At 33.5% G+C, this 57,671-nt stretch carries 49 protein-coding genes, 4 tRNA genes and 1 pseudogene (2 of these 54 running past the window's edge); 32 read left to right on the top strand and 22 right to left on the bottom strand.

The window, feature by feature from the left end:
- The 6 genes from HNP35_RS06190 to HNP35_RS06165 all read right to left on the bottom strand — a co-directional run.
- Positions 1 to 1,702, bottom strand: partial view of a M1 family metallopeptidase gene (locus HNP35_RS06190; protein WP_184157717.1) — the 5' portion only. 542 nt of this gene lie to the left of the window's left edge; 1,702 of the gene's 2,244 nt are visible here — the first part of the coding sequence; it begins with the start codon at positions 1,700 to 1,702; the stop codon falls past the left edge of the window.
- Between the two features lie 67 nt (positions 1,703 to 1,769).
- Positions 1,770 to 2,276, bottom strand: coding sequence for a DUF6702 family protein (locus tag HNP35_RS06185; RefSeq protein ID WP_184157718.1), 507 nt, complete (start codon positions 2,274 to 2,276; stop codon positions 1,770 to 1,772).
- Positions 2,273 to 3,028, bottom strand: coding sequence for a hypothetical protein (locus HNP35_RS06180; protein WP_184157719.1), 756 nt, complete (start codon positions 3,026 to 3,028; stop codon positions 2,273 to 2,275). Before HNP35_RS06180 ends, HNP35_RS06185 begins: the two co-directional genes overlap by 4 nt.
- Positions 3,018 to 3,746 carry a carboxypeptidase-like regulatory domain-containing protein gene (locus tag HNP35_RS06175; protein WP_184157720.1) on the bottom strand — a complete coding sequence of 243 codons (729 nt, stop codon included), beginning with the start codon at positions 3,744 to 3,746 and terminating at the stop codon, positions 3,018 to 3,020. The genes HNP35_RS06180 and HNP35_RS06175 overlap by 11 nt, the downstream gene beginning before the upstream one ends.
- Positions 3,733 to 4,503, bottom strand: coding sequence for a carboxypeptidase-like regulatory domain-containing protein (locus HNP35_RS06170; protein WP_246453342.1), 771 nt, complete (start codon positions 4,501 to 4,503; stop codon positions 3,733 to 3,735). The genes HNP35_RS06175 and HNP35_RS06170 overlap by 14 nt, the downstream gene beginning before the upstream one ends.
- Entirely contained in the window at positions 4,490 to 5,257 is a 768-nt protein-coding gene (locus HNP35_RS06165) for a carboxypeptidase-like regulatory domain-containing protein (RefSeq protein ID WP_184157721.1), read from the bottom strand. Before HNP35_RS06165 ends, HNP35_RS06170 begins: the two co-directional genes overlap by 14 nt.
- 165 nt (positions 5,258 to 5,422) lie before the next feature.
- On the opposite strand from HNP35_RS06165, the gene pepE reads away from it, so the two are divergent.
- A complete protein-coding gene (pepE, locus tag HNP35_RS06160; protein WP_184157722.1) occupies positions 5,423 to 6,130 on the top strand; it encodes a dipeptidase PepE in 708 nt (235 codons plus the stop codon).
- A 135-nt stretch (positions 6,131 to 6,265) separates the two neighbouring features.
- Here pepE and HNP35_RS06155 read toward each other — a convergent pair.
- Positions 6,266 to 6,338 (bottom strand) — tRNA-Gly (locus tag HNP35_RS06155).
- Positions 6,339 to 6,409: 71 nt separating this feature from the next.
- Positions 6,410 to 6,482, bottom strand: a tRNA-Gly gene (locus tag HNP35_RS06150).
- A gap of 135 nt (positions 6,483 to 6,617) precedes the next feature.
- Between HNP35_RS06150 and HNP35_RS06145 the strand changes: the two genes are divergently transcribed.
- Together HNP35_RS06145 and HNP35_RS06140 are read left to right on the top strand one after the other, a co-directional pair.
- A complete protein-coding gene (locus HNP35_RS06145) occupies positions 6,618 to 7,055 on the top strand; it encodes a GNAT family N-acetyltransferase (RefSeq protein WP_184157723.1) in 438 nt (145 codons plus the stop codon).
- Between the two features lie 2 nt (positions 7,056 to 7,057).
- Positions 7,058 to 8,641, top strand: a complete 1,584-nt coding sequence (locus tag HNP35_RS06140; protein ID WP_184157724.1) for a L,D-transpeptidase family protein — start codon at positions 7,058 to 7,060, stop codon at positions 8,639 to 8,641.
- Here the strand turns inward: HNP35_RS06140 and HNP35_RS06135 are convergent.
- On the bottom strand, positions 8,630 to 9,355 hold the full coding sequence (locus tag HNP35_RS06135) for a murein L,D-transpeptidase catalytic domain family protein (protein ID WP_184157725.1): 726 nt from the start codon (positions 9,353 to 9,355) through the stop codon (positions 8,630 to 8,632). The two genes, HNP35_RS06140 and HNP35_RS06135, sit on opposite strands and share 12 nt — an antisense overlap.
- A gap of 299 nt (positions 9,356 to 9,654) precedes the next feature.
- Between HNP35_RS06135 and HNP35_RS06130 the strand changes: the two genes are divergently transcribed.
- Positions 9,655 to 12,084, top strand: coding sequence for a DUF5916 domain-containing protein (locus HNP35_RS06130; protein ID WP_184157726.1), 2,430 nt, complete (start codon positions 9,655 to 9,657; stop codon positions 12,082 to 12,084).
- 141 nt (positions 12,085 to 12,225) lie between these two features.
- The gene (gene gpmI, locus HNP35_RS06125) at positions 12,226 to 13,743 is read left to right on the top strand and encodes a 2,3-bisphosphoglycerate-independent phosphoglycerate mutase (protein ID WP_184157727.1); all 1,518 of its coding nucleotides are present in this window, start codon (positions 12,226 to 12,228) and stop codon (positions 13,741 to 13,743) included.
- 191 nt (positions 13,744 to 13,934) lie between these two features.
- Here gpmI and HNP35_RS06120 read toward each other — a convergent pair whose 3' ends face one another.
- Positions 13,935 to 15,188, bottom strand: coding sequence for a DUF445 domain-containing protein (locus HNP35_RS06120; RefSeq protein WP_184157728.1), 1,254 nt, complete (start codon positions 15,186 to 15,188; stop codon positions 13,935 to 13,937).
- A 233-nt stretch (positions 15,189 to 15,421) separates the two neighbouring features.
- On the opposite strand from HNP35_RS06120, the gene map reads away from it, so the two are divergent.
- The 6 genes from map to pruA all read left to right on the top strand — a co-directional run bounded on the left by map (position 15,422) and on the right by pruA (position 23,686).
- The gene (gene map / locus HNP35_RS06115; RefSeq protein WP_184157729.1) at positions 15,422 to 16,240 is read left to right on the top strand and encodes a type I methionyl aminopeptidase; all 819 of its coding nucleotides are present in this window, start codon (positions 15,422 to 15,424) and stop codon (positions 16,238 to 16,240) included.
- A gap of 20 nt (positions 16,241 to 16,260) precedes the next feature.
- Positions 16,261 to 17,037, top strand: a complete 777-nt coding sequence (locus HNP35_RS06110) for a class I SAM-dependent methyltransferase (RefSeq protein ID WP_184157730.1) — start codon at positions 16,261 to 16,263, stop codon at positions 17,035 to 17,037.
- 108 nt (positions 17,038 to 17,145) lie between these two features.
- Entirely contained in the window at positions 17,146 to 20,046 is a 2,901-nt protein-coding gene (locus HNP35_RS06105; protein WP_184157731.1) for a DEAD/DEAH box helicase, read from the top strand.
- 74 nt (positions 20,047 to 20,120) lie between these two features.
- Positions 20,121 to 21,374 (top strand): DUF5103 domain-containing protein, encoded by a 1,254-nt coding sequence (locus HNP35_RS06100; RefSeq protein ID WP_184157732.1) that lies wholly within the window; start codon positions 20,121 to 20,123, stop codon positions 21,372 to 21,374.
- Positions 21,375 to 21,454: 80 nt separating this feature from the next.
- Complete coding sequence (gene apaG, locus HNP35_RS06095; RefSeq protein WP_110348906.1) at positions 21,455 to 21,841, top strand: Co2+/Mg2+ efflux protein ApaG; 387 nt, start codon at positions 21,455 to 21,457, stop codon at positions 21,839 to 21,841.
- Between the two features lie 219 nt (positions 21,842 to 22,060).
- The gene (pruA, locus tag HNP35_RS06090; protein ID WP_184157733.1) at positions 22,061 to 23,686 is read left to right on the top strand and encodes an L-glutamate gamma-semialdehyde dehydrogenase; all 1,626 of its coding nucleotides are present in this window, start codon (positions 22,061 to 22,063) and stop codon (positions 23,684 to 23,686) included.
- Between the two features lie 95 nt (positions 23,687 to 23,781).
- Here pruA and HNP35_RS06085 read toward each other — a convergent pair whose 3' ends face one another.
- Entirely contained in the window at positions 23,782 to 24,549 is a 768-nt protein-coding gene (locus HNP35_RS06085; protein ID WP_184157734.1) for a carbonic anhydrase family protein, read from the bottom strand.
- A 292-nt stretch (positions 24,550 to 24,841) separates the two neighbouring features.
- Here HNP35_RS06085 and HNP35_RS06080 point away from each other — a divergent pair, with 292 nt between their 5' ends.
- Entirely contained in the window at positions 24,842 to 25,573 is a 732-nt protein-coding gene (locus HNP35_RS06080; RefSeq protein ID WP_184157735.1) for a hypothetical protein, read from the top strand.
- 76 nt (positions 25,574 to 25,649) lie between these two features.
- Here HNP35_RS06080 and rsmG read toward each other — a convergent pair whose 3' ends face one another.
- Positions 25,650 to 26,279 (bottom strand): 16S rRNA (guanine(527)-N(7))-methyltransferase RsmG, encoded by a 630-nt coding sequence (gene rsmG, locus HNP35_RS06075; protein WP_184157736.1) that lies wholly within the window; start codon positions 26,277 to 26,279, stop codon positions 25,650 to 25,652.
- A gap of 107 nt (positions 26,280 to 26,386) precedes the next feature.
- On the opposite strand from rsmG, the gene HNP35_RS06070 reads away from it, so the two are divergent.
- The 9 genes and pseudogenes from HNP35_RS06070 (at position 26,387) to HNP35_RS06030 (ending at position 35,442) form a co-directional block, all read left to right on the top strand.
- Positions 26,387 to 27,484, top strand: coding sequence for a fatty acid desaturase family protein (locus tag HNP35_RS06070; protein ID WP_184157737.1), 1,098 nt, complete (start codon positions 26,387 to 26,389; stop codon positions 27,482 to 27,484).
- 73 nt (positions 27,485 to 27,557) lie between these two features.
- Positions 27,558 to 28,748 carry a pyridoxal phosphate-dependent aminotransferase gene (locus tag HNP35_RS06065; protein ID WP_057123704.1) on the top strand — a complete coding sequence of 397 codons (1,191 nt, stop codon included), beginning with the start codon at positions 27,558 to 27,560 and terminating at the stop codon, positions 28,746 to 28,748.
- Positions 28,749 to 29,115: 367 nt separating this feature from the next.
- On the top strand, positions 29,116 to 29,571 hold the full coding sequence (locus tag HNP35_RS06060) for a ferritin-like domain-containing protein (RefSeq protein ID WP_184157738.1): 456 nt from the start codon (positions 29,116 to 29,118) through the stop codon (positions 29,569 to 29,571).
- A gap of 129 nt (positions 29,572 to 29,700) precedes the next feature.
- Complete coding sequence (locus HNP35_RS06055) at positions 29,701 to 30,291, top strand: hypothetical protein (protein ID WP_184157739.1); 591 nt, start codon at positions 29,701 to 29,703, stop codon at positions 30,289 to 30,291.
- Between the two features lie 39 nt (positions 30,292 to 30,330).
- Positions 30,331 to 30,924, top strand: a complete 594-nt coding sequence (locus HNP35_RS06050; RefSeq protein WP_184157740.1) for a hypothetical protein — start codon at positions 30,331 to 30,333, stop codon at positions 30,922 to 30,924.
- Between the two features lie 171 nt (positions 30,925 to 31,095).
- Positions 31,096 to 32,970, top strand: coding sequence for a peptidase U32 family protein (locus tag HNP35_RS06045; RefSeq protein ID WP_184157741.1), 1,875 nt, complete (start codon positions 31,096 to 31,098; stop codon positions 32,968 to 32,970).
- Between the two features lie 410 nt (positions 32,971 to 33,380).
- Positions 33,381 to 34,544 (top strand): annotated as a pseudogene (gene purT, locus HNP35_RS06040) (formate-dependent phosphoribosylglycinamide formyltransferase); the annotation flags it as partial.
- Between the two features lie 2 nt (positions 34,545 to 34,546).
- Entirely contained in the window at positions 34,547 to 34,867 is a 321-nt protein-coding gene (locus tag HNP35_RS06035) for a DUF6370 family protein (RefSeq protein WP_184157743.1), read from the top strand.
- Positions 34,867 to 35,442: a Crp/Fnr family transcriptional regulator gene (locus tag HNP35_RS06030; protein WP_184157744.1), complete on the top strand. Its 576-nt coding sequence runs from the start codon at positions 34,867 to 34,869 to the stop codon at positions 35,440 to 35,442. The genes HNP35_RS06035 and HNP35_RS06030 overlap by 1 nt, the downstream gene beginning before the upstream one ends.
- An 80-nt stretch (positions 35,443 to 35,522) precedes the next feature.
- Here the strand turns inward: HNP35_RS06030 and aceA are convergent, their stop codons facing one another.
- Together aceA and aceB are read right to left on the bottom strand one after the other, a co-directional pair.
- On the bottom strand, positions 35,523 to 36,803 hold the full coding sequence (gene aceA, locus HNP35_RS06025) for an isocitrate lyase (protein ID WP_184157745.1): 1,281 nt from the start codon (positions 36,801 to 36,803) through the stop codon (positions 35,523 to 35,525).
- Positions 36,804 to 36,946: 143 nt separating this feature from the next.
- Entirely contained in the window at positions 36,947 to 38,548 is a 1,602-nt protein-coding gene (gene aceB, locus HNP35_RS06020) for a malate synthase A (RefSeq protein WP_184157746.1), read from the bottom strand.
- A 208-nt stretch (positions 38,549 to 38,756) separates the two neighbouring features.
- On the opposite strand from aceB, the gene HNP35_RS06015 reads away from it, so the two are divergent.
- From HNP35_RS06015 to HNP35_RS06000, 4 genes are all read left to right on the top strand, one after another.
- Entirely contained in the window at positions 38,757 to 40,238 is a 1,482-nt protein-coding gene (locus HNP35_RS06015; protein ID WP_184159689.1) for a helix-turn-helix domain-containing protein, read from the top strand.
- Between the two features lie 27 nt (positions 40,239 to 40,265).
- On the top strand, positions 40,266 to 40,604 hold the full coding sequence (locus HNP35_RS06010; RefSeq protein WP_246453340.1) for a hypothetical protein: 339 nt from the start codon (positions 40,266 to 40,268) through the stop codon (positions 40,602 to 40,604).
- Positions 40,605 to 41,116: 512 nt separating this feature from the next.
- Positions 41,117 to 41,833 (top strand): pirin family protein, encoded by a 717-nt coding sequence (locus HNP35_RS06005; RefSeq protein WP_184157748.1) that lies wholly within the window; start codon positions 41,117 to 41,119, stop codon positions 41,831 to 41,833.
- A gap of 261 nt (positions 41,834 to 42,094) precedes the next feature.
- Entirely contained in the window at positions 42,095 to 42,628 is a 534-nt protein-coding gene (locus HNP35_RS06000) for a YceI family protein (protein ID WP_184157749.1), read from the top strand.
- Positions 42,629 to 42,895: 267 nt separating this feature from the next.
- Here the strand turns inward: HNP35_RS06000 and HNP35_RS05995 are convergent, their stop codons facing one another.
- Positions 42,896 to 43,759 (bottom strand): helix-turn-helix domain-containing protein, encoded by an 864-nt coding sequence (locus HNP35_RS05995; protein ID WP_184157750.1) that lies wholly within the window; start codon positions 43,757 to 43,759, stop codon positions 42,896 to 42,898.
- Positions 43,760 to 43,889: 130 nt separating this feature from the next.
- Between HNP35_RS05995 and HNP35_RS05990 the strand changes: the two genes are divergently transcribed.
- Complete coding sequence (locus HNP35_RS05990; protein ID WP_184157751.1) at positions 43,890 to 44,252, top strand: DUF983 domain-containing protein; 363 nt, start codon at positions 43,890 to 43,892, stop codon at positions 44,250 to 44,252.
- A 72-nt stretch (positions 44,253 to 44,324) separates the two neighbouring features.
- Positions 44,325 to 45,197: an ACP S-malonyltransferase gene (gene fabD / locus HNP35_RS05985; RefSeq protein ID WP_091492475.1), complete on the top strand. Its 873-nt coding sequence runs from the start codon at positions 44,325 to 44,327 to the stop codon at positions 45,195 to 45,197.
- Between the two features lie 228 nt (positions 45,198 to 45,425).
- On the opposite strand, the gene HNP35_RS05980 is transcribed toward fabD, so the two are convergent.
- From HNP35_RS05980 to HNP35_RS05970, 3 genes are all read right to left on the bottom strand, one after another.
- A complete protein-coding gene (locus tag HNP35_RS05980; RefSeq protein ID WP_184157752.1) occupies positions 45,426 to 46,331 on the bottom strand; it encodes a DMT family transporter in 906 nt (301 codons plus the stop codon).
- A 79-nt stretch (positions 46,332 to 46,410) separates the two neighbouring features.
- Positions 46,411 to 47,427, bottom strand: a complete 1,017-nt coding sequence (gene galE, locus HNP35_RS05975) for a UDP-glucose 4-epimerase GalE (protein WP_184157753.1) — start codon at positions 47,425 to 47,427, stop codon at positions 46,411 to 46,413.
- Between the two features lie 41 nt (positions 47,428 to 47,468).
- Positions 47,469 to 48,602, bottom strand: a complete 1,134-nt coding sequence (locus HNP35_RS05970; protein ID WP_184157754.1) for a DegT/DnrJ/EryC1/StrS family aminotransferase — start codon at positions 48,600 to 48,602, stop codon at positions 47,469 to 47,471.
- 136 nt (positions 48,603 to 48,738) lie between these two features.
- On the opposite strand from HNP35_RS05970, the gene HNP35_RS05965 reads away from it, so the two are divergent.
- Positions 48,739 to 49,968, top strand: a complete 1,230-nt coding sequence (locus tag HNP35_RS05965) for a 3-deoxy-D-manno-octulosonic acid transferase (RefSeq protein ID WP_184157755.1) — start codon at positions 48,739 to 48,741, stop codon at positions 49,966 to 49,968.
- Positions 49,969 to 50,323: 355 nt separating this feature from the next.
- Complete coding sequence (locus tag HNP35_RS05960; RefSeq protein WP_091492463.1) at positions 50,324 to 50,539, top strand: PG1828 family lipoprotein; 216 nt, start codon at positions 50,324 to 50,326, stop codon at positions 50,537 to 50,539.
- A gap of 119 nt (positions 50,540 to 50,658) precedes the next feature.
- Here the strand turns inward: HNP35_RS05960 and HNP35_RS05955 are convergent, their stop codons facing one another.
- The 4 genes from HNP35_RS05955 to mutS all read right to left on the bottom strand — a co-directional run bounded on the left by HNP35_RS05955 (position 50,659) and on the right by mutS (position 54,112).
- Positions 50,659 to 51,042: a DUF1508 domain-containing protein gene (locus HNP35_RS05955; RefSeq protein ID WP_184157756.1), complete on the bottom strand. Its 384-nt coding sequence runs from the start codon at positions 51,040 to 51,042 to the stop codon at positions 50,659 to 50,661.
- A 128-nt stretch (positions 51,043 to 51,170) separates the two neighbouring features.
- Positions 51,171 to 51,256, bottom strand: a tRNA-Leu gene (locus tag HNP35_RS05950).
- Between the two features lie 14 nt (positions 51,257 to 51,270).
- Positions 51,271 to 51,343, bottom strand: a tRNA-Gly gene (locus HNP35_RS05945).
- A 162-nt stretch (positions 51,344 to 51,505) separates the two neighbouring features.
- Positions 51,506 to 54,112 (bottom strand): DNA mismatch repair protein MutS, encoded by a 2,607-nt coding sequence (gene mutS, locus HNP35_RS05940; RefSeq protein ID WP_184157757.1) that lies wholly within the window; start codon positions 54,110 to 54,112, stop codon positions 51,506 to 51,508.
- Between the two features lie 157 nt (positions 54,113 to 54,269).
- Between mutS and HNP35_RS05935 the strand changes: the two genes are divergently transcribed.
- From HNP35_RS05935 to HNP35_RS05925, 3 genes are all read left to right on the top strand, one after another.
- Positions 54,270 to 54,701: a DUF1573 domain-containing protein gene (locus HNP35_RS05935; RefSeq protein WP_184157758.1), complete on the top strand. Its 432-nt coding sequence runs from the start codon at positions 54,270 to 54,272 to the stop codon at positions 54,699 to 54,701.
- A gap of 74 nt (positions 54,702 to 54,775) precedes the next feature.
- Complete coding sequence (locus HNP35_RS05930; RefSeq protein WP_184157759.1) at positions 54,776 to 55,318, top strand: RNA methyltransferase; 543 nt, start codon at positions 54,776 to 54,778, stop codon at positions 55,316 to 55,318.
- A 106-nt stretch (positions 55,319 to 55,424) separates the two neighbouring features.
- Positions 55,425 to 57,671: the 5' portion of a T9SS type B sorting domain-containing protein gene (locus tag HNP35_RS05925; protein ID WP_246453338.1), read on the top strand. The gene runs 723 nt beyond the window's last position; only the first 2,247 of its 2,970 coding nucleotides appear in the window; it begins with the start codon at positions 55,425 to 55,427; the stop codon falls past the right edge of the window.

Below are 57,671 nucleotides of genomic sequence, written 5' to 3'. Positions count from 1 at the left end.
TGAAAAACCAATCCAAATCTACTGCCGAAGCATCTTCCATTGTTCTAAAGAAATCTTCTGGAGTTGGGTGTTTGAATTTCCATCTGTTCGCATACGTTTTAAAAGCATGATCAAACAATTCTCTTCCCATAACCACTTCTCTCAAAATATTAAGACCTGTAGCTGGTTTTCCGTAAGCGTTATTTCCGAACTGATGAATCGTTTCTGAATTCGACATAATTGGCTCCAAAAATTTCTGATCACCACTCATGTAAGGAACAATATTTTTTGCAGGCCCTCTTCTTGAAGGAAAATTAGAATCTAATTCTTGTTCTGCTAAATATTCTAAAAACGAATTTAAACCTTCATCCATCCAAGTCCACTGACGCTCATCAGAATTTACAATCATCGGGAAGAAAGTGTGTCCAACTTCGTGAATTACAACACCAATCATTCCGTTTTTAACCTCTTTACTTGTTACACCATTTTCATCTGGACGGCCATAATTCCAGCAAATCATTGGATATTCCATTCCTTGATCTTCTGCTGAAACTGAAACTGCTTTTGGATAAGGATAATCAAAAGTATGCGAAGAATAACTTTTTAAAGTATGCGCCACAACCATTGTAGAAGTTTCTCCCCAAAGTGGATTTGATTCTTTTGGATAAACAGATTCTGCCATCACAGTTCTGTTTCCAATTTTTACAGCCATTGCATCATAAATGAATTTTCTAGAAGAAGCAATTCCGAAGTCACGAACATTTTTAGCGCTGAATTTCCAAGTTTTTTTCTTTTCAGAAAAGCCTTTTTCAGCCGCCTCTGCTTCTGCTTGCGTTACAATAACAACAGGCTTATCAAAAGATTTCTGTGCTTGTTCGTATCTTTTTACTTGTTCAGCAGTAAAAACTTCGCTTCTATTTGTCAATTCTCCTGTTGCATCAATTACGTGATCTGCAGGAACTGTAATATTTACATCAAAGTTTCCGAAAGGAAGAGCAAACTCTCCACTTCCCCAAAACTGCATATTCTGCCATCCTTCAACATCATTGTAAACTGCCATTCTTGGATAGAATTGAGCAATTACATATAATTTATTACCGTCTTTTTCGAATAATTCATATCCCGAACGACCGCCTTCTTTTCTGTAGTTATTGATATTGTACCACCATTTTATAGAGAAAGAAATTTTTTCTCCAGGTTTTAAAGGTGAAGTCAAATTGATACGCATCATAGTTTCGTTGATGGTATACGACATTGCGTTTCCTTTCGCATCTTTTACCTGCTCGATATTAAATCCACGCTCCAAATCTTTCTTCAAATATTTTGAAGAAAAACCATCAAGCGCTAAAACCTGACTTATCTTATCGCTTTCTGCTAATGAAGTTTGCGTATTGGCTTTAGCTTGATTTTGATCTAATTGCACCCATAAATACTCTAACGAATCAGGAGAATTATTACTGTATGTTATAACCTCAGATCCGCTTAATTTTGAGTTTTTATCATCCAATTCAATATCAATTTTGTAATCTGCTTGCTGCTGATAGTAAGCTGGACCAGGAGCTCCAGAAGCTGTACGGAACATATTTGGAGTCGCCAATAAATCATACATTTGGCTAAATTTATTGGTATCGTATTTTCCTTGTTGTCTAACAGGAGCTGTTCCTGCATTTTCCTGCGCAATTAAAATTGCTGGAAAAAGCAATAAAAATGAAAGTTTTTTCATAAAATCTTAAAAAGGTAATTTGTCAGGCTGTGAAAATAATAATTAAAACATAATTTCCTGACTTCATTTAATATTTTAACACTTCTTTCCTTGAAGATTGTGTAAAAAGAACACTCTTTTTTGTGTCAAATGCTGAAATATGTGTAATGTTTTGCTGTTCTGAGTTCCAATCTACTAAGATTGTGTTTGAAATTTCTAATGTTTTAAACTTGTCAACATTCGTAATTCTAGAATAACAAACTAAAACATCGTCAGCTTCTGCCTCTTTAGATAAAAAAGCTATCGTTTTTGACTGACCGTTGACTTTTATGGAGAAATTTTCAGAAAGGTATTTTTTGAATAAATCAATATCTGCCTGCGTTTCTTTACTTGTACCAATAAACGTCTTTTTATTATACTTTTTCTCCATCGCATTATTCAAATCATCAATAAAAATGCGGGAAGTAATTTGAAACATCTTTTTTTCGGCAGCATAATTGACCTGAAAAACTCCGACATAAAATTTGTGAAAAGTAAATGCCGAAGTGGATACAAATAAAACTGCAAGCAAACAGTAAACTAATTTATTTTTCATTTTTGAACAGCAGCAGCTTTCTTAAATTCTTTATTCTTATTAATCATGAAATCTATCAATTGGAATTTCTGATCAGGATCTACCATTTGTTTTGAATGCGGATCGTTTGAGCAATACATTAAAAACAATTCGATTTCATCTTCCTTAAGATTTAATGTATTCGTGTAAAAATCTTTAGTGAAATTATCTTTAGCATATTCTACAAAAGCAATATCTGTAATTTCTTCATCTTTTATATCATCTTTCTTCTTAAGAAGTTTTTTAACATCTTTAAAAATACGAACGAAATCCATTCCATATTTTATCGTTTGATCTGAAAGCATGGCATTATTCTTTGCCGTAGATTGCTTATCATCTTCAAACTGCATATCTACAATTCCTTGTGAACCGCCTCCAAGTGCTTTGACTTTTAACTCTTTATGAACAACAACTTCTTTAAGCTGATTATTTACTAAATCTAATTTTGCTACGAAAAGAACTTCAGCACAATCTTTTTCTGTTAAAATGATTTTTTTCGATTGAAATGCCAATCCAGAGAACAACAAAGTGTCTTTTGGCCGCGCCATAATATCAAACAAACCACCAGAACCGATAAATGTTCTGACATTGGCATTGATATTCATAACATAACCACTTTCAATAGATAAAAAGTCATTTAAAACCTGACCGTGTAATGGCTTTCTTGAACCGTTTTGCCCTAATACAATTTGGCAAAATAAGCAGACAACGAGTACTCCTAATTTATTTTTCATTTTCGAGAATTGTTAGATATTTTCTTGCTAGATCTGTGATTAAAAACATACTCATTGTTTTGTTTTTACTATTCAAAGATACAGCAAAATCGGCATCATCTACACAAAATAATTGAAATCCTTTAATATCATCAACCGGAATCTTCAATCTATCTGTGTAATAATTCTCCTCAAAAAGATATTCTAGTTTTCTAAAAAGCGCTTCTTTTTTCTCCACATTTACCTCTTTTTTCAACATAGTGGTTCTTCCTGAAATGGCATTCAAAAGCTTGTCTACAGAAGTCGAAGTTGCAGTATAAACTTTTCTTTCGGCTGGAGTGTATTTTTTTTGTCCGTATGGAATTATTCCAAGATTTTCGGCCGTTATATTGGCATTCTCATTTACAACTACCTCTTTTAATGCTACTTCTTTCGCAGTCATTTTAACAACCAAAATATTAGGATACAAATCACCAGAAACAACTCTATGATTTTGTGGCTCAAGATTTACAGCAGAAAAAACCAAAACATCTCCCTCTTTCACCTGCATCGAAAAATTACCTTCAGAATCTGAAACGGTTGCTACTTGGGTTCTATTATTAATGATATTAATTCCTTCAATCGGAGTGGAATGTTCTACCACTTTTCCAATTAATTGCTTCGAATCGTTCTTTTGCCCAAAACAGATTTGAACAAAAAACACAAGAGCGATTAGAGATATGTTTTTACTTATTTTCACTAGAAATTATTTCTTTATACTTTACAGCCAATTCTCCTAAAAGAAATGCTGCAGAAGTCTTATTTTTTGAATTTAAAATTGCACAAAAATCTGTATTTTCAGTTACAAAAAGCTTAAATTCATTTACATTTTCTTCAGGTATTTGCAACTTTTGGACAAAATAGGCATCATCAAACAAATAGCCTAATCTTTGAAGATTTTTTTCTCTTTTTTCGATTTCAACATTTGCTTTTAATCTTTTTGTCCTTCCGTTGATTTTATTAATTAACGGATCGAGTTGCATCGAGCCTCCCAAAAGCCCCAATAACATAATCGGCTTAAAATCTCCAGCTGTCGCTAATTGCCTTTCTGCCTGCGTATATTTCTTTTGCCCTTTAGGAATTATGCCTAAATTTTCAGCCGTAATAGCTGTATTTTCATTTACAACAACTTCTTGCAATTCAAGCTCTTTAGTTGTCATTTCAACTATCAATAGTTCTGAAGACGCAAAATCATCTTTTGTAATTCGCCTTTTCAGAGGATTTAAATTGACTGCAGAAAAAACCAAAACTTCATTTTCTTTTACTGGAATTGAAAAATTACCTTCTACATCTGAAATCACATTTATTTGTGAATTGCTATTGGTTATATTAATTCCTTCTACCGGTTTAGAATTCAATATTACTTTTCCATATAATTGCTTTAATTCTGTCTGCCCAAAACCAGTTTGAACAACAAACAGAAAAAAAACAGCTGATATGGTTTTACTTGTTTCCAACAGCAAGCATTTCTTTATATTTCACTGCCAATTCTCCCAACAAAAATTCTGTAGAAGTTTTATTTTTCGAATTTAAAACAACCGTGAACTTATCATTTTCTATGGCATAATATTCAAACCCTTTTACATATTCTGCCGGAATTTTCAAGCGTTCTATAAAATGTTCCAAACTAAACATATTCTCCAAAAGCTTCATTAAAAACTCTTTTTTCTCGACAGCAACCTCTTTTTTCAACATTGCTGTTCTTCCAGAGAAAAAATTAAGCAAAGGATCTGCAGAAATAGATCCGCCAACCATTCCTCCTCCATTTGCTGTAGCATTTAATGCCGTCGCTGTATGCAGTTTTCTTTCAGCTTCAGTATATTTTTTTTGACCGTAAGGGATTATACCTAAGTTTTCCGCATTTATATTATCATATTTTTTAATCACAACTTCTTGTAATTGATACATGACCATATTCAATTTTACAGTAAAATTTAGATTAGAAAAATCCTCCGCCTTCAATAAAATTCTTTTTTCCTTGTAACTTATTGACGAAAAAACCAGCACATCATCTGGTTTTGCTAAAATCGAAAAAGATCCAGAAGTATCTGTTGTAACAGTTTCTTCTGTTTGAGCATTAATAACATAAATACCGCTCAAATCGGAAGTATTTGATTCAACCTTCCCATTAATAATGGATCGGTCTTGTACTTGAGAAAAGCAAGTCTGAACCGTTAAAACAACTAAAAAGCAAGTAATTTTCTGAATCAAAATGAAATAAATTAAAAATATTCTTAAAACGGTAAAAATATCTCAATACGCTCCAAATTTAATATTAACGACTTGGTAAAAAAATGTTAATTAAAATTTTGAAAATCGACACGAAAACAGAGTTTTTAATATCTTTAACAAACAAAAATTACCCGTTTATAAATCATGAAAAGCATTATCATCGCAAGTACCTCAACATTACACGGAGGAGGATATTTAGAATATATTTTACCTGTTTTACAATCGCATTTTAGAGATTGCAAAAGCATATTGTTCATCCCATACGCACGTCCAAGCGGAATTTCGCATGACGAATACACACAGAAAGCCAAAGAAGCATTTGCTACAATTAATATTGACGTTAAAGGAATCCATGAATTTGAAAACCCTCAAGATGCAGTAAAAAATGCAGAAGGAATATTTACAGGAGGCGGAAATACTTTTTTGCTCGTTACACAGCTTTACAAAAATAACGTTATGCAGTTACTTTCTGAAACTGTAAAAAATGGCACACCATATTTAGGCTCAAGCGCAGGAAGCAATATTTGCGGATTATCAATGCAAACTACTAACGATATGCCTATCGTTTATCCGCCAAGTTTTCAGACTCTAGGATTAATTCCTTTCAATTTAAATCCGCATTATTTGGATGCTGATTTGCAGTCTAAACATATGGGAGAAACGCGCGAAACGAGAATTAAAGAATTTCATGCTTTTAATTCCATTCCAGTTTTAGGCTTAAGAGAAGGAAGTTGGCTTGAAGTTAAAGGAGAAAAAATCACTCTGAAAGGAAACTTATCAGCTCGCTTATTTCAACAAAATAAAACTCCAATTGAACTAGAAACCGAAAGTGATTTAAGCAATCTGAACTAATCCTTAAACCATGTAAGTTATATAAGTTCATTTAAAAAAGGTTTCAACCAAAACTTAATTTACTTAAATAACTTATATGGTTTAAAAAAAGAATAAAAACAAAAAAGCCTCAAACAGTGTTTGAGGCTTTTGAAGAGCGAAAGACGAGGCTCGAACTCGCGACAACCAGCTTGGAAGGCTGGAGCTCTACCAACTGAGCTACTTTCGCATTAACAGGGTGCAAATATAAATAATTTTAATCTTTAAAAAAATAAAAATCTAAAAATTATTTATTTTTAGAGCGAAAGACGAGGCTCGAACTCGCGACAACCAGCTTGGAAGGCTGGAGCTCTACCAACTGAGCTACTTTCGCATTGGTGGTGCAAAGATAAAAAGAAAGTTCAGTTAAAAACAAGCTTTTCCTCAAAAAAATTCAATAAAAAACAACAATTTTTTATAACTTATTTAAAATTAAAAAGTTATAAAAGTAATATTTTTCAAAAAAATCATGATTACAATTAAAGAAATTACATCAAAAGAAACTTTTATCGTTCGTCAGCCAGTTTTAAGAGCGGGAAAACCAATAGAAAGCTGTATCTTCGAAGGAGATGATTTGGACACAACCCATCATTTTGGATTATTTGTTAATAAAGAATTAATAGGAATTATTTCCTTATTTCAAAAAATCAACACTATATTTGCCGAGCAAAATCAAGCTCAAATTCGTGGGATGGCAGTTTTAGAAACGCATCAAAAAATGGGATTTGGAGAGGCTTTGGTTAAACATTGTGAAACCTACTGCAATGCAAACAAAGTTGATTTGATTTGGTTTAACGCCAGAACGGCAGCTGTTGGCTTTTATCAAAAACTGAATTACCAACCCCTAGGTGAATCATTTGATATTAAAGACGTTGGCGAACATTATTTGATGTTTAAAAAATTATAAGAATGAAAAAACTTTACTTTTTATTGGTAATATGCATTGTTGTGGGCTGCAAAAAAGATACGCCCAAACCTGTTCCTGCTGCTCCTAAAAAAGCACCAGCAATTATACTTACTGATGAAAGAAAAGTCGATATAGATACTGCTATAATTGGCGCTTACAAGAGCGAAACACTCAAACAATTTTACATTGCTTCTGAAAACCAAACCGTTTGGGGAAATCTTCAAAAAAGAAAATATGTTTTATCTCAATTAGAAAAATCAGATGAATTAGGCTTAAATCCAGAGGATTATAAAGCATCTCAACTGAAAAAATTTGAAACTAAAATAGGTTCTCTTAATGATAAAGATTTAGCAACTTATGATATTTTGCTGACTTATAATTTTGAAAAATACCTAAATGATCTATATAAAGGAAAGCTTGACCCTAAGAAACTTTACGGCAATTGGGATCTTGATGAAAAAGTATTTGATGTAAACAACGTCTTAATTAAAGCTTTCAATAAGAACAAATTAGATAGCATCGTTGATAATATCCAACCTAAAACACAAACTTACAAACAGTTGCTTAAAGCACTTGAAATTATAAATACTTTTCCTGATGATGAAATTAAAACAATAGAATCGGTTGAAAAAATTGTTTTAAATGACACCAATTCTGCTTTAATTAATATTAAGAAGAGATTGCGCTACTGGAACGATTTAACCGGAAGAGATAGCCTTACAAAGATATATGACAGTAAAACTTTTGAAGCCGTTAAAAAATTCCAAGAAAGACATGGATTAGCTGCAGATGGAGTGATTGGAGTTGGAACGATCAAAGCATTAAATTATTCAAAAGAACAAAGAAGAGAACAGATTATTGCCAATTTAGAGCGTTGGAGATGGTATCCGAGTGAATTTGCAGAAAATTATTTTATTATAAACATTCCCGATTACAGCTTAAATGTTGTTGAAAATCAAGATACCACTTTGGTTAGAAATGTTGTGGTAGGAACAAGCAAAAGAAGAACTCCTATTATTACTTCTGTTTTAAAAACTGTAGTTTTTAATCCGACTTGGACCGTTCCTCCAACAATTTTAAAAGAAGACGTTGTTCCGGCTATGAAACGAAATCGTAATTATTTAGCCAAAAAGAATATTACGATTTATGATTCGTCTGGAAATGTTGTCGACCCGGTTAATTGGAACGAAAACAAACCGAACAATTATCGCTATGTACAAAGTCCTGGATACTACAATTCATTGGGTTTAATGAAAATTTTATTCCCAAATCACCATAGCGTTTACTTGCACGATACGAATCATCGTAATATTTTTGGAAGAAACAATCGTTCCATGAGTTCTGGCTGTGTGCGTGTTGAAAATCCGTTAGAATTGGCGCAGCATATATTAGATGTAGATGGCAACTGGCCTCAAGACAGAATTGACACCATTATTGCGACCAAAAAAACAATGAGTTTTAAAATCACCAAAAAGTACGCGCTATATCAATGGTATTGGACCGCTTGGAGCAAAAAAAATCAGCTCCTTTTTAGAGCTGATATTTATAATTTAGATTCGGATTTATATGCTAAATTAAGAAATTAGCCTTTCTTCCATCGCAAAACTTCTTGACGGATGATAAATATATAAACACGATTTGTCTTTTATTAATTGAATGATTTCATTCGTCAATTCAACTGGAAGTGCAGGACATCCTTGGCTTCTTCCTAATCTTTTGTGATCTCTGATGAAAGATTCAGACACATAATCTGCCCCGTGCATTACAACACCTCTTTCGCGTGCATTATCATTCACACCATCTTCTAAACCATCTAAACGTAATGAAGCACCATGTTTCCCTTGGTAAATTTCTCCTGTTGCGTAAAATCCTAAACTGCTTTTGAAAGATGAATTAAGATTTGAAAATGCCGTAGCAAATTCTTCTCCAGTATTTCTTCCGTGCGCAACAAGTGAGTTGTATAAAATGGTATTTGTTGTCAAATCAATAACCCACAGACGTTTTGTATTTGATGACAAACTAAAATCAATAAGAGTCAAGATGTTTTTCTTGATAACTCCTCTCTCTTTCAACAAATAAAATCCCTTTAAAGCTTCCGAAAAAGTTTTAAGTTCTGGCATTTTAAAATTGTTTGAATTAAGGGCACTGTAAACGCTTTCGATTTTTGAATCAACAGTTACTTTTTCAACTTTAGCAATCGTTTTTTCAGTCGCGTTCTTTTTTAGATCGGCAGTGTTTTTAGAATCTTTAGCAAAAGACAATAGCAAAAACACGAATAACGGATAAATCTTGTAAATCATTGAAATTCTTTAGGTTAAACAAAAATTTGGGTAAGGCAAAAGTAGAAAAAATTCATTCCTTGCAAAATACAACCCTGATTTTCAGGCGTTTTTTGCCTAAACTTTAACATTATTAACATAATTATGTCGATTCTGTAAGATTTTTTCTTATGGTTGAAAACTTAACATTTTGAGGAATTTTCTTAAGAAATTCAAAAAAAAGTGGGAATTTTGAAACTTAAACTGTAACAAGTAGAAGAAAATGATGTCTATATTTCATAAATTAATGTGCTTTTAAGGGCATTTTGCATAAAACTTTAATGAAAAAATTAATTTACTTCGGTTTCTTTTTATTGACCATGTGGAGTTATGGGCAGAAAAAAACTATTCTTGCTCAATCAACTCCACAAAACATTATTATTGACGGAAAACTAGACGAGGCGGCGTGGCAAAATGCACCAATCGCTACAGATTTTGTGATGTTGGATCCCGACAATGGAAAAGCTATTCCGCAAGAAAAAAGAACAGAAGTCAAAGTACTCTATAATAACGATGCCGTTTACATTGGCGCTATGATGTACGATAATGAACCATCTAAAATTTTAAAAGAAATCTCGCAACGAGACAATTTTGGAACGGCAGATTTATTTGGCGTTTTCATAAACGGTTTTAACGACGGACAACAGGATTTTATGTTTTATGTCTCTGCTGCCGACGTACAAGGAGATTGCATTATGACTGATGCAAATGGAGAAGATTATTCTTGGGATGCTGTTTGGATCAGTAAAGCCACTTTGACTGAAAATGGATGGATTGTAGAAATAAAAATTCCTTATTCTGCCTTGCGTTTTTCGCCAGAAAACAAACAAACTTGGGGCATCAATTTTTTTAGGGAAATAAAACGTGAACGCTATAAATACACTTGGAATTTTGTAGATGGAAAAATTGGCAGTTTTACACAACAGGCAGGGATTCTAGAAGGAATTGAAAATATCAAACCTCCTACTCGATTGTTTCTTATGCCTTATGCATCCTATTATCTAAATGCTGCAGAAGGCCAAAAAACATACGGAACCATAAAAGGTGGTATCGACATAAAATACGGAATTAATGATGCTTTTACTGTAGACGCCATTTTAATTCCTGATTTTGGACAAACAAAATATGATGATCAAATATTGAATCTTGGACCTTTTGAACAACAATTTAATGAAAACAGAGCCTTTTTTACAGAAGGAACCGATTTGTTTAGCAAAGGAAAAATGTTCTATTCTAGAAGAATCGGCGGCGCGCCCTCTGCCGAGCCAGAACTAAACGAAAATGAAGAAATCAGTGAGATTCCGTCTGCTGTAAATCTTCTAAATGCTTTAAAGGTTTCAGGAAGAACAAAAGGCGGATTAGGAATTGGAGTTTTAAACGCTGTTACCGAAAAAACCTTCGCTGTTATAAAAGACACCATTACAGGAGAAACCAGACGAGAAGTGGTAGAACCTCTTACTAATTATAATGTTTTGGTTCTAGATCAACGTTTCAGAAAAAATTCTTCTGTTACTTTAATTAATACAAATGTAACCCGAAACGGTCATTTTAGAGATGCAAACGTAACCGGCCTGGCTTGGGATTTAAACACTAAAGCCAATACATACAGTTTATTTGGAAATGTAAAATACAGTTTTATTAATGATGTTGAAGACAAAACCGGCGTATATTCTACCATAACTTTTGCCGAAACAAGCGGAAACTACCGATATAGTTTTGGAACTGATTTTGTAACTAAAGATTTCGATCCGAATGATTTGGGAATTAATTTCTACACTAATTATTATAATTTTTATGGAAATGCCAATTATAGAATTTTAAATCCGACCAAGCGTTTCAATACTTTTCGGATTAACTATAATATGTACACAGAATTCAATAAAGAATCTGGAAAATTACAAGACAACAACATTAATGCAAATCTAAATTTAACTACGATAAAAAATAATTATTACGGAACAGGAATTACTTTTTACCCTTTAGAAACTTACGATTACTACGAACCACGCGCCGATAATAGATATGTTGCCATTCCGAGAAGAATCGAAACTTGGGGAAGTATTTCAACAAATTACAATCATAAATTTGCCATAGATTTAAATGGAACTTTTAATGTTTTCGATGAATCTGAGAGGATTTCATACGGCTTTGATATTGGTCCGAGATACCGTTTTAGCGACAAATTATTATTGACTTATTTCTTTAGCTATTTTAGAAGAAATAACAACAAAGGTTATATTGATCAAATTGATTCTGACGATAATTCAAATACACCTAACGACATAATTTTTGCAAATCGCAATGTTATTACCTACTCCAACACTTTAGGCGGAAAATATGCCATAAACAGTACAATGACGATTAATTTAGCTGTTCGTCAATATTGGTCTTATGCTGATAATAAAAATATTTTAATGCTAGAATCAAATGGAGATTTAAGTCCGTATCCTGACTATACAACCAATAAAAATTCCAGTTTCTATTCTTGGAATGCCGATTTATCCTACTCTTGGTGGTTTGCCCCAGGAAGTCAGCTCTCTGCTTTGTACAGAAATAATGCTGCTAATTTTGAACGAATTATTGATAAAGATTTCAAACACAACGTTTCAAATCTTTTAAATAATGACGCTTTAAAACACATTTTTTCTATCAGCGTAAAATATTTTATTGACTATAATGCTGTTAAAAATAAAGTTAGAAGAAGAGCTTAGTCTGAATTAATTTTAAAAAATAAAGATTTCTATAATTAAATTACTATTTTTTGTTACACTTCATTTTATTAAACATAAATGTCGCAAAGCTTTCTCTTCAAAGTTTAGAAATGACTTATCTTTGTAGAAAACAAAAATATAATGAACAAAAAAGTTATCCTTATGATTTTAGACGGTTGGGGAAAATCTCCTGACCCTAAAGTATCTGCAATAGACAATGCAAATGTTCCTTTTATAAACAGTCTTTACAAAAACTACCCAAGCGCGCAGCTTAGAACTGACGGATTAAACGTTGGTTTGCCTGAAGGCCAAATGGGAAACAGCGAGGTTGGACATATGAACCTTGGTGCAGGAAGAATTGTATATCAGGATTTAGCCAAAATAAATTTAGCGGTAGAACATAAAACACTAGCAAAAGAGCAAGTTTTAATTGATGCTTTTACTTACGCTAAAGACAATAATAAAAAAGTACACTTTTTAGGATTAGTTTCAGATGGTGGTGTTCACTCACATACTTCACACCTTCGCGGATTAATCGATGCTTCTCAAGAATATGGTTTAGATCAGGTTTACGTTCACGCTTTTACAGACGGACGTGACGTTGACCCAAAATCTGGTGGAAAATACATTCATGATTTAGAAGATTATATTAAAGATACTCCAGTAAAAATTGCTTCTATCATTGGACGTTATTATGCAATGGATCGTGACAAACGTTGGGAACGTGTAAAATTAGCTTACGACTTAGTAGTTAACGGCGTTGGAACTCCATCTACAAATGCTGTTGCAAGCGTACTTGACAGCTACGCAAAAGACGTAACTGACGAATTTATCGAACCAGTTGTTATTGTTGATGAAAATGCAAAACCGCTTGCAACAATTGTTGAAGGTGATGTTGTAATCTTCTTTAACTTTAGAACAGACAGAGGTCGTGAACTTACTGAAGCACTTTCTCAGCAGGATTTCCACGAACAAAATATGCACAAACTAAACCTATATTATGTAACATTGACAAACTACGACGAAACGTACCAAAACGTAAAAGTAGTTTACAATAAAGATAACATTACAGAAACTCTTGGTGAGGTTTTAGAAAAAGCTGGTAAAAAACAAATCAGAATTGCTGAAACTGAGAAATATCCACACGTTACTTTCTTCTTCTCTGGAGGTAGAGAAACTCCTTTTGAAGGTGAAGAAAGAATCTTAAGAAATTCTCCAAAAGTAGCAACTTACGATTTAAAGCCTGAAATGAGCGCTTACGAATTGGCTGATGCTCTTGTTCCTGAATTAAACAAAGGTGAAGTTGATTTCGTTTGTTTAAACTTCGCAAACGGAGATATGGTTGGACATACCGGAATCATGGAAGCTGCAATTAAAGCTTGTGAAGCTGTTGACGCTTGCGCGAAAAAAGTAATCGACGCCGCTCTTGCTAACGATTACACTACAATTGTAATTGCGGATCACGGAAACTGCGAAACTATGATCAATCCTGATGGTTCTCCAAATACAGCACACACGACAAACCCAGTGCCGATTATTTTAGTTGACAAACAACTAAAAAGTATTCAGGATGGTGTTTTAGGTGATATTGCTCCAACAATTTTAGAATTGATGGGTGTACAACAGCCAAATGCAATGACTTGTCATTCATTATTGTAGAAAATATTTTTCTTTATATAAAGAGGCTAATTTAAAAATTAGCCTCTTTTTTTTACGCCTTTTTTTGTCATTTCGACGAAGGAGAAATCTTCGCAAGTAGCTCTGCAACGAGAAGCCAATCTTTGTAGAGTTTCTCGCGAAGATTTCTCCTTCGTCGAAATGACAAAAGCACTTGTTAATTCTAGGGAATCTTAGAAAATAAAATAATGATAAATCTGCTCTACCCCGTAAATAACAAGCCCGATAACACCACCAACCAAAGTTCCGTTGATTCTAATATATTGAAGATCTTTTCCAATTTCTAGTTCTAGTTTTTCAGAAACCTCTTTTCCGTCCCAAGATTTTACAGTTGAAGAAATCAGGTCGCCAATTACTTCTTTGTTATTCAAAAGAACAGAAAGTAAATCATTTTTGATGAAATTATTGATTTTATCAATCATTATAGGATCTTCTTTAATTCCGTTTCCAAAGGTTTGAATTAGACCTGAAACACTATTTTTGATAGAAGAATCTTCTCCTTTATCTAAATCATTTGTAATTGAGAGTTTGATTTCGTCCCAAATTCCATTTATGTAATCCTGAACTTCTTTTTTGCCTACAAAACCTAAAATCATATCATTGATTTTAATTCTCATTTCTTCGGAGTTTTTGACCTTTTCTAAGAAATTAAAAATATACTCATCAATTTTTAACCTCACAGCACTTTCAGGCTTTTTAGCTTCGTTTAAAAAATCTTGCAAACCATTAAAAACTCCTTCTGTAATACTTTTGTCAGCCAAACCAAAACTCAAAAGCGGTGTCGAAGCTTTTACCTTTTGACGAATTAAATCTTTATTATTGGTCAATTCAGCGCTCATTACCTCCAGAAGATTAGTCAGCATTTGATTTTTCAAATCTCCTTTTTGCAAGGGTTCCAAAGCCAAAGCCACCCAGTCGCCAAAATTTATTCCTTCCAGTTTTTCTTTAAACTGAACCTGAATAAATCGTTTTACATCTTCATCTTTAATAGTTCTTAAAATTCCCGGAATAATATTAACCGCTACAACATTGGCAATTTTATCGGCATTTTCTTGTTGCGAAAGCCAATCAGAAGCTTTGGTTGCAAAATTGAATTCGTCTAGTTTGATTTCCAGTTTTTCGCGATTCAGAAATTCTTCTGAAACAAAATTTCCAAGATTCTCCCCTATTTCATTTTTCTTAGTTGGAATAATAGCCGTATGCCAAATCGGAATTCCCAAAGGATGACGAAACAAAGCTACAACCGCAAACCAATCTGCGATTCCACCCACCATCGCGGCTTCGCTAAAAGCCTGAAGCATTGGAATTTTAAAATAAATTGCTACTATAAAAAGTAAAACTGCAAAACCTAAAAGCGACAATGCTGTTGCTTTCATTTTCTTTAAAGCCTTAACTTTTACTATATCTTGATCTGTAATAGTTTCCATAATTACATACGTTTTTACTACTAATTTAGGGCTTTTTTCTGAGATAGCTTTCCCTTTGCATTCTTTAAATAGCCACGAATTCACGAATTTTATTTAAAAACAAATACTTTATTTGTGTAATCTGCTTTTTTAAAAATTTTGTTTTGTTATAATTCGTGAATTCGTGGCGAAAAATTTTACATAAAAAATATCATTAAAAATTGTACTTTTGCCAACTGAAAATCTGAAAAAATATGATCATCCAAAAAACCAGAGAGGAAATCGAATTAATGCGCGAAAGTGCTTTAATCGTATCAAAAACATTAGGAATGATTGCTTCTGAAATTAAAGAAGGAGTTACTACATTATATCTTGACAAATTAGCGGAAGAATTTATTCGTGATCACGGTGCTGTGCCAAGTTTCCTTGGTCTGTATGATTTCCCGAATTCACTTTGCATGAGCCCAAATGCTCAGGTTGTTCACGGTATCCCTAATAATGTTCCTTTGAAAAGCGGAGATGTTATTTCAGTAGACTGTGGTGCTTTTAAAAATGGCTATCACGGAGATCACGCTTATAGTTTCGAAATTGGAGAAGTTGCTCCGGAAGTTAAAAAACTTTTAAGAGTGACTAAAGAATCTCTTTACGTTGGAATTAGAGAATTTAAAGCTGGAAATCGCGTAGAAGATGTCGGAAATGCGATTCAAAAATATACAGAAGCTCACGGTTACGGAGTAGTTCGTGAATTGGTTGGACACGGTGTTGGACAAAAAATGCACGAAGAACCAGAAATGCCAAACTACGGAAAACGCGGTCGCGGAAAACTTTTTGTGGAAGGAATGGTTGTTGCAATTGAACCGATGATTAACATGGGAACAAGAAACATCAAACAACTAAAAGATGGCTGGACAATCCTAACTGCTGATGGAAAACCAAGTGCACATTTTGAACATGACGTTGCCTTAGTTGATGGAAAACCAGAATTATTATCGACTTTCCAATACATCTACAAAGCTTTAGGAATCGAGAGCAATGAAGAAGATGAATTTAGACAAGTTCCTTTAGTACTATAATACAACCCCGAATCAAACCTGTGAAAAAACTTTTTAAATTCGTTTTAAATACAATTCCACGTCCACTATTAATTCGTTTGAGTTATGTGGCACGTCCAATTTTGGCTTTCTCTTTAAGAGGAGATAAATTTACAGATCCTATCGATGGAAAAAGCTTTAAGTCTTTTTTGCCTTACGGATACGGAAAACAGCGTAATAATGTACTTTCGCCAAGTACACTTTCTTTAGAAAGACACCGTTTGCTTTGGCTGTATTTAAAAGATGAAACTGATTTTTTTACAGCACCTAAAAAAGTATTGCACTTTGCTCCAGAACAGGCTTTTTACAAACTATTCCGTAAGCAAAAAAATCTTGATTATACGACTACAGATTTGTTATCGCCTTTGGCCGATGTAAAAGCAGATATTTGTAATTTGCCTTTTAAAGACAACGAATACGATGTGATTTTATGTAATCACGTTTTAGAACATATTCCAGATGATACGAAAGCGATGCAGGAATTATTCCGTGTTTTAAAACCAGGCGGAATGGCGATTCTTCAAATTCCTCAGGATTTAAATCGTGACGTTACATTTGCAGATGATTCTATTACAGATCAGAAAGAGCGTGCTAGAATTTTTGGTCAATACGATCACGTTCGCATTTACGGGCGCGACTATTTTGACAAATTAAGAAGCATTGGCTTTATTGTAATTGAAGAAGATTACACTAATAAAATAGCACCAGAATTGGTTGAAAAATATTGTTTGGCAAAAGGCGAAATTATCCCTCTTTGCTTTAAACCACAGGAAAACTAATTTTTTCTACCATATAAGTGAAATAAGTTCATTTAAAAAGTTTTCAGAATAGCCCTATTTTGAAAACTTTTTAATTTTTATAAGCCTAACCAAACCTACCCTAAAATCTTGGAACCTACAAAATCATTTCAATTTTGCTTTGACATCAGTTTAGAAAAAAACCTCAACACTTATATTCCGACCGCCTACATTGTTGAGCATACTGATGAAGTTAAATATCTGGATAAAAAAGCAAGTCTTGGCGTAATGCAAAGCTTCGGGATTGTTTATGATAACTTAGATTCTAATTCAAAAAAAATTCTGACTGCCTGCGAATCTTTGAAACCTGAATTTATCTTTAAGAAATTCAGCGCCAAAATCAAATCGGCTAAAACTATTGCCGATTTACAAAAAGATTCTAAAATTGATTTTGCAATTCGTCAGCATTTAAAATTTCATCTCGGTTCCTTTTATGATTTAATTGTAAAAGAGCAATTTCCGTTGTCTTTAAACATCGGACCAGAAAAAGATTTTTATCGTTCCAGAGTTGATGTGAGCCCGCTTTGTTTTGAACCGCAGATTCAATTTGACAAACACGATGAAGGAATTACCTATACCCTTTCTCTAAAAGAAAATGAAAAAGCTTTTTTACCTATGGATAAAAAAGCGGATATTCTTTTAGACGAACCGGGCTGGTTAATTATCGATAAAAAATTAGGTCAATTAACAGCCCTTAACGCTAAAAAACTGATGCCTTTTTTAAAGAAAAAATCAATTGAAATTCCGTCAAAATTAGTTGATGATTATTTCAAAAGTTTTATTCCCGAAATAGCAAAAAAAATAGACATCGAAGCAAACGGTTTTGAAGTCAAAAGTCGCGATGAAATCATTTCCTGCACGATTCAGCCTGTTCATGATTTTTTCAAAAACTGTTATTATCTTAATCTTTTCTTTGATTATGATGGTTATACTTTTGACGCTTCCAAAACTAAAAAAACGCATTCATTTGTTGATTTTAGTATTGCGAATCAACCCAAAATTATTCAATTTAAAAGAAGTTCTGAGGAAAGTTTTTATACTGATAAATTAGCTGAACTCGGTTTAACGATAATCAAAAATGAGTTTTACGGATTAGATTCTGAAACTGAAAATTCAGATCCCTACACCAATATTCAATTTATTATTGATCACAAAGAAGAACTTGAAAATCTAGGATTTACAATTGAAAATCTGAAAGCCGAAAGCAAAGAAATTATTACTGAAAACCATATTGTTTCAGCTTCAAAAGAAACTGCCGGAGATTGGTTTGATATTAAAATCATCATTACAATTGGTTCGTACAAAATTAATTTCAGCGAAATCATTCCAAACATAAAAAGCAAAGAAAGACTATTCCAATTGCCTGACGGAAACTATTTCTTGATTCCGTTGGAATGGTTTAGCAAATACAGTTCACTGGCAAAATTAGCCAAAACAGAAAACGGAAATCTGCTGTTGCGTAAAAGCAATTTTACCGCTTTGGACGCCATTCCAGAAATTAAAGACGATATAACTCATAAAGCAGAATACAAAGCTTCAGATTTACTGAAAGCTACTTTGAGACCTTATCAAATTGAAGGCGTACAATGGCTTCTGGGGCATTTCAATTCCAATTTAGGTGCTTGTCTGGCCGATGACATGGGACTTGGAAAAACATTGCAGACTTTGGCTGTTTTAGTTGCGGTGCAGGAACAATTAGGTTTTACAACCAAAACAACCAATTTTGATTTGTTTTCAAACGAAACTACAATCGAAAGAGAACCTCTTAAAACTTTGATTGTTTTGCCTTCGTCATTGGTTTTTAACTGGTATAATGAATCGTTGAAATTCACTCCGCATTTCTCAAAAATGCAATATGTGGGGAATGACCGAAAACAATTGGCAAGCAGATTAGAATCTACAGATTTGATTTTTACGAGTTACAGCATTGTTCACCGTGATATTTCAATATTAGAAAAATACGATTTTAGATATTTAATTTTAGATGAAAGTCAATATATAAAAAATAAAGATTCTAAAATTTTCAAAGCTATAAATAAGATAAGTACGTCTCATAAAATCGCGTTGAGTGGTACGCCGATCGAAAATTCGCTTGACGATTTATGGTCACAAATGCAATTTATAAATCCAGATATTTTGGGGAATTATAAATTTTTCATGGACAATTTTAAAACTCCAATTGAAAAAAGACAAGACGAAACTATTTTATCAGAACTAAAAAACCTTGTTCAGCCTTATATTTTGCGACGAACCAAAGAACAGGTTTTAAAAGATTTACCCGAATTATCTGAGCAGATTTATTATTGCGAAATGGATCCTGAACAGGAAAAATTATACGAAAAAGAAAAATCTAAAGCACGTAACTTTTTACTAAAAACCGATGGCTCAAGTCCTGATAAAATCAGCATTATTAATACGCTGATGAAATTAAGACAATTGAGTAATCACCCGAAAATGGTCGATCAGGAATCGGAAATTGATTCTGGAAAATATATTGCGGTTACGAATTATCTGGAAACTTTGGTCCACGAAAAACAAAAGGTAATTATTTTCAGTTCGTTTGTTACTAATCTTGGGTTTTACACCGATTGGTGCAAGGAAAACAAGATTCAATATTGCGAAATTACGGGAGAAACTCCTGCAAGCAAAAGAGAACAGCAAGTAAAACTATTTCAGGAGAAAGAAGAACCTTTGTTGTTTTTCATTTCGTTAAAAGCGGGAGGCGTTGGTTTAAACATTACTAAAGCATCTTACGTTTTATTTTTAGATCCGTGGTGGAATCCTTTCGCAGAAAAACAAGGAGTCGGACGAGCTCATAGAATTGGACAATTGAACAAAGTAAATGTCGTTCGATTTATTTCTAAAAATACGGTTGAAGAAAAAATCATCAAACTGCAGGAAAACAAAAAGCTGTTATCAGATTCGCTTTTAGAAGAAAGTTATATTAATGACGAAATTGAAGCGAATTTAGAATACATTTTGAACTCTTAATAAGTTAAACCAATAAATCTGGCTATTTTTCGTTGTATAAAATTGTTATATTTACAATCTTTCAACGTAATAAGATGCCGAAATTTTTATATACAAGCTTTATTTTTCTTTTTATTTTCACTTTCGCGAAAGCGCAAGAAAAAGAAATTGTTCCTCCTTATAATATCAAGACCGTTTCCTTTGTTCAAAATGGCAATAATGTTGTTCCCATTTTTGAGTTAGGTTCGACTTTTACGTTTCAATTTGATGATTTATTTGGAAATGAAGCCAATTATTATTTTGAAGTAATTCATTGTGATTACAATTGGAAGCCAACGGAGATTCCGAAAACAGATTTTATTTACGGCCAAGACAATCAAAGAATTACAGATTATTCAAACTCATTTAATACTTTGCAGATTTATTCTCATTATAACCTTTCTTTTCCGAATCAATTTACAACTCAGTTGCGTCTTTCAGGAAATTATATGCTTCGAATTCTTAATGAAGATAAGGAAGTAATACTTTCAAGAAAATTTATTCTCTATGAAAATCATTCAACCGTTACAGCTCAGGTAAAGCGAAGTCGAAACCTTAGTAATATTGATTTTAAACAAAATCTTGATTTTGCCATACTATCTAATGATATTGTATTTCAAACACCTTTACAAAATGTAAAAGTACTTTTGCTTCAAAATGGAAATTTTAATACTGCAATAAAAAATGTCGTTCCGCAATACACTATCGGCAATCAATTGATTTACAAATATGATCAAGAAACGCAGTTTTGGGCTGGTAATGAATTTTTATATTTTGAAAATAAAGATATTCGTGCGGCAAATAATTTTGTTGCCAAAATAGGTTCCAATAATGATATTTATAACGCTTATCTTTATACGAATGCGGCGCGAGGAAATCAGATTTACACTTTGTATGAAGATGTAAATGGAAATTTTGTAGTCAAAAATATCAACGGTTCTAACAACGATATTGAAGCGGATTATGCTTGGGTTTATTTTACACTTTCTGCACCTGCTTTCAGATTGAACAAAGACATCTATATTACTGGAATGTTTAATAATTACAGTCTTTCTCCAGAATATAAAATGGAATACAATACTGATAAAGGAGTTTTCGAAAAAGCGATTATGATTAAACAAGGTTTTACAAATTTCCAATATACTGTCGCCGACAAAAAAGGAGTAATTGATAATGAAAATGCTATTGATGGAAACTTTTATCAAACTGAAAATGAATACACCATTTTAGTCTATTACAAGGAAGCAACAGATCGTTACCAACGTGTAATTGGAAAAGGAAATGCAAACTCTATCAATATAGTCAACTAAAACAAATGTTAAGGTTCTAGATTAAACGATTTTTTTTTGTAGCTTTGCCACTATAACACTCACATATATACTACTTTAGTATGGTTTCTCAGATAACACGAGGCATAAAAATATCTGTTTTGACTAGTTTTGAAGGCACTTACTTCAAGAACTACAAGATTCATTTTGCTTTTAGTTATGTAGTTACGATTGAAAACCACAGTAAAGATTCTGTTCAATTAACTTCACGTCACTGGGAAATTTTTGATTCTCTTAATGACTTAGAAGTTGTAGATGGTGAGGGCGTAATTGGCAAAAAACCAGTTTTAAAACCTGGAGAAAATCATACTTACAGTTCGGGTTGTTTATTATCATCTCCTTATGGAGCAATGAAAGGTCATTTTAATATGATCAATTTTACCACAACAAAAATATTCAAAGTAATTGTACCTACTTTTAGAATGTGCGCTCCTTTTGCATTAAACTAATTTGCATTTAAGCAGCAGTTTCTTTTTATTATTCCATTTATCATATCGTTTTCCATAAATTGTATTGGCTTTTTACAACCAATTTGTTAATTTATTACCAACCCACAGCTATGATACAATAAAATACAACTTTTTAATATTGTATTGTGATATATTCAAATTATCATTTGTACTTTTGTAAAAAATTAAACAAATCGTAATTTTAAAATATCTTATCCCATGTTAAAAGGATTCTTTCATGTACCAAAAGCGGTAAACGAGCCTGTAAAAAGCTACGCACCGAACTCGCCAGAAAAAGCAGCTGTTCAGGCAGCTTACACCACAATGTGGAATTCTCAAATTGACGTTCCTCTACATATTGGAAGCGAAGAAATTAGAACTGGAAACACAAGAAATATTACTGCACCACATGATCACCAGCATGTTGTTGGAAAATATCATTTGGCTGAAAAACAACATATTGAAAAAGCAATTGCAAATGCACTTGAATCAAGAAAAGCATGGGCAAATATGGCATGGGAACAACGTGCTGCTATTTTCTTAAAAGCTGCAGAACTTATTGCAGGGCCATACAGAGCTCGTATTAACGCTGCTACAATGATTGGTCAATCTAAAAATATTCACCAAGCAGAAATCGATGCTTCTTGCGAATTAATCGACTTTTTACGTTATAATGTTGAGTTTATGACTCAAATCTACAACGATCAGCCAAAATCTGATTCTTCTGTTTGGAATCGTGTAGAATACAGACCATTAGAAGGTTTTGTTTACGCAATTACTCCATTTAACTTTACTGCCATCGCTGCAAACCTTCCTGCAAGTGCTGCTATGATGGGTAATGTTGTGGTATGGAAACCAAGTGATAGCCAAGTATTTTCTACTAAAATCATTTTAGACGTTTTTAAAGAAGCTGGAGTTCCAGACGGTGTTATTAACGTAGTTTTCGGAGATGCTTTAATGATTACTGATACTGTTTTAGCAAGCCGCGATTTTGCTGGAGTTCACTTTACAGGTTCAACTCATGTATTTAAAGATATCTGGGCTAAAATTGGCGCTAATATTCACAATTACAAAACTTACCCAAGAATCGTTGGAGAAACTGGAGGTAAAGATTTCATCATTGCCCACCCTAGTGCAAACGTAAAACAAGTAGTAACTGGAATTACTCGTGGTGCTTTTGAATTCCAAGGACAAAAATGTTCTGCAGCTTCTAGAGCTTATATTCCGCAAAGTTTATGGCCAGCTGTAAAAGAGCAATTAATTACTGACGTGAAATCTATGAAAATGGGTTCTCCAGAAGATTTTGGAAACTTTATTACTGCGGTTATCCACGAAGGTTCTTTTGACAAATTAGCAAGTTATATCGATCAAGCTAAAAAAGATGCTGATGCAGAAATCATCATCGGAGGAAATTATGATAAATCTGTTGGATACTTTATTGAACCAACAGTTATTGTAACTACAAACCCTAAATATACTACAATGGAAACTGAGTTATTTGGACCAGTTATCACTATTTATGTTTATGAAGATGCTAAATGGGAAGAGACTTTAGAATTAGTTGATACTACTTCTGAATATGCTTTAACTGGAGCAGTTTTCAGCCAAGATCGTTATGCTATTGAAGTAGCTACAACTAAATTACAAAATTCTGCTGGTAACTTCTACATTAATGACAAGCCAACTGGAGCTGTTGTTGGAATGCAACCATTTGGTGGAGCAAGAGCTTCTGGAACTAACGATAAAGCAGGTTCTGCATTGAACTTATTGCGTTGGGCTTCTCCGAGAACTATTAAAGAAACTTTTGTAACGCCAGAAGATTACAGATATCCGTTCTTAGGTTAATTTTTGTTTAAAGTTTCAGGTTTCACGTTTGTGACCTGTTCATATAAAAAGGCCGAATCTTTTAGAAGATTCGGCTTTTGTTTTTTAATCTGAATTTACAAAAAGATTACTTCACCAGAATGCAAATCATAATAAGCGCCAATAATTTTGATTTCGCCTTTGTTTGCCATTTCTTTCAAGATTGGGCTTCTTGCTTTAATATTTTCAATTGTTTCTAAAACATTAGTTTTGGCAACATGCTCTACAAATTCATCATTTTTAGAAGTTTTATTTCCTTTAAAATCTTGAGATTTTGCAATTGCTGGTTTAATCTTAGAAAGCATTGCAGTTATATTTCCCATCTTCACATCATCTATTGCCGATTTTATGGCACCACAGGATTCGTGCCCTAAAACCAAAATGAGTTTGGCTCCAGAAACTTTACAGCCAAATTCCATACTTCCTAATAAATCTTCGTTAACAAAATTACCGGCAACTCTTCCCACAAAGAGATCGCCAATTCCTTTATCAAAAACATCCTCTACAGGAATTCTGCTATCTAAACAGGAAAGAATTACCGCTTTTGGAAACTGCCCTTCTGTAGCATCTCTTACAAGTGCCGAATGATCTCTCAAAGTTAAATCATTATTCATGTAACGCTTATTGCCATCTTTTAGACTTTTAATCACTAAATCTGGCGTAAGAGCCTTTTGTTCTTCCGCAGTTAAAACTTTTTCCTTTAGAGGAACTAGTTTCGATACAGTTTCAGAGACCTCTTTTTCTTGGACTGTTTTTGGTTCAATCCCTTCTTTTTCCTGCTGTTTCTTTTCGCAGGAAACCGTCATAAATACTACTGAGACAATCATGCAAAATGTTTTATTCATCTTATCCAATTTTTAAATTAAACAATTTAGAAGACACTTAAAAAAAACAATCCACTGAAATACAATTTATTACATATTTAATTAAACTAATTTAGAGAAAAAACAAATTACTTTCACAAAATAAAAACAACTATTATTTTGTAATACTTTTCTTATTTTATTGATTTTCAAACAAATAGAAATCCTAAAAAGCTTATAATGATAGTTTTAAAACTTATAGTGTCTTTATAAAAAAAAACACACAATTAAATTTGCTCTAACTAAAAAGTTCAAAAGAAAAAAAAATAAAGACATGAGAAATTTAAACAACGTTCCAAAAGTTATTATGGAATCAAAAAGCATTGGACATCCAATTGATTTTAAATGGACTAAAAAGAAAATAGACCAATTACTGGATCCAATTGAAAGAAATGAAGATTTAGAAAACTTATTAATGCAGATTAACCATAAAGGTTCAATTGGTCTAACTGCGGCATTGCTAGAATGGGTTTACTGGCGTTTTACTGGGTACAGTCAAGCAACAAATGATACTCAAAAACGTATTGAAGCTTTATGGTGTTCTATAAATAATCTTGAACAAACTAATCCTTTGCTATTTGATACCGATTTTGAAATACCAGCAACTGGGTCTGTAAATGGCGCACTATGGATCGCCTTAATGAATGTTAGAATGATCGATGTAAGATATAGAAAAGGTTCTTATTTTTTACAAAATGAACTTGTTGGATTAGTTTTACTGGCGCGCCATATTACGCCAAGAACGAAAAAATTTGATAATTGGTTTAGCAGAATCATGTCAGAACTAATACATACTCATCCAAATCCGTACAAAAACGCTAAGTTAGATGAAAGCGATGAAGCTGTTTATGATTCTACAAATGAACCATCAATTTCTCGCGAATATTTCTTTGATGAGACATTTAATTATACTGTTGAAGCTTCAGAAAATGCACTTCACAGCTTCATTGATAATTTAGATCATAAAGCAAATGCTTTTTTAAATTTTTCTAAAAAGGCATCTTAATTGTAATTGTTTATTTTAATTCAAAAATAACCCGATCGAATAATTTTCTGATCGGGTTTTTATTTTTGTATAAAATCTAGGGTTTAAACTTTAAGGGAAGATGCACCACTTTTTTAGTTTCAAAAAATTCATCTTCAAAATGATCTGCTAAATTGTATAAGGTGGCATTTGGAAAATCTTTCAATTCTTCTGCCAAATCTCCTCCTTTTAAATAAAGGATTCCATTTTTTAATTTATGCTTATGCTGTTTTTTAATTTTATCTTTTATCCAGGAAACAAAATCAGGCATATTCGTTACAGCGCGACTAACAATAAAATCAAAATCGCCTTTTACCAATTCTGCACGTTTTTGTTCTGCTTTTACGTTTTTTAATTCCAAAGCATCTGCTACACCTTGAACAACTTTTATCTTTTTTGCTATAACATCAATCAAATAAAAACGCGTTTCAGGAAAAAGAATCGCCAACGGAATTCCAGGAAAACCGCCTCCAGTTCCAACATCCAAAACAGTTGTACCCGGCTCAAACTTCATAATTTTAGCAATTCCTAAAGAATGCAAAATATGCTTTGTATATAAAGAATCGATGTCTTTACGCGAAATAACATTGATTTTTTCATTCCAATCGTGGTATAAAAAGTCTAATTTTTGAAATTGTTCGATTTGAAGATCGGTCAAATCAGGAAAATATTTCAATATCTCATCCATTGCTGTAATTTTTTAACAAAAGTACTACTTTACGATTGAAATATTTAACTCAATTTTGCAAATTGAAAATTTATAATAATTACCTTTGAAAACTATTTAAATTAATTATGAATAACAACGCTCCAATTTTTGCAAGGCAAGACAATCTGAAGTTTTTCAGAACCCTTAACTCTCGAGTAAACAATTACTTCAAGGAGAATAATATTCAGAAAACTGGAAACTGGAAACTACATTTAAAAGCTGTTATTCTTTTTGCGGTTTTCCTTACTCCTTATTTTTTAATTCTTACTCTTCCAATGCCTTTTTGGGTAATGTTATTATTATCTATCGTAATGGGTATCGGAATGGCAGGCGTTGGAATGAACGTAATGCACGATGGAAATCACGGTTCTTATTCTAATAAAAACTGGATCAATAAATTTATGGGCGGTACTATATATGTCCTAGCCGGAAACGTTTACAACTGGCAGGTACAACATAATGTATTGCACCACACTTATACAAATATTCCTGGCCACGATGAAGATCTTGACGCGGGAAGAATTATTCGTTTTACAGAACATGCAGAATGGCATAGTTTTCACCGTTTTCAACATTATTATTCGGTTTTCTTATACGGATTACTAACTTTTAATTGGGCAATTACAACCGATTTTAAACAAATGCGTAATTACTTGAAAAGAAAATTATCTTACGGAGAACCAAAAAGCCCAAAAATTCTTTGGACAACTTTAATTATTACCAAAATAATTTACGCTTCCATCTGGATTGTTTTACCAATGGTAATCGGAATTACTTGGTGGAAAGTGCTTCTTGGATTTTTTGTTATGCACTACACAACAGGATTAATTTTGAGTATTGTATTTCAATTGGCACACGTTGTAGATCATACTACAAATCCAGCACCTAATGAATTAGGCGAAATGGAAAACACTTGGGCTATTCACCAATTGTACACCACAACTAATTTTGCACCAAAAAATGCAATCGTAAATTGGTACACTGGCGGATTGAATCATCAAATAGAACATCATATTTTCCCACATATCAGTCACATTCATTATGGTAAAATTGCAAAAATCGTGAAGGAAACTGCAAAAGAATGTAATTTACCTTACTATGAATACAAAACAATGCGAAGTGCTATTGTAGCTCACTTCAAGCATTTACGCGAATTGGGAATGAAACCTGAATTATCAGTTTAAAAACTAAAAAAAATCTATTAATAATAACCTTCCTTAAACAACACAGCAATTTAAGGACATCAAAATTTTTATAATGAATCATATTCTTTCGGACAGAATCAACAACTTAGCGACTTCGCAAACATTAGCAATGGCTGCTTTAGCACGCGAATTAAAAGCACAAGGAAAAGACATTATCAGCTTAAGTTTAGGTGAACCAGATTTCAACACACCTGACTTTATTAAAGAAGCTGCAAAAAAAGCAATCGACGACAATTACAGCACATATTCTCCAGTTGATGGATACCAGGATTTAAAAGAAGCAATTTGTAGAAAATTCAAAAGAGACAATGATTTAGATTACAAACCATCTCAAATTGTAGTTTCTACAGGAGCAAAACAATCATTATACAACATTGCACAAGTAATGTTAAACGACGGTGACGAAGTTATTTTACCAGCACCTTACTGGGTTTCTTATTTCGAAATCGTAAAACTTTCTGGCGGAGTTCCTGTAGAAGTTCCAACTTCTGTAGAAACAGATTTCAAAATTACTCCAGAACAATTAGAAGCTGCTATCACGCCAAAAACAAAAATGATGTGGTTTTCTTCTCCATGTAATCCATCAGGATCTGTTTACAGCAGAGAAGAATTAACAGCATTGGCAAAAGTTTTAGAAAAACACCCAAATATTTACGTAGTTGCCGATGAAATCTATGAGCACATCAATTTCTCAGGAACTTTCTGCAGTATCGGTTCTATTCCAGGAATGTTAGAAAAAACTATTACTGTAAACGGAGTTGCAAAAGCATTCGCCATGACAGGATACAGAATTGGTTACATCGGAGCTCCTGAATTTATTGCAAAAGCATGTACAAAAATCCAAGGACAAGTAACTTCTGGTGCAAATTCTGTTGCTCAAAGAGCTACAATTACAGCTGTTGATGCAGATCCAAGCGTATTAAACGAAATGGTTCAGGCTTTCCATGGTCGTAGAGATTTAGTAGTTGGATTATTAAAAGAAATTCCAGGAGTAAAAATCAACGTGCCAGAAGGAGCATTCTACGTATTCCCAGACGTTTCTTCTTTCTTCGGAAAAACTCTAAAAGGACACGAAATTAAAGATGCAAACGACGTTTCAATGTATCTTTTAGCTGAGGCAAACGTAGCAACAGTAACTGGAGATGCTTTCGGAAATCCAAACTGTATTCGTTTCTCTTATGCAACAAGCAACGATATTTTAAAAGAAGCATTACGCAGAATCAAAGAAGCTTTGACTGCATAAACATATTCTAAGTTTTATTAAAACGGCTTAAGGTTCAAAAGTTTCATCACTTTTATACTTTAAGCTGTTTTTTTATGAGCATATTTTGGGCGTGTCCCTCCGGGTCGGGCTTTCGGCTATATCTTTTATTCCGCTTCGCTCCATAAAAGGATACCGCCTCAATCCCTCACGCAAACCGGAAAAACGAGAAAATTCATTTTCAAAAGAAAAAAATCTGCTAAAATCTGCTTAATCTGCGAGAAACAAAAAATATAAGTTTCAAAATTCCCATTCTACAATATTGTAAAACCTCGTTTGCAATCCTGTAAGACATAACATTTTAGAAATCGACAACTTTGTAATGTATTAATTTAAAAACTATTATGTCATGATACATACAGATGAAACCACAAAAGAAGCAGTTAAAACTCTGGAAGGATTAATTTCAATTCTTGAAGATGGAAAACTAGGATATACAAATGCGGCAGAGCATGTAGAAAACCCAGCAATGAAAACTGATTTCCTTGAATATGCACGAGAAAGAGCTTTATTTATTGTAGAATTACAAGACGAAATCAACAAACTCGGAAAATCAACAGACACTTCTGGTGGAGGACCATTAGGCGCTTTACACCGAACTTGGATCGATATCAAATCATCTTTTACAGGCGGCGACACAGAAGCTATCATTAATGCCTGTATTACAGGAGAAGAAGCCGCTATTGAAAAATACAAAAAAGCGCTCGAAGAAAATGAATTGGAACACAGCCAAGTTTATGTAGTTTCCAAACAATTAAATAGTATTCAAAATACTTTATCACAAATTAAAAAGAGAGTGAATTAATATCATTGTTTCTCCATTTTAGAAAAACTGCTTTGTCAAAAAACAAAGCAGTTTTTTTGTTTTATTAAATTTGAAAAATAAATCTTACTTTCGTCGCAACCAATTTACTACCTAAAGACTAAAAACCATATGAGATTAACTTTACGTTTTTTTGCCATTTTTCTATTTACAGTTTTATTTTCTGCATTAACACAAGCACAAACAACTGGCAATTTTATAAAAGCCTCTATCGGTTATGGATCCAGCAGTTCTTATTACATTGAAGATTATGGAAGTCAAGACGAAGTAGATGTTATGGGTGGCGGACTTTATCTTCAAGGTGAATACATTATCGGATTAAAATCATGGTTTAGTATAAGACCTTACGCTGGCGCCATTTTTGAATCTGTCGATAAAAATCAAAATGTACAAAATCAACCTCAATATAAAGTAACAACTAACGCTTTTTTAATGGGAGGAAAAGTTCGCATTTGCGCTCCAATTCCATGGGTTGCCCCATTTATTGAAGGTGGTATTGGAACTTCAATAGGAAAATTCGAAACTTTTACACCCAACATGAATTTCAACAAAAGTGATGTTTTATTGCATATTCCATTCAGTATCGGATTAGCAATTGGCAGACATAATAATTTTGAGATCGGAATTTCCGGATACTTTCATCCTGCTGCAAAACAGTCGACTGGGGTATTTGCTCTCGGATATAACTTTCCTTTAGATTAGCTTTTTTAAAATCATTCCTATAAAATCAACTGTAAAAAAATGATCCAACAGAAATTCCCAATTGCTATTTATCAAAAACCAACCATAATAGAAGGCTTTTTTGTTATTCTATTCGCATTAATCATTTTTGTACCTTTTATTTATGGAATAAAGACCAAACAGCCTATTTTTTGCCTTAGCATGATTATAGGAATTATTTGCTTTAAAATTTTCAATGAAACTACCAAAAGTAAGTTTCTACCATCTGGAATTATAAAAAAAGATATACTCATAAGTTTTTCTGAGAATGGTATTGAAATCAGCAGTAACGAAGAAACTACTGAATACAAATGGAGTAATCTGCAAGAAATAGAGATTAATATTTACGCTTATAAACAAAGATATTATACAATCAACAAGTATTATTATGGATATGAAAACTCCATAAAATTCATGGAGAACGGAGAACAATTTAAGTATCGTTTTTACATTGAAAATGTTGATCAATTTAAATTACTAAAAAAACAATTCAGTACGATAATTTTGCCTTTGTTAAATGAATATCAAAATTTAAAAGAAGAAAGTTATTTACAAGCACAATTCAATTTTGCAAGAAATTACAATAATTTAAACAATGATACAGATTATATTTAAAACAAGTTTTAGAATTATTAAGACAAGAAATTAATTCAATCAATTTTAGTATCATTCCATATTAAGTTAACAATTTCAAAAAAATCGCTTCATTGCTAGCAAACTCGAATAATTTATTAGACCTTTGCACACTTTTTTTCGGGAATACCACAAAAGTCTAAAGTTTTAGAAATGAAGAAGAAAATCGAAATATTAGCTCCTGCTAGAGATTTAATTGGAGGAATTGCAGCCATAAATAGTGGTGCCGATGCAGTTTATATTGGTGCACCGCAATTTGGAGCGCGTTCAAATGCCAACAACTCAATCGAAGATGTTGCAGAATTGGTAAAATACGCACACCTATTTAATGCTCAAGTTTTTGTGGTAATGAATACCATTTTGTACGATAACGAATTAGAAACTTGTCGTGCCATGATTTGGGAATTATATGATATTGGTGTCGATGCATTAATCATTCAGGATATGGCGATTATGGAAATGGACTTACCTCCTATCGTTCTTCACGCCAGTACACAAGCCAACAATCGTGATGCTGATAAAATTAAATTCTTAAAAGACGCTGGTATCAAACGTGTGGTTTTAGCACGTGAATTAAACTTGCATCAAATCAAAACAATATACGATCACGCTGATGTTGAATTAGAGTTTTTCGTAACGGGAGCTTTATGTGTATCCTTCAGCGGAAACTGTTATATGAGTGTGGCAAATGGAGAACGTAGCGCGAATCGTGGTTCATGCGCTCAAAACTGCCGTTTACCATACAACTTAATTGACGGAAACGGAGATACTTTAATCAGAAACAGTCACTTGCTTTCTATTAAAGATTTAGATATTTCAGATCAGATTCCAAATTTGATTGAAGCTGGAATTGTTTCTTTCAAAATCGAAGGTCGTTTAAAAGATGTGGCTTACGTCAAAAACAACGTATCATATTTACGTCAAAAATTAGATAGTTATTTAGAAGGTCCAGGAAGCGATAAATACACCAAAGCTTCTTCTGGAAAATGTACTTATACTTTTGATTCTGCATTAAACAGAACTTTCAACCGTGGTTATACGGATTATTTCGTTAACGAAAGACACAGCTCTATTGGTTCTTGGGAAAGCCCAAAATCAAAAGGTCAATATATTGGTAAATTAATTCGAACTGTTGGAGGCGCGTACGAAATCGAAAACGGCGAATTATTAAACAACGGTGACGGACTTTGCTTCATCAACGAAAATAACGAAGCCGACGGAATTTACGTAAACAAAGCCGAAAACGGAAAAGTATATCCTAACGTTCTAAAAGAAGTAAAAGACGGAACTTTCATTTACAGAAATAACGACGCCGCTTTCATCAAAATTGTTGAAAGAGAAGATAGTGCCGTTCGTAAATTAAGCACGACTTTATTGCTTACAGAAACTGAAACTGGTTTCCAATTAATCGCAACCGACGAAGATGGAAATGTAAGTACCGTAAATTTAGAACATCCAAAAGAACAGACTAAAACTGGCGAATCTATCGAAGAAAACATCAAAACGCAATTAGCAAAAACAGGTTTCACACCTTATACTGCTGATGAAATCAATATTATGTTTTCTCAAAACTGGTTCCTTCCTATTTCAAAAATCAACGAAATGAGAAGAACAGTTTACGATCAATTGACAGAAATTCGTTTGGCAAATTATGTTCGCGAAGAACACCAATTGGTAAAAACGTCACATCCTTATCCAGAAACTAAACTGGATTTTATGTACAACGTTTCAAACAAAACCGCTCGTAAATTCTACGAACGCCACGGTGTTACCGAAATCGAAAAAGCATTCGAATTACAATGGGATCCAGGAAAATCTCGTGTAATGACGACTAAATATTGCATTAAATACGAATTAAAAAAATGCCCAATTCACCAAAAAGATATTGTAGGTGTTAAAGTAAAAGAACCATTGGTTTTAAAACAGGGAGAATTGGAATACAAACTAAAATTCAACTGCAAACCCTGCGAAATGGAAATCTGGGAAAAAGATGCTGAATTTGAGATTGAAGAAGATCATTTTCATTAATATGATTTAACAGCAAAGTTCTTTTACCGCAAAGGCCGCTAAGAAATACGCAAGGTTCGCAAAGATTTTAAATTAATCTTTGCGAACTTTTTCTTTTTTATCCTGCCATTTCCTCAATATTGTCATTTCGACGAAAGAGAAATCTTCGCAAGTAACTCCGTATCAATAGGCCAATCTTTGTAGAGCTTCTCGTGGAGATTTCTCTTTCGTCGAAATGACAAACTAGACGGTTACTTTGTCTAAAAATCAAATTAAAATCTGCTTGATCTTCAAAATCTGCGTGAAACCATCTATACGCCTTTCTTTAACTTTAAAACAAAAACTTAGCGCTCTTTGCGTAAATCTTTGCGAACTTTGCGGTTAAAAAAAGCTTTTTCCCTACTTTTACTACTTAAACACTACAACACTCCAAAATGAAAATACTACTCCTAGGCTCAGGCGAATTGGGCAAAGAATTTGTCATTGCTGCACAACGAATCGGACAAACGGTAATTGCGGTTGACAGTTACGAAAATGCACCAGCAATGCAAGTCGCACACAGTTTTGAAGTCATCAATATGCTCGACGGCGAAGCACTTGACCGAATCGTAGCCAAACATAAACCAGACTTTATAGTTCCAGAAATAGAAGCCATTCGAACAGAACGTTTTTACGATTACGAAAAACAGGGAATTACAGTTGTTCCTTCAGCGAAAGCGGCAAACTTTACCATGAATCGTAAAGCCATTCGTGATTTAGCATCAAAAGAACTAGGATTACGTACAGCAAAATACCAATACGCAACTTCAGCCGAAGAACTGCAAAAAGCCGTTCAGGAAGTTGGAATTCCTTGTGTGGTAAAACCTTTAATGTCTTCATCTGGAAAAGGACAATCCACAATCAAAACAGAAAGCGATATTGAAAAAGCATGGCAATATGCTGTTGCGGGTTCACGTGGAGATGTTATCGAAGTGATTGTAGAAGCTTTTGTCAATTTCGATTCGGAAATCACTCTTTTAACGATTACACAAAACGGTAATCCGACTTTGTTTTGTGCTCCAATTGGACACAGACAAGAACGTGGCGATTATCAGGAAAGCTGGCAACCTGCTTTGGTTTCTGAAAAAGATTTGTACGAAGCGCAAGATATGGCCGAAAAAATTACCGAAGCCCTTGGTGGCGCAGGACTTTTTGGTGTTGAATTTTTCTTGACTAAAGAAGGCGTTTATTTCTCTGAACTTTCTCCACGTCCGCATGATACCGGAATGGTAACTTTGGCTGGAACGCAGAATTTCAACGAATTCGAATTGCATTTAAGAGCTATTTTAAGTCTTCCAATTTTCGAAATCACTTTAGAAAAAGCCGGAGCAAGCGCTGTAATCTTAGCCTCAGAAGATTCTACAAATCCAACTTTTACCGGAATCGAGAAAGTAGCTGCTTTACCAAAAACCGATTTCAGAATTTTTGGGAAACCAACTTCAAGACCATACCGAAGAATGGGCGTTGTTTTAAGTCACGACACTCTTTCTACTCCAATCAACGAAGTAACTGAACGCGCCAAAGAAACGGCAAAATTAATAACTGTAAATTCTTAAAAATGAAAAAACTTATATTTATGATTTTCCTATTTATTGGGATTTCAGCGCAAGCACAAGACAAAAAGAAATTTGACAAACCAACAATCGTTGAAGCTTCTTGTGGCGAATGTAAATTTGGAATGAAAGGCAAAAGCTGTGATTTAGCCGTTCGTATTGACGGAAAATCATATTTCGTTGATGGAACAAAAATTGACGAACATGGTGATGCCCACGCAGAAGACGGTTTCTGCAACGCTATCAGAAAAGCTTCTGTTACTGGAGAAATCAAAGGAAACCGATTTATCGCTACTTCATTCACTTTAATCGACGATAAAAAATAATGGCATTAATATTAGAAAACATTGCTAAACACGTTTCTCTGACTCCAGAAGAACAAGAACTTTTTTTATCCAAATTAGAAACCAACACTTACAAGGCCAAAACACTTTTACTAAACGCTGGCGAAGTCTGCAAACATTCTTATTTTGTAAACTCAGGTATTTTGAGAAGTTTCAATATCAACGATAATATTGTTGAACATGTGCTTTCATTTGCCTGTGAAGGCTGGTGGATGAGCGACATGTACAGTTTTTTTTCGCAAAAACCAGGTCAGCTTTTTATTGAGGTTTTGGAAGAAGCTGAAGTTGTTTCTTTATCCAAAGAAAATCAGGAACAATTGTATCTTGAAATTCCAAAATTGGAACGCTTTTTCAGAATTTTGATTGAAAATTCTTTAGTAGCAAATCAACAGCGATTAATGGACAATTTAAGTTTACCTGCTGAAGAACGTTTTGAGAAATTCACTAAAAAATACGGAACATTGGTTCACAAAGTTCCTCAAAAACAAATCGCTTCTTTCATTGGTGTAACACCTGAATTTTTCAGCAAAATGAAAGCTCGTCTTTTGAAAAAATAAAGTTTTCCGCCACGAATTCCCGAATTATTATTTTATAATCTTTGAGAATAAAAATTCGGGAATTCGTGGCGGAAAAAAAATTAAAATTGCTCAACCTCAGTAGAATGCTCCATTGCTGTTATAGCTGATTTCCCTAACATAACGGTGTTTTGAACCGCATCAAAATAAGAAGTTCCAACAAAAGCTTGATGTTTTACCGCTCTGAATCCGTTTTGCTGTAAAGCGAATTCTCTTTCCTGTAATTCAGAATAACCAGCCATTCCGCGTTCTTTGTAAGCTTTAGACAATTCGAACATACTCGTATTTAAAGCATGGAATCCTGCCAAAGTAATGAACTGGAATTTATAACCCATTGCAGCCAAATCTTCTCTAAACGTTTCCATTTCGGCAACAGTTAGTTTCGCTGCCCAATTGAAAGACGGCGAACAATTATACGCTAACATTTTATCTGGAAATTCTTTTTTCATGGCTTTTGCAAACTTTCTTGCGTAATCTAAATCCGGATTACTGGTTTCCATCCAAATTAAATCGGCATAAGGCGCATAGCTCAATCCTCTTGCAATTCCTTGTTCGATTCCGTTTTTTACATAGAAAAAACCTTCACTTGTTTTTTCTCCAGTCAGGAATTTTCTGTCTCTTGGATCTGCATCGCTGGTTAATAAATTTGCAGCATCAGCATCTGTTCTCGCAACAATCAAAGTTGAAACTCCCATAACATCTGAAGCCAATCTTGCAGCAATCAATTTATTTATTGCTTCCTGAGTTGGAACTAAAACTTTTCCACCCAAGTGGCCACACTTTTTAGCAGAACTTAATTGATCTTCAAAATGAACTCCAGAAGCTCCAGCTTCTATCATTGATTTCATTAATTCGAAAGCATTTAAGTTTCCTCCAAAACCTGCTTCGGCATCAGCAACAATCGGAACCAAGTAATCTTTTTTATCTTCAATTTTATTTACAATCTGAATTTGATCAGCGCGCAATAAAGCGTTGTTGATCTTTTTTACCACCATTGGAACGCTATTTACAGGATAAAGCGATTGATCAGGATACATTTCTCCTGCCAGATTTGCATCGGCTGCAACCTGCCAGCCACTTAAATAAATCGCTTCTAAACCCGCATCCACTTCCTGAATCGCCTGATTTCCTGTCAAAGCCCCCAAACCCGCAACATAATCCTGACTTTTTAACTTTCTCCATAATTTTTCAGCCCCCATTTTCGCAATAGAATGCTCAATTTTATATGACCCTTGAAGCGTTACTACTTCACTCGCAGTATAAGGACGCTCAACGCCTTTCCATCTCGGGTTCGTAATCCAATCGTTAATCAATTCCTGAATTCTGTCTTCTGTTGTTTTCATAAATGATATAGTTAAGTTGGTTAGTAAGTAATCGTGTTGTGTGATTTCCTGCAAGGTCTTTTTTTGACCTTGTAGGTATTTGCGTTCTTGATTAAAATACCTACAAGGTTTTTAAAACCTTGCAGGAATTCAAATCAATTCTTTTATAAATATTTATAGCAAGGAATCGTTAGGAAATCTACAAAGTGCAGGTTTACTACTAATCTTTCTAGCATTTTTTCTGCTAATGGAAATTGCTGTTTTTCATGATTTTCAGCTCCTAATTCTTCCTTGATTTTTCTGCATTCATCTAAAGCCAATTCATGATAATAAGCCAAATCTAATTTTCTGCCATTATCCAAAATCACTTTGTTTTGAAGCCATTGCCATAATTGTGATCTTGAAATTTCTGCTGTTGCCGCGTCTTCCATCAAATTATGAAGCGCTGCTGCGCCTTGCCCGTTCAGCCATGAAGCCAAGTATAAAATGGCAACATTAATGTTTTTTCGAACGCCGTTTTCTGTGATTAATCCAATTGGTGGTTCGATTAAATCGGCTTCTGTGATTCTTCGATTTTCTCTTTTTACATGAATCTGATTTGACGTTGGCATTCCTTTATCAAAAATCTCTTTTGCTATTGCAACCAAATCGGGATGCGCAACCCAAGTTCCGTCGTGACCGTTTCGCACTTCCCGTTCTTTATCGGTTTTTACTTTTGCGAAAGCAATGGCATTAGCTTCTTCATTATTCTTAATCGGAATCTGTGCGGCCATTCCGCCGATAGCGTGAATTCCTCTTTTATGACATCTTTGGATTACCAAATTCGAATACGCATTCATAAATGGCGAAGTCATATTTACCTGATCACGATCCGGAACGATGAATTTTGGATTTTTTCTAAACTTTTTGATGTAAGAAAAAATATAATCCCAACGTCCGCAGTTCAGGCCAACGATATGTTCTTTTAATTCATAAATGATTTCATCTAACTGAAAACTCGCCGTTATAGTCTCAATTAAAACCGTCACTTTTATCGTTCCTCGTTTCAGATTTAGATAATCTTCTGTAAAATCAATTACGTTATTCCACCATCGTGCTTCCAGATAATGTTCCAATTTCGGAATGTAGAAATACGGTCCAGAATTGTTTTCTAAAAGTTTTTTATGATTATGAAACACGTACAAACCAAAATCTACTAAAGAACCTGAAACTTCATTTCCTTCAACCAAAAGATGTTTTTCCGGCAAATGCAAACCTCTTGGACGAACAATAAGTGTTGCGATTTTTTCATTTAAATGATAAGACTTTTGTTTTACCAAATCTGTAAACGTGATGGTTTTGTTTACTGCATCAATTAAATTTACTTGTCCGTCCATTAAATTTTGCCAGGTTGGAGAAGTGCTGTCTTCAAAATCGGCCATAAAAGTTTTGGCTCCCGAATTCAAAGCATTGATAATCATCTTGCGATCAACTGGCCCAGTAATTTCAACTCTTCGGTCTAATAAGTCTTTCGGAATTTCGCCAGCTGTCCAGTTTCCTTCTCTGATACTTTTGGTTTCTGGAATAAAAACCGGCATGATTCCTTGATCAAAAGTGACTTGTTTTTGTTCGCGCTGCAAAAGAAGCAGTTTACGCTGTGATTCGAATTTTCGGTGTAATTCGGTTATAAAAACAATCGCCTCTTCTGTCCATATTTTTGGATAACGAAGCTTTTTTTCGGCTAAAAATTCCATTGCCGTTTCCATAATTTCAGTTTGGTTTTTCATAGCTGTGGTTTATTTTTTTATTAACCAGCCATTCAATTGTTTTTGAGTTCGACTTGCATTAAAAAAGCAAAATTCATCTAACAATTTAATAGCTAATAAGTTTTACACCACAATGTTACAAAAAGTTTTTGAGAAAAATAGCGAACGTTCGCTAAAATTTAAAAATATTTTTTTGGCGATTATTTTTAAATCGATTACATTTGGTATTATGGATATCGAAAAAGACTATATAAAGCTGATATTTGGGCTAAAACTGAAGCAGGTTAGAATTCAAAAAAATCTTTCGCTTTTTGGTTTAGCCAAATTGACCAATCTTTCAAAATCGTACTTAAACGAGATTGAAAAGGGAAAAAAATATCCAAAAACAGATAAAATCCTTCTTTTATGCGAACATCTGGACGTGACTTACGATCAAATGGTGTCGCTAAAACTCGATAACAATCTGGCTCCAATTGGAGAAATTTTGAAATCCGGAATTTTAAAAGAGATTCCGTTAGAGCTTTTCGGAATTCAGGAAGCTGATTTAATTGATATTATTGCCAATGCTCCAGCAAAAGTCAATGCATTTATCAGTACCATTTTTGAAATTGCCCAACATTATAACTTAAGCCGTGAAAGCTTCTTTTTGGCTTCTTTGCGTTCTTATCAGGAAGCGCACAGCAATTATTTTGAAGATTTAGAAGAAAAAGTGATTTCATTTTCGAAGTCATTTCAGATTAATTTGGATTCTAAAATAAGTATTGAGGAACTAGAAGCCATTTTAAAAGAAGAATACGAATACATTATTAAGGAAATTGCTTTTAAAGATCAGGAAGCATTGGGCGATTTACGTTCAATTTATGTCCCGAAAAGCAAGACTTTACTGCTTTCTACAGAACTCGATGATCCACAGAAAGCTTTTATTTTAGCCAAAGAAATTGCTTATAATTATTTAAAAATTTCCGACCGTCTGCTGACTTTCAGCTGGATTAAGTTTGATAATTTTGACCAGGTTTTGAATAATTTTTACGCTTCTTATTTTGCAGGCGCTTTAATTTTACCAAGAAAATTAGTTGTCGATAAAATCAATTCTTTTTTGGAAAATGAAAATCCGAAACCGGAAGAATTTGTTCAGTTAATTGAAAGTTTTGAGGTTTCGCCTGAATCTTTTTATCAGCGATTGACCAATTTATTGCCAAAAGATTTTCAGCTGAAAAACTTATTTTTCCTAAGATTATCACATAAAATAGGTTCCGATTTTTATCAGATAAATAAAGAATTACACATTACGCATCAGCAGGAACCGCACGCCAATGAAACCAACGAACATTATTGCAGAAGATGGGTTTCGGTAAAAACGATAGACGAAGCCATCAAACAAAATAAATCTCACTTTTTTGATGCTCAAATTTCTAGCTACGCTAACAGCGGTAATGAATATTTAGTATTTTCGTCAGCAACCAAAGATCCTTTTTTGCATGATACTATTCGAAGTATTTCTGTCGGGATTTTGATAAATCCAACAATGAAAAAGAAATTCAAGTTCATTGAAGGAAAACCTTTGGTCAAAAGAATTGTTGGTGTAACTTGCGAAACCTGTGCCGTTCAGGATTGTTTAGAAAGAGCTGCTCCTCCCGTTGTTTTAGAAAGAAAAAAACGTCACGAGAATACAGATTTGGTCGTGCAGCAGTTTATCAATCAATACAGTTAGAATCTTATGAAATATTTTGCTTTAATAATGACACTGTTTTTTATCAACTTCAACCAGAAAACAGACAAACTAACTGGCCGTTACAATTATTTAATTGAAGACGAAGGCACTTATATCCTGAAAGATAAAATTACTTTTACTGATAGTATTTTTAAGTTTGATAACAAATATCTGCCGAAAGGAAAAATTTCATATGGCAATTCAATATTGCTGGATAACTTCATTAATACTGATTTGATTATTAGCATTCCTAAAGATCAAATTACAAAAGATACGATTCCTTTTTTTATGCATGATAAACAAAGTCCTGTTGCGAATTATCTTGATGTAGTAGTTGGAAAAGGGAAATTGGTTAGAATTAAATAGTTTATTTTTTTATTATTCGACACAATCTTGTCATTCCGAGGAACGAGAAATCTTCGTGAGAAGCTCTACAAAGATTGGCGACATGCTACGCGGAGTTACTTGCGAAGATTCCTCGTTCCTCGGAATGACAAAACTGTGTGATTACTTTGTCTTGAAAATTTTCTAATTTCCAATCTTTATCGAGCTACTTGCGAAGATTTCTCCTTCGTCGAAATGACAAACTATACGATTATACTTTACTTACAAAACGCAACTTCTGAAAATGAAACTTCTAATCTAGCCCCGATAGAAGTGGAAATCCTTTTATGCTGGGGTTCAGCATAAAAGATTGAAACGGATAGCGGGACTAAACGTCTTTTGAAAACTACACTTCTGCTCCTGAAAAAAACCTTTATACCTCTGCAACTCTGAACCTTTGTACCTTACAAAAATCTTTTCTTAACCTAGATTAAGTGCTTTTCATCTATGTTGACTGTAACTTTGTACTATCAAAATCAATAAAAGACAAAATCATGGAAAATATAATATTGCACAAAGCAGACACAAGAGGAAATGCAAATCACGGATGGTTGAACGCTTATCATAGTTTTAGTTTTGCAAGTTGGTACAATCCAGACAGAATTCAGTTTGGAGCGCTTCGTGTTTTAAATGACGATACGATTGCCGCCGGAATGGGGTTTGGAACTCACCCTCACGATAACATGGAAATTATTACGATTCCGTTAGAAGGAGATTTGGCTCACAAAGATAGCATGGGAAATACGGAAGTAATTAAAAACGGAGACATTCAGGTAATGAGTGCCGGAACCGGAATTCAGCATAGCGAGTTTAACCCGAATGCAGATCAGCAGACTAAACTGTTACAGATTTGGTTGTTTCCAAACAAAAGAAATGTTACGCCACGTTATCAGCAAATTACTTTGAATGTTGCTGACAGACACAATAAATTATCTCAGGTTCTATCTCCAAATGCAGATGATGAAGGAGTTTGGATTCACCAAGACGCTTGGTTCAATATGGGGAATTTTGATTCTGGAGTTACTACTGAATATAAAATCAAAAAAGAAGGAAACGGAGTTTATGCTTTCGTTTTAAAGGGAAATGTAACGATCAACGGTCAGGAATTGAATTCTCGTGATGCGGTTGGAATTTCAGGAACTGATCTTTTAAATATTAAAGCGAATACAGATGCTGAATTTTTATTGATGGATGTTCCAATGAATTATTAATTCAAACAAAAACAATTAAATACCTGTACCTTGAAACGATAATAAATCTGTAAATCAGATTGTTATCGTTTCTTTTTTTACTTAAACTTTACATTTAGCAGAAAAAGAAAACTTAAATTTATAATTTAAAGTCTGTTTTACAAAAAATTCAAATTTTTCATTTCTTAATCTAGGTTAAGTGCTTCAGGACAACTGTCACCGTAACTTTGTCCTATCAAAATGAAACAAATTAAATTATTTAAAATATTAAAAAATAAAATTATGGCAACTACAAAATGGTCAATTGACCCAACTCACTCAGAAATTGGTTTTAAAGTTAAACACATGATGTTTACTAATGTTTCAGGAAAATTTGGAACTTATGATGCTTCTGCAATCACAGAAGGAGAAAGTTTTGAAAATGCAGATTTCAGTTTTTCCGCTGATATCGCTTCAATCGACACTGCAAACGCAGATCGTGACGGACATTTAAGAAGCGGTGATTTCTTTGACGCTGAGAATCATCCAAAATTAACTTTCAAATCTTCTTCTTTCAAAAAAATTAATGATGGAGAATATGAATTAACTGGAGATTTAGACATTAAAGGTGTTTCTAAAACAGTAAAATTCCCAGTTGAGTTTAGCGGAATCATGACTGATCCTTGGGGAAATACAAAAGTAGGTTTAAGTATAGAAGGTAAAATTAATCGTAAAGATTGGGGTTTAAACTGGAACTCAGCTCTTGAAACTGGAGGCGTTTTAGTAGGAGAAGAAGTTCGTTTGAACATTGAATTACAATTTGTAAAACAAGCCTAATCTATTTGGTTTTAGATTTAATTGGTTGGTTATTGAAAACCCTGCGTGAGGACGCAGGGTTTTTTGTTTTTTCCGCCACGACCCGAGGGATAGCGAACGGACGAAGTAATTCACAAATTATTTTTTATTTCACGCAGATTTAAAATGATTTTAGCAGATTTGCGCAAATTTATTTTAATCTGCACAAATCTGCTAAATCTGCGTGAAACCAAAAAAATAGCAAACGATTAATAAAAATAATTCGTGAATTCGTGGCTATAAAAAAAATCAACGTACAGTATTTCTAAATTCTGTAGGCGACATTCCTGTTTGTTTTTTGAAGAATCGGGAGAAATAGGAATAATCTTCGTAGCCGACTTTGAATGCTACTTCGTTTACAGCTAATTGTTTATCGATTAACATTCTTTTTATTTCCAAAATTACTCGGTCTGTAATTACTTCTGTCGCCGTTTTTTGAAGGATTTCATTGCAGATTCTGTTTAGATGTTTTAATGTAATATTTAATTTTTCGGCGTAGAACGAAGGTAGTTTTTGGGTTCTAAAATATTCTTCTAAAAGTGATTCGAATTTATTGATTTTAATATTGTACGAATGGGTTTGATGAGAATAGGTTTCGCCATATTTTCTCGAAACTTCAATATGAATACAATCCAGTAAATTCAACAATTTATCTAATTGAAATTTATTGTCCTGACTATTTTCCTGAATCAACAGATCGAAATACGGAAGAATTTTTGGAATTTCTTTTTCTTCAAAAACCATTTCTGGCCTATTATGTATGGAGTTGTAAAAATTATAATCGTTGATTTTTTTCTGTCCGAAATACAAATTGTATAATTCCTGCGAAAAGATAATTACAAAACCTTCAATATCTTCAGACAAACTCCAATGATGCATTTGTCCTGGCTGTAAAACAAAAAGACTTCCTCTCTTTATTTCAAATTGGTCAAAATCGACTTCATGTAATCCGGAGCCTTTTGTAAAAAATACCATTAAATAAGAATCGTGCCGATGCGGTTCTTCTACAAAACTGTGACTTTTTAAATGTTCTTTAAAAGTATTCACATAAAAATCCCTGTGAATATCGTTACAACTAAAATTCTGAACGCTATAAATGGGGTATCTTTTCATTTGGGATTTGGGATTTAACCTTTGAAATTTAAATTAAAAATGTCTTTATTGTGCTATAATAAGCGAAGATATAAAAAAGAGTTTTACAAAGCTCTGATTTACCTTTGTATAAACAAAAAATAGCAAGATTATGTCACACGCATTAACTCATATTTTAAAAAACGAATGTCCTGTTTGTCATAAAGGAAAAGTATTTACAGATAAAAATATTTTTCTGAATTTCAGTTTTCCAAAAATGAACGAATACTGTAGTCATTGCCATTACAAATTCCAAAAAGAGCCTGGTTATTTCTTTGGTGCCATGTACGTAAACTACGGATTAACCGTGGCTCAGGGAATTGCAACGTATTGTATTGCACAGTTTTTCTTTGAGAAAAATTTCGATTTGCGAATTCTTCCCATCATTGCTGTTGTGATTACTTTATTGACTCCTTTTAATCTCCGTTTTTCAAGATTAGCATGGATTTATATGTTTAAAGATTATACAAACTAAAAAAATAGTACTTTTGCGCACCAATTGAAACTAATTTTCAATTTTAAAAAAAGTAAAAATTAAATTAGACAAATGAAAGCATACGTATTTCCAGGTCAAGGTGCGCAATTCACAGGAATGGGTAAAGACCTTTATGAAAATTCGGCTTTAGCCAAAGAATTATTCGAAAAAGCTAATGAAATATTAGGTTTCAGAATTACAGATATTATGTTTGAAGGTACTGCCGAAGAACTAAAAGAAACTAAAGTTACTCAGCCAGCAGTATTTTTACATTCTGTTATTTTAGCTAAAACTTTAGAGGATTTCAAACCAGAAATGGTTGCAGGACATTCATTAGGAGAATTTTCAGCTTTGGTTGCTAACGGAACTTTATCTTTTGAAGATGGTTTAAAATTAGTTTCTCAACGTGCTTTAGCAATGCAAAAAGCCTGCGAAATCACTCCATCTACAATGGCAGCGGTTTTAGGTTTAGCTGATAATGTTGTGGAAGAAGTTTGCGCTTCTATCGATGGTGTTGTGGTTGCTGCAAACTATAACTGTCCTGGACAATTAGTAATTTCAGGAGAAACTTCAGCTGTTGAAAAAGCTTGCGAAGCTATGAAAGCAGCAGGAGCAAAACGTGCTTTAATTTTACCTGTTGGAGGTGCTTTCCACTCTCCAATGATGGAACCTGCAAGAGAAGAATTGGCTGCTGCAATTGAAGCAACTACTTTCTCTACTCCGAGCTGTCCAGTATATCAAAACGTTACAGCAAATGCTGTTTCTGATGCTGCTGAAATTAAAAAGAACTTAATCATTCAATTGACTGCTCCTGTAAAATGGACGCAATCTGTACAACAAATGATTGCTGACGGTGCTACTTTATTTACTGAAGTTGGTCCTGGAAAAGTTTTAACTGGTTTGATTAATAAAATTGATAAAGAAGCTGCTACGGCGAATGCTTAATTAGTATTCAGTCACGGTCGCAGTTTTCAGTTAAAAACTATACAAAAAAGCTCTGAAAAATCTATTTTTCAGAGCTTTTTGTCATTTCGACGAAGGAGAAATCTTCGCGAGAAACTCTACATAGAAAGTCCACAAACTTTGTCGAGCTACTTGCGAAGATTTCTCCTTCGTCGAAATGACAAACTAAAGAAAAAAAAACACAAAAAATAGTACTTTTGAACGCTCATATTACAAAGCTTTCTTTTCCTTCTTCTTATAATTTACAATAAAAACTCCAAGAATAATAAGCGCTGTCGCAATAATAAAATCGACTGTAATTACCTCATCTAAAAGCAACCAGCCTAAGAAAACAGCAATTATTGTATTGATATACGATAGAATTGAAACCTGAACCGCTGTAACATGCTTTAATGCATAATTATAACAAAAGAAAGCAATCACTGAACCAAAAACAGATAAATATAATGCCGCAAAAATACTTTTAGAACTCCAGGAATTAAAATCCGGATTTGGAGAAAAAATAGACGCCAAAACCAACTGAATACAAGATGCGATTGTAAATTGGTAAAACAAATTGAGCGTTATATTTTTCGATTTATTAGCATGCGTTTTGGTATAAATTGTTCCTGCTGCCCAAGCTAAAATGGCAAACCCCATAAACATCATTCCTGTTCTATAATTAACATCTAAAAACGAACTTAGTCCATCTTTAAAAATAAAAACTACACCGGAAAACCCAATAATCACACCTACAAATCCCTTTAAACTCATTTTTTGTAATCCAAACATAATACTGCCCAAGAAAATAAGAATTGGAGTCAGCGCATTTATTACAGATGCTAATCCACTTGGGATATTCTGCTCTGCAATTGTGGTAAAACCATTTGCAATCACGAGCATTAAAACAGAAGCAATGAGCTGTTGTCTAAAATTCCCCCAGCCAATCCATTTCAATTCTTTTTTGAACAATAAAATTGTCATCATAATCAATCCCGCCAATCCCTGACGAATTGAAGTTACAAACCAAGGCGGAATCGTTTCAACCGCAACCCTAATTCCCAAAAACGTTGTACCCCAAACAATCCCAACAGCTGCAAGAGCAAATATTAATTTATAATCTAAATTTTGTTTCATAAAAATGCCATTAAAAAAAAGTCCCAAACTATATTGCTATAATCTGGGACCTTAAAATTTTATAATTTTATCTGAAAAACTATTTGTTCCTCACTTTTTGTTCCCATTTCCAAGCACTTGCCATAGCTTCGTCTAAACTTAGTTCAGCCTTCCACCCTAAAACATTATTTGCCTTATCAGTATTTGCGTATGCTTCCGTAATATCACCTTCACGACGTGGCTTAATGACGTACGGCAATTTTTTATCGCTTACTTTTTCAAAACTATGAATGACTTCCAAAACAGAACTTCCTTTTCCTGTTCCTAAATTGAAGGTTTCTACTTTTGCTAAATTTTTCTTATTCAACAAACGTTGTAATGCAATTACGTGCGCTTTCGCTAAATCTACAACATGAATATAATCGCGAACAGCTGTTCCATCTGGCGTTGGATAATCGTTTCCAAAAACAGATAACTCCTGACGTAATCCTACTCCAGTTTGTGTAATAAACGGAACTAAATTTTGAGGAACTCCTAAAGGCAATTCTCCAATCTCGACAGATTCGTGCGCTCCAACCGGATTAAAGTAACGCAATAAAATAGCACTGATATTGGTAACTTTTGCAGTATCGGTAATGATTTCTTCTCCAATTTGTTTGGTATTTCCGTAAGGAGACATTGCGGTTTGAACCGGAGCATCTTCTGTAATGGGCATTTTTTCGGCTTGACCGTAAACCGTACATGAAGAACTGAAAATAAAACTTGCTTCAGATTTTTGTTGTAATTCCTGTAAAAGATAAACTAAACTGCTAATGTTGTTTTCATAATACAACAAAGGCTGCTCAACACTTTCACCAACAGCTTTTGAAGCCGCAAAATGAATTACTCCTGTAACATCATTATGTTTTTTAAAGAAATCCTGAACGGCACTTTTTTCTCTTAAATCAATTTTTTCGAATAGAGGCGTTTTTCCTGTAATCGCAGTAATTCCTTTTAAAACATCTTCTGAAGAGTTCGAAAGATTATCAATGATCACTACTTCGAAGCCTTCATTTTGCAATTCGACTACCGTGTGAGATCCAATAAATCCTAATCCTCCTGTTACTAATACTTTCATTTTGTGGTTGTTTTTCTTGTGGTTATTTAGTTTATAGCTTTTTATTTATTCAAAAATTCCCAAACTGAGTTTGCAATAAATTTAATTTGCTCGTCGTCAAGCTCTGTATGCATTGGCAAAGCAATTACTTCTTTCACCAACTGATTTGTTACTGGAAATTGTTCTTCTTTATAACGAGGATCTAAATATGCTTTTTGAGAATGCAGTGGAATTGGATAATAAATAGCGCAAGGAATTCCTTTACCCAATAAATGCTGCATTAAAGCATCACGATCTGCATCAATAATTCTTAATACATATTGATGAAAAACGTGATCATTTTCATTTACATCAAATTCTGGAGTGATAATATTTTTATGTCCAGAAAAAGCAGCATTATATTTTGTTGCAGCCAAACGACGTGCTTGATTATACTCATCCAACAAAGGAAGTTTTGCATTTAAAACCCCAGCTTGAATACTGTCCAAACGAGAATTTACACCTACAACATCGTGGTGGTAACGCTCGTACATTCCGTGATTTACAATTCCACGAATGATGTGAGCTAAATTGTCATCATTTGTAAAAATTGCTCCTCCATCTCCATAACATCCTAAATTCTTAGATGGAAAGAATGAAGTTGCTGCAACGTGACCAATTGTACCTACTTTAGATTTTGTTCCAGATTTAGAAATATAATCTGCTCCAATTGCTTGTGCATTATCTTCGATTACATACAAATTATACTGAGCTGCAATTTCCATAATCGCATCCATATTCGCAGCGCGACCAAATAAATGTACAGGAACAATCGCTTTAGTTTTTGGAGTAATTGCTTTTTTTACTGCATCAATATCGATGTTCATATTATGCAAATCAACATCAACTAAAACCGGAGTTAGTTGCAATAAAGCAATTACCTCAACTGTAGCCGCAAAAGTAAAATCTGCAGTGATTACTTCGTCTCCTGGCTGAAGACCAAGCCCCATCATAGCTATTTGCAAAGCATCTGTTCCGTTGGCACATGGAATAACGTGTTTCGCCCCCAAATAATCCTCAAGATTCTTTTGAAACTGATGAACTAAAGGTCCGTTGATGTAAGTATTTGTATCTAAAACTTCTTGAATAGAAGCATCTACAGTAGATTTTATTTTCTCGTATTGACTTTTTAAGTCAACCATTTGTATTTTTTTCATTTTTTGAATTTATTTTAAATTAAAGACACCGTTTTCATACAGAAATCTCTAAAAGGAGGAACAAAAATAGTTATTAATAGCTTCAAACCAATGAAAATAGTCGAAAGAAATGTAATTTAGCTGCAAAAAAAATTACATGCTTTTTTTATATAATTTAGTAATACACGTCGCAGGATTTTTCTTAAGAATTATAGCCTTATTTAGTCCGAAAATTAAGCTTTTTGTTGAAGGGAGAAAAAATGTTTTTTCTACTCTAGAAGAAAAAATAAAGCCAGAAGACAAAACGATTTGGTTTCACTCTGCTTCTTTAGGAGAATACGAACAAGGCCTTCCTGTTATAGAAAAAATCAAAGAAAAATATCCTTCGCACAAAATAATTGTCACCTTTTTTTCACCATCTGGATACGAAGTGCGTAAAAATAACACAGTTGCAGATGTTACTATTTATCTTCCTTTAGACACAAAAGAAAACGCAAAAAAATTCATCAAATTAGTTCATCCAGAATTGGTCTTTTTTATTAAATATGAATTTTGGCTAAATTATTTAAAGGAACTAGAAACCAACAAAACCCTAACTTATCTGATTTCTGGAATTTTTAGAGACAATCAAATGTTTTTTAAATGGTATGGAGGATTTTATAGAAAAGCATTAAAAGCATTCACATACTTCTTTGTACAAAACGAAAAATCGAAACAAAAAGTCGAAAGTCTTGGTTTTAATAATGTTATTGTTTCGGGCGACACAAGGTTTGATCGGGTAAATGCTATTTTAGAACGCGACAATAGATTAGATTTTATTGAAAAATTCAAAAATGAAAAACCTGTAATTGTTATTGGAAGTTCTTGGCCAAAAGACGAAGCTATTCTTGCTGAATATATCAATCAAGCATCAGAAAATACAAAATTCATAATTGCTCCACACAACATTAAAGCTGAGCAAATTGCAAATCTAAAATCTCAGATTACAAAATCTACCATATTATATTCTGAAAAAGAGAATAAAGACTTATCAATCTATAATGTTTTGATTGTAGACACTGTAGGTTTATTGACCAAAATTTACAGCTACGGAACTATTGCCTATGTTGGAGGCGGATTTGGAAATCCTGGTATTCATAATATTTTAGAACCAGCAACATTTGGAATTCCGATAGTAATTGGCCCTAATTATGAAAACTTTGCTGAAGCCATTGCTCTTGTCGATTTAAAAGGCTGTAGCGTTATCACAAATAGCGGAGAATTAAAAAATGCCTTTGACAAATTATTATCCGACCATGCTTTCTTTACAGATAAAAGCGAAATATGCCGTTCTTTTATTCAAAATAACAAAGGCGCAACAGAAACAATTATGAAAAACATTCGATAAAATAATAGCATATTTTGATTTTCAAGTGATAAAAAATAGCTTTTGTCATTATTTAGATAGTTTAAAATTCACATTTAGCCATTTTTTCTAAAATGAAATAATTCCTAAAAAACAAAACAAACCACAACAAATACATTCAAAGAGCCAAAACAACAGCAGAATATTCATCAAAAAATAAATTATGCAAAACATATTACAATATGAATTATTTTTCCTATTTTGGCATATTATTTGATAAATAAGATAATCGTGAGCAAGGAAAATATTTTAAAAAAAAAGTGAAAAAATATTTTACATATTAAAAAATTTATATCTTTGCCACGAATTAATAATTAACCTTTTATAATAAAGTAAGATGAAAAAAGTATTTTTAAGTTTAGCTGTTGTTGCTGTTTTAACTGTTGTATCTTGTAAAAAAGCTGACGCTGCTGCTACAGAAGCTGCTGTAGATTCTACTGCTGTAACTGTTGATTCTGCTGCTGCTGTTGTTGATTCTGCTGCTGCAACTGTTGATTCTGCTGCTGCTAAAGTTGATTCTGCTGCTGCTAAAGTAGAAGAAGTAAAAAAATAATTAGAACCTAAGTTCTAACGATTTTAAAACCATCATTGAGATGGTTTTTTTTTGACTAATTCTGAAATTAGTCAAACTTCAAACAAAAAAAGCGTTTACAATTTGTAAACGCTTTTTTTTTATTCCGCTGCTTCTTCCAGCTCCTCCTCAGACTCTTCATCTCCAAAAATAGATTCACTTGATGAAAAATCTAAAATCTCCGATTTAGAAGAATAAGTCACGATCTCTTTTATTCCTTTTTGCAAAAGCAATTCGGTGCTATATTTTCGACTTGTCGCAAAGTGAACCTCACCCAACATCAATTTAAAAAAATACTTCCCTCCAGAGCCTTTAAATTTCAAAAATTTCGCAAGCTCAATATTAGCTTTAAACTTTTCAATATCCTCTTCACATTCAAATCTCAACTCATAACTTAAACTCGTAAAAATAACTTTTCCTCTACGCGAAGTAAAAGTAAATTTATATTCATCATTAAATCGCTTGCTAATTACAAAAGCACCCATTTATAAATTTTAGATTTTAGATTGTTGATTTTAGATTTTCCTGAGTTCTTAAAATAAATTTACTTCACAAATTTATTCCGCACAAGTTTAGACAATAAAAAAAGCCTCTTCAAAAGAAGAGGCTTCAGTACTCAGAGCGGGACTTGAACCCGCACGAACATTGCTGTTCACTGGATTTTAAGTCCAGCGTGTCTACCAATTTCACCATCCGAGCATTATATGGTTTTGAGCGAAAAACGGGGCTCGAACCCGCGACCTCGACCTTGGCAAGGTCGCGCTCTACCAACTGAGCTATTTTCGCATTTTCAAATCTTAAAAAGAACTCGCAACACTTGATTTGTTTCGTATTGCGAGTGCAAATTTAGGACATTTATTCAATTAAACAAGTGTTTTTCGAAAAAAAAATCCAGTTATTTTATAACATTCTGATAACCTAAACTTTAAAATTGAATTTTTCTTGAATTTATTTTTTAACCAACATTCTTTTAATCTCATTCAGTTTCATTAACGCTTCTACAGGAGTAATTGCATTAATATCGAGACTTAAAATTTCTTCTTTTATTTCTTCCAACAAAGGATCATCCAAATTAAAGAAACTCATTTGCATTTCATCATTTGCAGCTTTAATCCCGTTTAAAGCATCACTCGAATGATTCTTTTCTAATTTCTTTAAAAGTTTTTGTGCTTTCGAAATAACTAGCTGTGGCATTCCAGCCATTTTTGCTACATGAATTCCAAAACTGTGAGCACTTCCACCTTTTACCAACTTTCTAACAAATAGAACCGTGTCTTTCAATTCTTTTACCGCAACATTGAAATTCTGAATTCTTGGCATTGATTCGGTCATTTCATTCAGCTCATGATAATGCGTTGCAAAAAGTGTTTTTGCCTTTGAAGGATGCTCATGCAAAAACTCCGCAATCGCCCAAGCAATCGAAATACCATCATAAGTACTCGTCCCTCTTCCAATTTCATCCAACAACACCAAACTTCTGTCTGAAATATTATTCAAGATTGAAGCCGTTTCATTCATCTCAACCATAAAAGTAGATTCTCCCATCGAAATATTATCTGAAGCTCCTACTCTGGTAAAAATCTTATCCACAATCCCCATTCTAACGCTATCTGCAGGAACAAAGCTTCCCATTTGAGCCAAGAGCACAATTAAAGCCGTTTGTCTTAAAATAGCCGATTTACCAGACATATTAGGTCCAGTAATCATAATAATTTGCTGTGTTTCTCGATCTAAAAAGACATCATTAGCAATATATGGAGTTCCAACAGGCAATTGTTTTTCAATTACAGGATGTCTTCCGTTTTTAATATCTAACTCAAAAGTCTCGTCAATTTCAGGACAAACATATTGATTCTCTATAGCCATTTGTGTAAACGAACACAAACAATCTAACTGTGCCACCAAATAAGCATTCATTTGAACTGGCTTAATATAAGTTCCAATCCAAGCTACTAATTGCTCGAAAAGCTCACTTTCAATCTTGTAAATCTTTTCTTCAGCGCCTAAGATTTTAGTCTCATATTCTTTTAATTCTTCTGTAATGTAACGCTCGGCACTTACTAAAGTTTGTTTACGAATCCATTCTTCTGGAACCTTATCTTTATGCGTATTTCGAACTTCGATATAATATCCGAAAACATTATTAAAGGAAATTTTCAAAGAAGAAATTCCAGTTCTTTCAGATTCTCTTCTTTCAATTCCTTCTAAAAATTCTTTTCCAGAAGTAGAAATCGCACGCAATTCATCCAATTCTGGGCTAATTCCACTTGCTATTGCATTTCCTTTTGCAATGGCAACTGGCGCATCTTGATTTAAAGTGTTTTTAATTTTTTCGCGAAGTAAATCGCAAGCATGCAAACTATCTCCTATGATTTTTACTGCTTCTTGCGGACTTTGAAGCGTTAGTGTTTTAATAGGAATAATTGCGTCTAGAGATTCTTTCAGATAAACAATTTCACGAGGAGAAACTTTACCCGCTGCAATTTTAGAAATCAAACGTTCTAAATCTGAAATCTGTTTGATCTGATATTGAATATTATGCAGAATCTCTGGATTCGACTTCAAATAAGCCACAACTTCATGACGGCCTTTTACTTTATTAGCATCTTTTAGAGGCAATGCCAACCATCGTTTTAACAAACGTCCTCCCATCGGAGAAAGTGTTTTATCAATAACATCCAAAAGCGTAACTGCATTTGGATTATAGCTGTGATATAATTCTAAGTTTCGAATAGTAAAACGATCCATCCAAACGTATGCATCTTCTGCAATACGTTGAATCGCTGTGATATGTTGCACACGATTATGCTGTGTTTCTGATAAATAATACAAAATTGCTCCAGAAGCAATAATTCCTTCTTTCAATTCCTCAACCCCAAATCCTTTTAAAGAATTAGTTTGAAAATGCTTGGTCAATGTTTCTAAAGCGTAATCTTCTTTATAAATCCAATCTTCTAAGTAAAAACTATGAAAATCTTCTCCAAAAGCAGCTTTAAAATCTCCTTTATTATTTTTAGGAACCAGAACTTCGCTCGGATTAAAATTCTGCAATAATTTATCAATGTATTCTGCATTTCCTTGAGCAGTTAAAAACTCTCCTGTGGAAACATCTAAAAAAGAAATTCCTATATTTTTATTAGCAAAATAAACAGATGCTAAAAAGTTATTTGACTTTGATTGTAAAACCTCATCATTAAGAGAAACCCCTGGAGTTACCAGTTCTGTCACACCTCTTTTTACGATTGTTTTAGTCATTTTTGGATCTTCTAACTGATCGCAGATAGCAACACGAAGCCCAGCTTTTACCAATTTTGGCAAATAAGTATTTACAGAATGGTGTGGAAACCCAGCCAAAGCCGTTTCAGAATCAGATCCTGCTCCTCTTTTAGTTAATGTTATTCCTAAAATTTTAGAAGCTCTAATGGCGTCTTCTCCAAAGGTTTCATAAAAGTCTCCTACTCTGAAAAGCAGACATGCATCAGGATATTTAGCCTTGATTTCGTTGTACTGTTTCATTAAAGGTGTTTCCTTCACCACTTTCTCTTTAGCTGCCAAATTATTATATTTTAAATGAAAAATTAAGACAGCGAATTTATGATTTTTTAACGGCAAATCGAAAGCTTCAAAAATTAAAATATTTTAAGATATTTTTAGGTTGTGATTTAAGTTTTTTCTATAGCTTTGTTTATCATTTAAAAAAAGACCCTTAAAGATGAAAAAAATAATCTTATTTGCTATGTTAGCTGTTGCTGGTATCACAGCTACTAATGCACAATCAACTAAAAAAGCTAAAGCTACTAAAGTTGCAAAAGTAGAAGGAGCAGGAATGCTTTTTGAAACAGAAACTATTGACTACGGAACTATCGCTCATAATGCTGATGGAAAACGTGAATTTGTTTTTGTAAACAATGGAACAAAACCATTAATTATTACTAACACTCAAGGATCTTGCGGATGTACTGTACCAACTACTCCAAAAGAACCAATTGCTCCAGGAGCTAAAGGTGTTATTGGCGTAAAATATGCTACTGATAGAGTTGGTGCTTTTACAAAAACTGTAACTGTAACTTCTAACGCTGAAGGACAACCAACAAAAATCCTTACTATTAAAGGTACTGTTTTACCAGATCCAGTAAAAAGCTAATCTGAAAAACATTTAAATAATCAAAAAGCTTCCTTATCTTTGGAAGCTTTTTTTATGATTACAATTTAACACCAATGAGAAAACTCGAAAACAGCGAACTAGACCGTAAATCAATTGAAGATTTTAAAAAATCTGAAAAAACTCCCTTAATTTTAGTTTTAGACGATATTCGAAGTCTGCACAATATCGGTTCTGTTTTTAGAACGGCTGATGCGTTTTTAATTGAAAAGATTATTTTATGCGGTATTACTGCAACTCCTCCAAACAAAGAAATTCATAAAACGGCTCTTGGTGCTACTGAAACTGTAGCTTGGGAACATCATGAAAATGTTTTGGAAGTAATTGAAAATCTGAAAAAAGAAAACATTTTAACCATGGCGATTGAGCAGGTTGAAAGTTCTATTTTTCTGCAAGATTTTAAAATCGAAAAAAATCAAAAATATGCTTTAGTTTTTGGAAATGAAGTCTTTGGAGTTGCTCAAGAAGCTGTTGCAATTTGCGATGGTTGTATTGAAATTCCTCAACTTGGAACCAAACACTCTCTTAATATTGCCGTAAGTGCCGGAATTGTTGTTTGGGATTTATTTCAGAAGATAAACTGGGCAAATAACAATTAAAGAATATTTTTACATTATAAATGTGATTTTAACATATTTATAAAGCATTAAATGTTAGAAATATAAAAATATTTTTTTATTATTATAAAATTGATACTTTTATAAAATGAAAAACTCTATTTTCTTAAAAGTATCATTCTTATTTCTTGTACTGCTTTCCAGCTCTATTGGATTTGCACAATACACCCCTATTCCTGATGCGAACTTCGAACAAGCTTTAATTGATTTCGGAATTGATTCTGGCCCTATAGATGGTCAAGTTTTAACATCAAGTGCGGCAAGCGTAATTAGTTTAAATATTTCTACTAGAGGAATTACAAACTTAACCGGTATACAAGATTTCGTTTCGTTAAAAGAATTATACTGTGTTCAAAACCCAATATTTACTTTAGATCTCTCCAAAAATATTGCTTTAACCAATTTGAGCTGTAGCCTAACTCAGCTGTCGAGCTTAGATTTGTCTAATAATATTGCTTTAAAAGAACTTGAGTGCGAAAAGACCAACCTAACAAGTTTGGATCTTTCTAAAAATATTGCACTGACAAAGTTATATTGCGCTGAAAATAAATTAATCTCTTTAGATTTATCTAAAAACACACTGTTAGATTTTGTTCAATGTAACAAAAATCAATTAACTGCCTTAGATGTGTCGACTTGTGCCGTTTTAAAAAGTTTAAACTGTGCTGATAATCTAATAACCAGCCTTAATTTAAGTTCTAGCACAATTTTAACCAATTTAGATTGCAGCAATAATAATTTATCGAGCTTAAATGTTACTAATAGTCCTGCCTTAATCAATATTTATTGCAGCCACAATCAAATAACTGAATTGGATTTTTCTAAAAACACAGCAATTCAACGTTTATTAATAGATGACAATCAGCTTACTAAATTAGATTTAAGAAACGGGAAAAATAATTTGCTTTCTATTGGTAATTTTAAAATAAACAATACCCTTACCTGCATAGATGTTGATAATGAAATCTACTCCATGACGAATTGGTCAACATATAAAGACGGAACCGCTTTTTATTCGAACGATTGTAACAAAGTCATTTATAGTATACCAGAATTAAACGCAACAGGTGATCAAATATATTGCCCCGGCTCTGAAATAAAGATAGTTGAAACATTTTCTATTACTCATGATCCAAATGAAACAGGAACACTGGCTGGTTACATTCAAATCTCATCCGGTTATTCTAATGGGGATCTTCTTACGCTTTCAAATTCGACTCTGTATCCAACAATCGTAACACAATGGGATGCTGTTGCTGGAAAGCTAACAATTTCAAAATCAAACGGAACTGAAATTTTATACTCGGATTTAGAATCGATTATAAAAGATATTGTTTTTTCAAACCCTTCTACTACGTTAACGGGCACAAAAACTTTTTCGATAACAATTGGAAAAGCTAATTATTTAGCCTCTACTGGCCACTTTTATGTATACATCCCCTCGCTTGGCATTAGCTGGTCAGATGCAAAAGCAAATGCAGAGACCCTTAAATATTATGGACTTCAAGGATATTTAGCTACAATTTTATCTGCTGATGAAGCCAAACTAATTGGAGAACAAGCCTCTGGAACAGGATGGATCGGCGGAAGTGACGCCGAAACTGAAGGTGTTTGGAAATGGGTTACTGGTCCAGAAGCTGGTACTATTTTCTGGAATGGAAACGCAAATGGTTCAACTCCTAATTTTGCATTTTGGAATACAGGAGAACCAAATCAGCAAGGAAATGAGGATTATGCTCATATTACACAACCTGGAGTCGGAATAAGTGGTTCTTGGAACGATCTCTCAAATACGGGAGATCCTAGCGGTAATTACCAACCAAAAGGATTTGTTGTTGAGTTTGGAGGAATGCCGGGAGAAGCTCCATTAAAAATTGCAGCTAGTACTCAAATTACAATTCCAGTCGCAACGCCTGCAGCAAATCCTGCTCCACTTTGTGATTCTGGAAGTTTTAATCTTACTGCAACTGCAACAGCTGGAGCTACAATTAGCTGGTATGATGCCGCAACTGGAGGAAATTTATTAGGAACCGGAAACACTTACACAACTCCAACAATAAGCACAACAACGACTTATTACGTAGATGCTGGTTGTGAGGTAAATCGTAAATCTGTTGTTGCTACCATAAATCAAACACCAAGCGATCCAATTGCTACGAATACCAATGTTTCAAGATGTGGTGCCGGAACTGTAACACTTCAGGCTTCATCAAACGCAGGAACAATAAACTGGTTTACCTCTTCAACTGGCGGAACAAGTGTTTTTGCAGGAACAAATTTTACAACTCCTACTATTTCTTCCAATACAACTTATTATGCCGAGGCGTCAAATAAT

The organism is Flavobacterium notoginsengisoli, assembly GCF_014207905.1.
GTDB classification, from domain to species: Bacteria; Bacteroidota; Bacteroidia; order Flavobacteriales; family Flavobacteriaceae; genus Flavobacterium; species Flavobacterium notoginsengisoli_A.
The sequence above is the reverse complement of the archived record's forward strand: the minus strand, read 5'-3'. Positions and strand labels throughout refer to the sequence as shown.

Bases quoted from the DNA above. Each gene is read 5' to 3' on its own strand.
- HNP35_RS06100 (WP_184157732.1), top strand. From the start codon at position 20,121: ATGCCGAAATTTTTATATACAAGCTTTATTTTTCTTTTTATTTTCACT.
- HNP35_RS06000 (WP_184157749.1), top strand. From the start codon at position 42,095: ATGGCAACTACAAAATGGTCAATTGACCCAACTCACTCAGAAATTGGT.
- HNP35_RS06120 (WP_184157728.1), bottom strand. From the start codon at position 15,188: ATGGAAACTATTACAGATCAAGATATAGTAAAAGTTAAGGCTTTAAAG.
- pepE (WP_184157722.1), top strand. From the start codon at position 5,423: ATGAAAAGCATTATCATCGCAAGTACCTCAACATTACACGGAGGAGGA.
- HNP35_RS06130 (WP_184157726.1), top strand. From the start codon at position 9,655: ATGAAAAAATTAATTTACTTCGGTTTCTTTTTATTGACCATGTGGAGT.
- map (WP_184157729.1), top strand. From the start codon at position 15,422: ATGATCATCCAAAAAACCAGAGAGGAAATCGAATTAATGCGCGAAAGT.
- galE (WP_184157753.1), bottom strand. From the start codon at position 47,427: ATGAAAGTATTAGTAACAGGAGGATTAGGATTTATTGGATCTCACACG.
- HNP35_RS06185 (WP_184157718.1), bottom strand. From the start codon at position 2,276: ATGAAAAATAAATTAGTTTACTGTTTGCTTGCAGTTTTATTTGTATCC.
- HNP35_RS05965 (WP_184157755.1), top strand. From the start codon at position 48,739: ATGCTTTTTTTATATAATTTAGTAATACACGTCGCAGGATTTTTCTTA.
- HNP35_RS05970 (WP_184157754.1), bottom strand. From the start codon at position 48,602: ATGAAAAAAATACAAATGGTTGACTTAAAAAGTCAATACGAGAAAATA.
- HNP35_RS05980 (WP_184157752.1), bottom strand. From the start codon at position 46,331: ATGAAACAAAATTTAGATTATAAATTAATATTTGCTCTTGCAGCTGTT.
- HNP35_RS05935 (WP_184157758.1), top strand. From the start codon at position 54,270: ATGAAAAAAATAATCTTATTTGCTATGTTAGCTGTTGCTGGTATCACA.
- HNP35_RS06070 (WP_184157737.1), top strand. From the start codon at position 26,387: ATGAATAACAACGCTCCAATTTTTGCAAGGCAAGACAATCTGAAGTTT.
- HNP35_RS06005 (WP_184157748.1), top strand. From the start codon at position 41,117: ATGGAAAATATAATATTGCACAAAGCAGACACAAGAGGAAATGCAAAT.
- HNP35_RS06145 (WP_184157723.1), top strand. From the start codon at position 6,618: ATGATTACAATTAAAGAAATTACATCAAAAGAAACTTTTATCGTTCGT.
- HNP35_RS06035 (WP_184157743.1), top strand. From the start codon at position 34,547: ATGAAAAAACTTATATTTATGATTTTCCTATTTATTGGGATTTCAGCG.
- aceA (WP_184157745.1), bottom strand. From the start codon at position 36,803: ATGAAAACAACAGAAGACAGAATTCAGGAATTGATTAACGATTGGATT.
- HNP35_RS05955 (WP_184157756.1), bottom strand. From the start codon at position 51,042: ATGGGTGCTTTTGTAATTAGCAAGCGATTTAATGATGAATATAAATTT.
- HNP35_RS06140 (WP_184157724.1), top strand. From the start codon at position 7,058: ATGAAAAAACTTTACTTTTTATTGGTAATATGCATTGTTGTGGGCTGC.
- HNP35_RS05930 (WP_184157759.1), top strand. From the start codon at position 54,776: ATGAGAAAACTCGAAAACAGCGAACTAGACCGTAAATCAATTGAAGAT.
- HNP35_RS06065 (WP_057123704.1), top strand. From the start codon at position 27,558: ATGAATCATATTCTTTCGGACAGAATCAACAACTTAGCGACTTCGCAA.
- apaG (WP_110348906.1), top strand. From the start codon at position 21,455: ATGGTTTCTCAGATAACACGAGGCATAAAAATATCTGTTTTGACTAGT.
- HNP35_RS05990 (WP_184157751.1), top strand. From the start codon at position 43,890: ATGTCACACGCATTAACTCATATTTTAAAAAACGAATGTCCTGTTTGT.
- HNP35_RS06050 (WP_184157740.1), top strand. From the start codon at position 30,331: ATGATCCAACAGAAATTCCCAATTGCTATTTATCAAAAACCAACCATA.
- HNP35_RS06030 (WP_184157744.1), top strand. From the start codon at position 34,867: ATGGCATTAATATTAGAAAACATTGCTAAACACGTTTCTCTGACTCCA.
- rsmG (WP_184157736.1), bottom strand. From the start codon at position 26,279: ATGGATGAGATATTGAAATATTTTCCTGATTTGACCGATCTTCAAATC.
- HNP35_RS05995 (WP_184157750.1), bottom strand. From the start codon at position 43,759: ATGAAAAGATACCCCATTTATAGCGTTCAGAATTTTAGTTGTAACGAT.
- HNP35_RS06180 (WP_184157719.1), bottom strand. From the start codon at position 3,028: ATGAAAAATAAATTAGGAGTACTCGTTGTCTGCTTATTTTGCCAAATT.
- aceB (WP_184157746.1), bottom strand. From the start codon at position 38,548: ATGAAAAACCAAACTGAAATTATGGAAACGGCAATGGAATTTTTAGCC.
- HNP35_RS06015 (WP_184159689.1), top strand. From the start codon at position 38,757: ATGGATATCGAAAAAGACTATATAAAGCTGATATTTGGGCTAAAACTG.
- HNP35_RS06085 (WP_184157734.1), bottom strand. From the start codon at position 24,549: ATGAATAAAACATTTTGCATGATTGTCTCAGTAGTATTTATGACGGTT.
- HNP35_RS06060 (WP_184157738.1), top strand. From the start codon at position 29,116: ATGATACATACAGATGAAACCACAAAAGAAGCAGTTAAAACTCTGGAA.
- HNP35_RS06010 (WP_246453340.1), top strand. From the start codon at position 40,266: ATGACACTGTTTTTTATCAACTTCAACCAGAAAACAGACAAACTAACT.
- pruA (WP_184157733.1), top strand. From the start codon at position 22,061: ATGTTAAAAGGATTCTTTCATGTACCAAAAGCGGTAAACGAGCCTGTA.
- HNP35_RS06135 (WP_184157725.1), bottom strand. From the start codon at position 9,355: ATGATTTACAAGATTTATCCGTTATTCGTGTTTTTGCTATTGTCTTTT.
- HNP35_RS05960 (WP_091492463.1), top strand. From the start codon at position 50,324: ATGAAAAAAGTATTTTTAAGTTTAGCTGTTGTTGCTGTTTTAACTGTT.
- HNP35_RS06080 (WP_184157735.1), top strand. From the start codon at position 24,842: ATGAGAAATTTAAACAACGTTCCAAAAGTTATTATGGAATCAAAAAGC.
- fabD (WP_091492475.1), top strand. From the start codon at position 44,325: ATGAAAGCATACGTATTTCCAGGTCAAGGTGCGCAATTCACAGGAATG.
- HNP35_RS06045 (WP_184157741.1), top strand. From the start codon at position 31,096: ATGAAGAAGAAAATCGAAATATTAGCTCCTGCTAGAGATTTAATTGGA.
- gpmI (WP_184157727.1), top strand. From the start codon at position 12,226: ATGAACAAAAAAGTTATCCTTATGATTTTAGACGGTTGGGGAAAATCT.
- HNP35_RS06055 (WP_184157739.1), top strand. From the start codon at position 29,701: ATGAGATTAACTTTACGTTTTTTTGCCATTTTTCTATTTACAGTTTTA.